Raw genomic sequence first — 43,221 nt, forward strand, 5'->3', positions numbered from 1 at the left:
GCGTCTGGGTCGACTCGGTCGTCGCCGTCGGGCTGGGGGTGGGCGTGGTCGCGATCTGCGGCGCCGAAAGCGTCGACGTCGCCACCACCCCGCCAGCGACCGCCGCAACCAGCGCCACCGCCACCGACCCCGCGATCCACGCATTCCGGTGAGCCCCCACCGGCCGAATGCCACGAGCACCACCCACGATCCGCGCACGCATCGCCGCCCGCTCATCGGGCGTCAGTTCGTCGTTCATGACCGTGCCCCTTCCAGAGTGATGTCGTTGCGCAGCTTCGCTTTGGCTCGCGCCAGACGCGACTTCACGGTGCCCGCAGGGATGCCGAGAACCTGAGCGACCTCGCGCTCGGCATAGCCCTCCAGAACCGCCAGCACCACAACGGCCTGCTCCCGTTCGGGCAGCCGCTTCAGCGCGGCGAGAACGCCGCTGTCATCGTGTCCCGACGGCGTCACCGCCATCTCCGCCACCGGCGCCCGATCCAGCAACGCCCGATACCGCCGCCCCGATCGCTCCAGATTCCGCGCACAATGCGCCACCGTGTTCACCAACCAGGGCAACGGCGACCCCTCCACCAACCGCACCGACGCCCGCTTGCGCCACAGCTCGAAGAACGCCACCGTCACGGCATCCTTCGCATCCTCTCGATGCGACAACAACCGCGACGCGTGACGGAACAACCGCCCCTCATACCGATCGAACAGCGCGGCGAGCGCGAGCTCATCCCCCTGGCGCACCCGAACCCACAGCTCGGCGTCGTCATCTTCCACACCCAGTAGTGTCCGCGTCCCGCGGATCGGTTCCCGCCGACATGGCTGATTCGGTAACGAAACCGCAACACCAGCACCGCCCCACCGCACCCCCTAGGGTGAGCACGTGCGCAGCCGCTGGATCGCCCTCCTCACCGTTTCCGCCGTCGTCCTGGTGGGCGTTCTCGTCTGGGTCGGTATCGGCGCCGTGGCCGGCACCAGCGGGTTGTTCGGAACCGGCACACGGCAGCCCTCGGTGGGGTCCACGGGCGACTTCACCCCGACCGAGACGTACGCGGTGCTGCCCGATGGCACGCTCGACCCCGAGCCCGAGGGGCGCGCACGCGAGGTGTGGGACGAGTTCGTGCGCGTCGCGACCCCGGACTTCGTGGCATCCGACATCACGGGATACCGCACGGGCGACGACCCCGACAGCGACACCCTGGCCTACGTCACGAGCGACGAGAACGACCCGACGAAGTGGGTGTTCGCCGCCAACCTCGCCTACGCCGACGACGCCGACCTCCTCCTGTCGACGCTCGTCCACGAGTACGCACACCTGCTGAGCCTGGGACTCGACGACGTGGACCCCGCGGCCGAGGTGTGCGACACCGAGTGGAGCGGAGCGGGATGCCTGCTCCCCGACTCCGACCTGCAGCGGTTCGCCGAGCGGTTCTGGGCGGCGTACGACGACGCTCCCGCCCGCGACAACGTCGACGCCGACATCGCGTGGGAGTTCTACCAGGCTCACGAGAGCGACTTCGTCAGCGACTACGCCGCGACCAACGCGTCCGAGGACTTCGCCGAGACGTTCGCGACCTACGTGCTCGAGCCCGACGGTTCCCGCGACTCGGTCATCGGCGAGAAGTACGCCTTCTTCGATGCCCTGCCCGAGTACGCCGACGCACGTCAGCGCATCCGCGCCGAGTTCGGTCTGGACTGACCCGGGGCTCAGGCCGCGGGGCGCCGCCCCAGGTGCAGGACGGTGCGCACGACGAGCCCTGCCGCCAGCGCCCAGAACGCCGCACTGACGCCGGCGATGGCGATCCCGGATGCCGCGACGAGGAACGTCACCACGGCGGGGAGGCGCTCACCCGGGTCGTCGATCGCCTGCTGCACCGCCGAACCGAACGCGGCGAACAGCGCCACGCCTGCCACCGCGGGGATGACACCGGGCGGGGCCAGCAGCACGATCGCCGCGAAGGCGGCGGACAGCCCACCCAGCACGAGGTACATGCCGCCGGCCGACACGCCGGCCACCCAGCGCCGGCGGGGATCGGGGTGCGCGTCCGGGCCCGCGGCGATCGCGGCGCTGATCGCGCCGAGGTTCACCGCGTGCCCGCCGGCGGTCGCGGCCAGTGCCGACCCCAGCCCCGTGACGAGCATCGCCGGACGCCACGGGATCGTGTACCCGAGGCTTCGCATGACCGCGACGCCCGGCACGTTCTGCGAGGCCATCGTCACCACGAACAACGGCAGGGCGATCCCGACGACCGACCCGACGGTGAGCGTCGGGGCCGTGAACTCCAGTCGCGGCAGCAGGGTTGCGGCATCCGCGTCGACCCCGGTGCGGGTGAGCTCGATCGCGACAACGACGATGGCGGCCAGGAACGCGAGCGGCACCGCCCACCGCGGAACGAGCCGGGATGCCACGAGCCACACGATCAGCACGGGCGCCACGCCCCACGGGTCGTCGACGAGCCCCACGAAGGGGGCGACGCACAGGGGCAGCAGGACTCCCGCGAGCATGGCCTGGGCGATCGACGGCGGGATGCGGGCGATGAGCGCCCCCAGCGGAGGGAACAGCGCCGTGCACAGGATGAGCCCCGCCGAGACGAGGAAGCCGCCCACGACCGCCGGCCACCCTCCCTCGACCGCGCCCGTGGCGGCCAGGAGCGCGACACCGGGGGTCGACCACGCGATCGTGATGGGAATGCGATAGCGCCACGCCAGGATGATGCATCCGACCCCCACCACGAGGGTGATCGCCAGCAGTCCGCTCGCAGCCTGCGCGGGGGTGGCCCCCACGCTGCGAAGACCCGTCAGCACGACGGCGAACGTGCTGGTGAAGCCGACGAGCGCCGTCACCATCCCCGCAACGAGAGGGCGAACGAGCGACACGGGGGCAGCGGCGGTCTCAGGCATGAGACTCCCGACGCTAGCGGATCGGGCTCAGCTCCCCGGGCGGCCACCGCCGCACGCGTGGACTGGTCGTCAGGCCGTGATGACCTGGGCCGTGCCGGGGGCGGCGTCGGGGCCCATCTCGTCGGCGATGCGGTTGGCCTCTTCGATGAGCGTCTGGACGATCTCCGCCTCGGGCACCGTCTTGATGACCTGGCCCTTGACGAAGATCTGCCCCTTGCCGTTGCCCGATGCGACACCGAGGTCGGCCTCGCGCGCTTCGCCCGGACCGTTCACGACGCACCCCATGACCGCGACGCGCAGCGGCACCGTCATGTCTTTGAGGCCCTCGGTGACGTTGTCGGCGAGCGTGTAGACGTCGACCTGGGCGCGACCGCACGACGGGCACGAGACGATCTCGAGCTTGCGCTCCCGAAGGTTGAGCGACTGCAGGATCTGGTGACCGACCTTCACCTCTTCGGCCGGCGGCGCCGACAGCGAGACGCGGATCGTGTCGCCGATGCCCTCGGACAGCAGGATGCCGAAGGCCGTCGCGCTCTTGATCGTGCCCTGGAACGCGGGGCCGGCCTCGGTGACGCCGAGGTGCAGCGGCCAGTCGCCCCGCTCGGCGAGCAGGCGGTAGGCCTTCACCATGACGATGGGGTCGTTGTGCTTGACCGAGATCTTGAAGTCGTGGAAGTCGTGCTCCTCGAACAGCGACGCCTCCCACACCGCGCTCTCCACGAGAGCTTCGGGCGTGGCCTTGCCGTACTTCTCGAGCAGGCGACGGTCGAGCGACCCGGCGTTGACGCCGATGCGGAGGGAGACGCCCGCGTCCTTGGCGGCCTTGGCGATCGCACCGACCTGATCGTCGAACTTGCGGATGTTGCCCGGGTTCACGCGCACCGCGCCGCACCCGGCGTCGATGGCCTGGAAGACGTACTTGGGCTGGAAGTGGATGTCGGCGATGACCGGGATCTGGCTCTTCTTGGCGATGATGTGCAGCACATCGGCGTCGTCCTGCGACGGCACCGCGACGCGCACGATCTCGCAGCCGGATGCCGTGAGCTCGGCGATCTGCTGGAGGGTCGCGTTGATGTTGGTGGTCGGCGTCGTCGTCATCGACTGCACGCTGACGGGGGCGTCTCCCCCCACGAGGACCTTGCCGACCTTGATCTGGCGGGTCTTGCGACGGGGAGCGAGGACCTCCGGCACGCGGGGCATCCCGATGTTCACTGCAGGCACGCCCACAGCCTACGCCGCCGGACCCGCACGGGGGCTGAAGGGCGCTCTGTGATAGGTTCGGCGCCATGCGCGCGTATTCCAGCTGGTGGCTCACCGTCTAGGCGGTGAGCACGCGTGCGACAGACCGCCCTCCCTCGGGATTCGGGCGGTCTTCGTGTTTCCGGCGGCCGCTTTGGACCCTCGATCACAGACGGAAGTACTTCGATGACCGGGCCCGACCCCTCCTCCTTGATCCACGAGCTGCTGACCGGCGACGCGCCGTTCGCCCTCATCGCGCGCGACGCGTCGAGCGTCGAGGTGCTCACCGGCACCGTCGTCGACGTCGACCTCCTCGCGGACATCCCTCTGATCGACGGTGACGGCCGGCCACGCGAGGTGCTCGCGCTGGTGCCGTTCCGGCAGGTGCGCGAGCGCGGGTTCGTCTGCCACGACGACGGCGCGCCGCTGCGCTGCCTCGTCGTGGAGCAGCGGATACCTCTCCCCCGCGCCGAGGTGGTGGCATCCCTTCCTCCGGCCCCCGTCGCCCTCGCGGACGCCGGGTTCGACATCGACGACGAGGCGTATGCCGACATCGTGCGTCGCGTCATCGCGGACGAGATCGGTCGAGGCGAGGGAGCGAACTTCGTCATCCGCCGCGACTTCGTCGCCGGCGTCGACGCCGAGCCGCGCGTCGCGGCGCTGACGTGGTTCCGCGCACTGCTGGAGCATGAGAAGGGGGCGTACTGGACGTTCGCCGTGGTCACGCCCGGTCACGTCGCGGTGGGCGCGAGCCCCGAGGCGCACGTCAGCGCGCACGACGGCGTCGTCACGATGAACCCCATCTCGGGCACCTTCCGCCACCCGCAGGGGGGCGCCACGGCCGACACCCTCGCGGAGTTCCTGCGCTCGACCAAAGAGACCGAGGAGCTCTTCATGGTCGTCGACGAGGAGCTGAAGATGATGAGCGCCGTCTGCAGCGACGGCGGCCGCATTACCGGCCCCCACCTGAAAGAGATGTCGCGGCTGACGCACACCGAGTACATGCTGCGCGGGCGCAGCACTCTGGACCCGCGCGACATCCTGCGCGAGACGATGTTCGCACCGACGGTCACGGGTTCGCCCATGCAGAACGCGTGCACCGTCATCGCGCGGCACGAGACGACGCCGCGCGGCTACTACTCCGGCGTCGCGGCCCTGTTCACCCCCAACGGCGCCACCGAGGGTCCGACGCACGACCTGGACGCGCCGATCCTCATCCGCACCGCCTACCTCGTGGACGGGCGGCTGCGGGTGCCGGTCGGAGCGACTCTCGTGCGCCACTCCGACCCCTACGGCGAGGTCGGCGAGACGCACGGCAAGGCTGCCGGAGTGCTCGGCGCGATCGGCGCCATCCCCCGCGACTCCGCGCCCGCCGCCGCACCCGAGGCCGACCCCGACGCCCCCGTCGCTCCGCGCCGGCCGCTCGCCGAGGATCCCGCGATCGCCGAGTTGCTGGCATCCCGCAACGAACGCCTCGCGCCGTTCTGGATGAACCCGCAGGATCCCGACGGCTCCGGCCCCTTCGCCGGGCGCACGGCGCTCGTCGTGGATGCCGAGGACCGCTTCACCACGATGCTCGCGCACCAGCTGCGTCACCTGGGTCTGGACACCCGGATCGTGCACTGGTCCGAGGCGACCGACGCCGAGGTGGATGCCGCGGATCTCGTCGTCGCGGGCCCGGGTCCGGGCGACCCGCGCGATGACGCGAGCGAGCGCATCGCCGCGATGCGCCACGTCGTCTCGCGCCGCCTGTTCCGCCGCGCTCCCCTGCTGGCGGTGTGCCTGAGCCATCAGATCCTGGCCGATCAGCTGGGCATCGACCTGGTGCCCCTCGCGCAACCGCACCAGGGTCTGCAGAAGAGCGTGGACGTGTTCGGCGAACCCGCCGCGATCGGGTTCTACAACACGTTCACGGCGTGCGTGGCCCCCGGCACGACGCAGCGCGGGATCACGATCGGGCCCGTCACGGCCCTCTCGGAGCCCGCCGACGCGGTGTCGCCCGTACCGACGGCTGGCCTGGACATCGCGGTGGAGGTCTCGGCGGACGCCGGGACCGGCGACGTGTACGCCCTGCGCGGACCCGCCGTGGCGAGTGTGCAGGGCCACCTCGAGTCCATCCTGTCGCGCGACGGCATGCGCACCCTCGAGCGTCTGATCGCCGCCGCCCTCTGACGCGCGCACATCTCCTGCAGATCCACGTCGGGCAGCGGTTCGCCGTCGCGTACCGTGCACGCCGCAGGAGTTGTGCGGCCTCTAGAGCAGCTGGATCGGGTTGAAGATGTCGGCGAGGAAGAGGATGCCGCCCATGCCGATGAGCAGCACGACGACGACGAAGGTCACCGGCACCAGCTTGGTGGCATCCACCGGGCGGGCGACCTTCCCACGCATGCGGGCGAACCAGCGCTTCAGCCCGTCCCACAGCGCAACCACCACGTGCCCGCCGTCGAGCGGGAGGAGGGGGATGAGGTTGAAGACGAACAGGGCGATGTTCAGGGCCGCGAGCAGCCCGATGATCGCCTGCACGCGGGAGAGAATCGGCGCATCCACCGCCGCGAACTCGCCCGCGAGGCGCCCGGCTCCGACGACGCTCAGGGGGCCGTTGGGGTCGCGCGGCTGACCGGTGAACAGATCGACCGCGGTGTCGTAGATGCGCACGGGCAGCTGAACCATGATCTGCGCGACCTGACCGACTTGCTGCACGGTGGCCTCGGGCCCTGCCCAGATCGGCTGGGGCACCAACGCCGATTGCGGGCTCAGGCCGGCGAATCCGACCGTCCGATACAGCGGTGCGCCCGCGGCATCCACCTCGGGCTGGCCATCCGCCCCCACCACGGGCCGCTCCGTGGAGACGGGGGTGATCGTGAGCGTCTGCTCGACGCCATCGCGTTCGACGACGACCGGGAGCGCCTGCCCCGGCGAGCGCTGGATGATCGCCGCCGCCTCGTCGAAGGTCGACACGGCGGTCCCGCCGATGGACAGGATCACATCGCCGGGACGGATGCCGGCTGCCGCCGCCGGTGCGACGGGGTCGCTCGCCTGGCAGTCGGCGCGTTCCGCATCCGCGGGGATCACGCACTGCGAGACGGAGGACACCGTGGTGGTCCCCTGCGCGACGCCGATGGCGCTCACCGCGACCGCCGACAGCACGAACGCCAGGATCAGGTTCATCACGGGGCCGCCGAGCATGATGACGATGCGCTTCCACACCGGCAGCCGGTAGAACACGCGCTCGTCGCCGGCGATCATCGTCTCGGCGTTGGCGTCGCGCGCGTCCTGGATCATCGTGGCGAATAGGCGCGACCGGCGGGTCGGCGGGGCGTCGGTCTCCGGCGCCGGCGGATACATGCCGGACATCGAGATGAACCCGCCCAGGGGCAGAGCCTTGACGCCGTACTCGGTCTCGCCGATACGGCGCGACCACAGCGTCGGTCCGAAGCCGATCATGTACTGCCCGACTCTCACGCCGAACAGCTTCGCGGGCAGCAGATGCCCGATCTCGTGCAGGGCGATCGAGACGGCCAAGCCGATCACGAGCACGAGCACGCCGATGAGGAAGGCGATCGCGGTCACCCGCCGACGATACCGCCGCTGCCCTTGGAACCTCCCGTGCGGTGCCGATGCGAGGGCTGAGCGGGGTCGGATGAGACAATGGGAGGGATGCCGATCGACACGCCTTCCCACCTCCCGCCCGTCCTCCGGCCGGAGCACCCGCCCCGCCGCGACCTGTCGGAGCTGGCCCGCCGTTTCGGCGAGCGCACCGTCGGCGATGTCGAGGGCACCGTGCTCACCGGCATCACCCTCGCGACCGCCGACCTGCGCGCCGGCGAGGCGTTCGTCGCCATTCGCGGCGTCCACCGGCACGGTGCGGAGTTCGCCGTGACGGCCGCCGAACGCGGTGCCGTCGCCGTGGTGACCGATGAGGACGGCGCCGCGATCGCCGCGTCGGCCGGTCTCCCCATCGTCGTCGTCGCCGACCCCCGGGCGCTCCTGGGGGATCTGTCCGCGTGGGTCTACGGCACGGGCCCGGGGGACGACCTCCCCCAGTTGCTCGCCACCACCGGAACCAATGGCAAGACGAGTGTGTCGCACCTGCTCGAGGGCATCCTGGAGCAGCTGGGCGTCGTCACGGGGCTCTCCTCGACCGCCGAACGCCACATCGCGGGCGAGGTCATCGTGTCGCGGCTCACCACCCCCGAGGCATCCGAGTTCCACGCCCTTCTCGCCCTCATGCGCGAGCGCGGCGTCGAGGCCGTGGCCGTGGAGGTGAGCGCCCAGGCACTCACACGTCACCGGGTCGACGGCCTGCTGTTCGACGTGGCGGGGTTCACCAATCTCACGCACGACCATCTCGACGACTACGCGGACATGCGCGAGTACTTCGAGGCCAAGCTGCCCCTGTTCCGTTCGGATCGCTCTCGCCGTGGCGTGGTGTGCCTGGACTCCCCCGCGGGTGCCGAGATCGCCGCGCGGGCCGACATCCCCGTCGTCACCATCGTGACCCCGGCGATCGCCGACGACCCCACGGCGGAGGCCGACTGGACGGTCGACATCGTCGACGAGCGTCAGGAGGGCACGGAGTTCACGCTCCGCGACCGCGGCGGCCGGTCCCTCACCACGGTGGTCCCCGTGATCGGGCGCCACATGGCCGCGAACGCGGGTCTCGCGATCGTCATGCTGCTCGAGGCGGGGCACGCGTGGGAGACGCTCGTCGCCGCGCTCGACGGCGGGCGCATCACGGCATCCCTGCCCGGCCGCACCCAGCTCGTGTCCGGCCCCGAGGGTCCCGCGGTGTACGTGGACTTCGGCCACTCCCCCGACGCGTTCGAGAAGACGCTCGCGGCGGTGCGTCGCGTGACGCCGGGCAAGGTCGTCATGCTCTTCGGCGCCGACGGCGACCGCGACGCGACCAAGCGCCACGACATGGGGCGCACGGCGGTCGAAGGCAGCGATGTGCTCATCGTCACCGACCATCACCCCCGCCACGAAGACCCGGATGCCATCCGCGCGGTGCTCGTCGAGGGCGCCCGCCGCGCCCGGCCCGACGCCGAGATCCTCGAGTTCACCCCGCCGGAGCGCGCGATCCTCGAGGCCGTGAAGCTGGTCGGCGAGGGCGATGCGATCCTGTGGGCGGGGCCCGGTCACCAGGACTACCGCGACATCCGCGGCATCCGCACGCCGTACTCCGCGCGTGAGTTGTCGCGTCGTGCGCTTCGGGCCGCCGGCTGGTCCGTCCCCGACGCGCAGTGGCCCGTGCCCTACCCCGACGACCGCACTCCGTCGTCCGATCCCGAGCGACCGGTCGACTTCCCGGCCTGACACGGCGGTGCGACGTCGCGACGGCGGTCGCGCATAACTCCTGCGCCGCCGACCGCATGCACGCGCGCTGGGCCGTGGCATCCCCCTCTGCCGGAGTCGTGCACAGCCCGTTGCGCGCGCGCAGCCCGGGGACGCGCGCAGAAGTCCTGCAGGAGAGGCGCTGCGCGCGTTCGGGGACCCCGGTCCGCGGGGTGCGCAGGACTTGTGCGCGCGGCCGGTGCAGCGGCGCGGACGAACGGACCCTCCGGACGTGCGCGCGCCGCCGGTGCGGCGGCTCCCGTCAGAGCGCGGCGATCACGTCGTCGGCGGTGCGGCGCGCCCAGGCCTCGGCTTCCGCGAGCGACTCGCGCGTGAGCGCCGCGGGTGCGTCATGACGTTCCACGACACGCTCGATGACATCCAGGATGCCGAGGAAGCTCAGGCGTCCCTCGTGGAACGCGTCGACGGCCTGCTCGTTCGCGGCGTTGAACACCGCGGGATACGTCCCGCCGGCGCGGCCGACGCGCTTGGCCAGAGCGACGGATCCGAACGCCTCCTCGTCGAGCGGCTCGAACGTCCACTGGGTCGCTGTCGTCCAGTCCAGCGGCACGCCCACACCCGCGACGCGGTGCGGCCAGTCGAGCCCGAGCGAGATCGGCAACCGCATGTCGGGAGGCGACGCCTGCGCGATCGTCGAGCCGTCGACGAACTCGACCATCGAGTGCACGATCGACTGCGGGTGCACGACGACATCAATGCGCTCATAGGGCACGTCGAACAGCAGGTGCGCCTCGATGACCTCGAGCCCCTTGTTCACCAGGGTGGCGGAGTTCGTGGTGACCACGCGTCCCATGTCCCACGTCGGGTGGGCGAGGGCCTGCGCGGGGGTCACGTTCAGAAGCTGCGCGCGCGAACGTCCGCGGAAAGGACCCCCGGATGCCGTGAGGACGAGCCGCTGCACCTCGTCGGGCTCGCCCGACCGCAACGCTTGAGCGATGGCCGAGTGCTCGGAATCGACCGGGACGATCTGCCCGGGGGCCGCCAGACGAGTGACGAGGTCGCCCCCGACGATGAGCGACTCCTTGTTGGCGAGGGCCAACGTTCGCCCTTCTTCGAGCGCCGCGAGCGTGGGCCCGAGACCCACCGATCCGGTGATGCCGTTGAGCACGACGTCGGCGGGCACGTCCCGGACGAGCTGCTCCGCTTCGACCGCGCCCAGCGCGACCGCGTCGACGCCGAACTCCTCCGCCTGCGCCGCGACGCCCGCGCGATCGCTTCCGGCAGCCAGGCCCACGACCTCGAACCGGTCAGGGTTGGCCCGGATGACGTCGAGGGCCTGGGTGCCGATCGAACCGGTGGAGCCGAGGATGACGACGCGACGCATCCGCTCAGCCTACTGAGCGGGCGCCGCCGCGTGCTGAACGCCGAGGATGTCGACGACGAAGACGAGCGGGGCATTTGCCGGGATGTCGCCCTGACCCGCCTCGCCGTATCCGTCGGAGGCCGGCATCACGACGACGACCTGCGAGCCGACGGTCTGACCCTCGAGGGCCTTGCGGAATCCGGGAACCACACCGGTGGTGGCGAACTCTGCCGGAGTGCCGCGTTCCCAGCTCGAGTCGAAGACCGTTCCGTCGTCGTAGAGCGCGCCGGTGTACTGCACGATCACCTGGTCGCCCGGGTTGACGACGTCGCCGTCGCCCTTGCGCAGGTTCTCGACCCGCGTCTCAGAGGGAGCGGGGGCGTCGGGCATGGTGATGGTGGGCGCGCCGTCGTCGCCGAAGGTGACGGTCGGCATCCCCTCCGCGGGCTCGACCTCGGCGCCGTCGGCACGGGTGGGGAGCTCCTCGAGCGCGTCCGCGACGAGGATGAACGCCGGCGACCCCTCGCCGAGCGCTCCGGCGGGGAAGGCCGACACGGTGCGCGACCCGATGGTGGCGCACTCGAGCGCGGCGCCGAAGATCTGCTGCGACGAGATCAGGGTGTCCATGCCGTCGGGGGCAGTGGTCTGCGTCTCGAGCTGCACCTCGCCCGTGGCGGCGTCGACGAGCGTGAAGTTGGCCCGCAGGACGTCACCTGAGCGGACCTGCTCGCCCGACCCCTCGACGAGAGTGGTGCGCTCGAGGCCGGCGGGTGCATACCCGTCGGGCAGGGTCACCTCGACCTTTCCGCGGAAGTCGCCCGACACCTGCACGTCGTCCGAGACCGCCCCCTGCGACAACGCACTCTGACACTGACCGGCGTCCGCCGAGCCACTGGCATCCGGGGTCGGGCTCTCGTCCGACGAGCCGCTGCACCCGGCCAGGAGCAGGACCGCGGCGGCGGCGACGGACAGGGAAGCGATCGGGCGGATGCGCACGGCAGACCTCTCGAAGACGACGGGGAACCGGTCCATCATCCCCCATCGGCCTTTGCCGCCGCTGAGAGCCCCATGCGCGGCGGCGCATGCGGTGCACAGTAGCCTCGACGGGTGAGTTCCGACGATCCGGGCGGCACCCCCGCCGTCCCCCCGAAGCAGATGGGCGCGGCCTACGGCCTCGGGCGCTTCTTCATCGCCCCGCTCGCGCGCGCCGTGTACCGCCCCCGTGTCGAGGGACGCGACAACGTCCCGCGCACGGGGCCGGTCATCTTCGCCAGCAACCACCTCTCCTTCATCGACTCCGTCGCCATCCCGGTCGCCTCCCCCCGCCCGGTGCACTTCCTGGCCAAGTCGGCCTACTTCGAGAAGTGGGCGTCGCGGCAGTTCTTCACCGCGATCGGAGCCATTCCCGTCGAGCGCGGCGCCGGTCAGGCCGCCCTCGACGCACTCGACCAGCAGCGCGCGCTGCTCGAGGACGGGCGGGCCGTGGCGCTGTACCCGGAGGGGACGCGTTCGCTCGACGGGCGTCTCTACAAGGGCCGCACGGGTGTCGCCTTCCTCGCCCTCCAGACCGGAGCGCCCGTCGTTCCGGTGGGGCTGATCGGTACCGACAAGGTAATGCCGGTGGGCGCGAAGATCCCCACGACGAAGGAGCGCATCACGGTGCGTTTCGGGGCCCCGCTCGACCTGTCCCCGCACGGCGCCGCCACCTCGGGACGCGCTCGGCGCGGAGCCACGGACGAGATCATGGCCGCCATTCACGCGCTCAGTGAGCAGGAGCTCGCTCACGCCTACAACGAGGTCCCCGCGCAGAATCCCCTCGAACGCATCAAGCAGGTCCTTCCGCACGAACGCATGTGACCAAGTGCCCTTGACGTGGAGCCTCGCGGCGAGCAGGGTCTGAAGAAGCGGGCCCGAACCCGCCGCAGCCACGACGAGGAGGCACCCGTGAAGAAATTCGTGAACGACCCGGCTGACGTGCTGGCAGAGGCTCTGCGCGGCATCCACGCGGCTCATCCCGATCTGCGCGTCGACATGGACAATCGCGTCATCGCGCGCGCCGAGCCGACGCCGGCGGGCAAGGTCGCGCTCGTCTCCGGCGGCGGCTCCGGCCACGAGCCGATGCACGGCGGATTCGTCGGGCGCGGAATGCTCGACGCGGCAGCTGCCGGCGAGGTGTTCACCTCCCCCACCCCCGACCAGGTGCTCGCGGCGACCCAGGCCGTGGACTCCGGCGCCGGCGTCCTGCACATCGTGAAGAACTACACCGGCGACGTGCTCAACTTCGAGATGGCCGCCGAGCTGGCCGCAGCCGAGGGCGTGCGGGTGGAGTCGGTGGTCGTCGCCGACGATGTCGCGGTGCAGGACTCCACCTGGACGGCCGGCCGCCGCGGCACGGGCACGACCGTGATCCTCGAGAAGATCGTCGGCGCCCTGGCCGAGGAGGGTGCCGACCTGGATGCCGTCGCCGCACTGGCCCGACGAGTGTCCGCCGCAGGACGGTCGATGGGCGTCGCCCTGACCAGCTGCACGGTTCCCGCCGTCGGCCACCCCACGTTCGAGCTTCCGGAAGACGAGATGGAGGTCGGGGTCGGCATCCACGGTGAGCCCGGCCGCACGCGCGTGAAGCTCGCCACCGCGCACGAGGTGGCCGGGCTCCTGGTCGACCCGATCGTGCACGATTTCGGCGAGCCGGTCGGCGACGCGATCGTGCTGCTCTCGGGCCTCGGCGGGACGCCTCTCATCGAGCAATACCTCTTGTACGGCGAGATCGCCCCTCGACTGGCAGAGGCGGGCGTCGACGTGAAGAGGGTTCTGATCGGCGACTACATCACGAGCCTCGACATGGCGGGGGCGTCGCTGACCGTCGTGAAGGCGGACGACGAGATGCTGCGTCTGTGGGACGCGCCCGTGGTCACGCCCGGCCTGCGGTGGGGCGCATGAGCGACACGGTCTCGACCGCCGACCTCATTGCCTGGATCCGGACGTTCCGGGATGCCGTGCAGGAACACCGTGACGAGCTGACCGCGCTCGACTCCGCGATCGGCGACGCCGACCACGGCTCGAACATGGCGCGGGGCCTCGACGCGGTCGTCGCCAAGCTCGACCCGCCGCCCTCGTCCGCCCCCGATCTGTTCAAGGTCGTGGGGATGACCCTGGTCTCGTCGGTGGGAGGTGCCAGCGGCCCGCTCTACGGGACGTTCTTCCTCCGCATGGGGCCGGTCCTCACCGGTGAGATGGATGCCGCCGCCCTCGGCGCGGCGCTGCGGGCCGGCGCCGAGGGGGTCGTCGCCCGCGGGCGCGCGGAACCCGGCGACAAGACGATGATCGACGCGCAGATGCCTGCCCTGAGCGCGTGGGACGACGCGGTGACCGCGGGGAAGGGCGTCGCTGAGGCGGCGGCAGCGGCCGCCACAGCCGCCGCCGCAGGGCGCGACGACACCGAGCCGCTCGTCGCGCGGAAAGGTCGGGCGAGCTACCTCGGCGAGCGGAGTGCGGGCCACATCGATCCGGGGGCGGCCTCCTCGGCGTTGCTCTTCCGTGCCCTCAGCGACGCTCTGGCGGCGCGCGGGTGATCGGCATCGTCGCGGTCTCGCACAGCCGTCCGCTCGCCGTGGCCGCAGTCGATCTGGCCCTGCAGATGGGTGGTGACGCTCCCCCGACCGTGCGCATCGCCGCGGGCGGCCCCGACGGCGACCTGGGGACGGATGCCACCGCCATCGCCGAGGCCCTCGCCGAGGCGGACTCGGGTGACGGCGTCCTCGTGCTGATGGACCTGGGGTCGGCCCTGCTCAGCGCCGAGATGGCGCGGGAGTTCACCGCCGATCCCGATCGCGTCGTCCTGAGTCCGGCACCCTTCGTGGAGGGTCTGGTGAGCGCGGTCGTGACCGCCGCGGGCGGCGCGACGCTGGCCGACACCGCCGCCGAGGTCGCTCGCGCCGCGGATGCCAAGCGGGCTCAGCTCGGGGCGACGGAACCGGACGCGCCCACGGCGGTGGCCGCAGAACCCGCGAGCGGGCAACTGTCGTTCGAGACCACCGTCATCAATCCGTCGGGCCTCCACGCGCGCCCGGCGGCGACGTTCGTGAAGGCCGCGTCGCGCTACGACGCCGACGTGCAGATCACGGATCTGGACGGTGGAGCGCAGCCGGTCTCGGCCCGGAGCCTCCTCGCCCTGATGTCCCTCGGCGTCCGCCAGGGTGCCCGCGTGCGCGTGACGGCCACCGGGCCGCAGGCGCGGGACGCTCTCGCCGAACTCCGGAGTCTGATCGACGACGGCTTCGGCGAGGTCTGAGGCTGCTCAGCGCGTGACGCTGAGCAGCCTTCGGGCGAGGGCCTCCTCGACGACGAGCTCGGTGATGAGCCTCGCGGCGAGTGCGCCGCGCAGGGCGTCGAGCTTGGAGAGGCTGGACACGACGCAGAACCGTCGCGGGATGCGTCGCACGGTGTCGAGGTCGGGCCCGCTGGAGCGGGCGTTGAGTTCGGGGATGTCGCACGACCCGTCCACGCGGTAGAACACCGTCGCGCAGTCGCCCACAATGCCCTCGCGCTCGATGATCGAGCGGTCGCGCTCGTCGAAGTAGTCGCCGCTGTAGACGTGCGAGGGGACCTCAGCATGGGGAGAGCCGAGACCGAAGACGAACAGCCCCACGCGCTGCTGGATCTCGAGCACCGAACGAACCGAGCGTTCGCGCCACATCGCCTGCTTCGTGCGCGGGTCGTCGAACAGCGCCGGAACCGGGAACTGGTGCACCGACGACGACCAGGCGGCCCCGAACCGCGAGAGGATCTCGCCGGCGTACGGGATGCCGGAGGTGCGGAGGTTGGCGGCCCCGTTCATCTGCACGATGTGGGTGTCGTGGACGTCCTTCGACGGCACGTGCCGGCCGATCGCCGACAGCGTCGATCCCCAGGCGATGCCGACCGTCATGGAGGACTCGATCCGTTCGGCGAGGATGCGCGCGGCGGTCAGCGCGGTGCGCTCCAGGCGCTCAGCCTCGGAGGTGCGCGCGGGCGTGGGCACGACGTGCGCCGTGATGCCGAATCGATCGGCGATGCGCTGGGCCATCTGGCCGCGCGCATCGTCGGGCGGACTGATCGAGATCGTCACGAGGCCCACGTCGCGCGCGTGCTGCAGTAGCCGGGACACCGACGACCGCGAGACGCGCATCTCGTGGGCGATGGCATCCATCGTCAGGTCCTGCATGTAGTACAACTGGGCGGCGCGCAGGGCGTCGCGCGAGCGCTCCTCGGTCTGCGTCGTCATGGTCGGCCCTTTCGTGCAGAGCCCATTCTGCACGTTTGTTCAAGGGGCTTGCAACAACGTGCAGATGGGCGCATCCTTTCTCGTACCCCAACGAAAGGTCGCAGTCGACATGTCGTCCCCCTCACCTTCGCTTCGCGCCGACGTCCAGGCGCTCCGTGACGCCGAGGACCTCGACGTCCTCATCATCGGAGGGGGCATCAACGGCATCGCCACCCTCCGCGATCTCGCCCTGCAAGGCGTGAAAGTCGCCCTCGTCGAACGCGGCGACTTCGTCTCCGGCGCCTCGTCCGCCTCCAGCCACATGGTCCACGGCGGCATCCGGTACCTCGAGAACGGCGAGTTCCGGCTCGTGAAGGAAGCCGTGACCGAGCGCAACGATCTGCTGAAGACCGCGCCGCACTACGTCAAGCCGCTCGAGACCACGATCCCGATCTACAAGACGTTCTCCGGCATCCTGTCGGCTCCGTTCCGCCTGCTCGTCACGCACGGACGCGGCAAGCCCAACGAGCGCGGCGCGCTGCTGATCAAGGTCGGCCTCATCATGTACGACACCTTCTCGCGCGACGGCGGGACCGTCCCCCGGCACAAGTTCCTGGGCAAGAAGAAGTCGCTCGCCGAGCTGCCCCGGCTGAACCCCGACCTCGCCTACACCGCCACGTACTTCGACGCCTCCATGCACGACCCCGAGCGCATCGCGCTCGACGTCCTGCACGACGGCATCGTCGCCGGTGGCGGGCGCACGCAGGCGGTCAACTACGTCTCCGCGGTCGGCGCCGACGAGAACGGCGTGCGGGTGCGCGACGAGGTCTCGGGCGAGGAGTTCTCCGTCAAGGCGAAGGTCATCCTGAACACCTCGGGGCCGTGGACCGACCTCACCAACGGCGCGATGGGGCTTCCGACGCAGTTCATGGGCGGGACCAAGGGTTCGCACATCGTGCTCGACAACCCCGAGCTGCTGGCCGCGACGGGCGGTCGCGAGATCTTCTTCGAGCACTCCGACGGTCGCATCGTCCTCATCTACCCGCTGAAGGACCGCGTCCTCGTCGGTACCACCGACATCGACGCCGACCCGTCGACGCCCGTGGTGTGCACCGACGATGAGATCGAGTACTTCTTCGACCTCATCGGCCACGTCTTCCCCACCGTCAGCGTGGATCGCACGCAGATCGTCTACACCTTCTCCGGCATCCGCCCCCTGCCGCGCCACGACGACACCGCGCCCGGATTCGTCTCGCGCGACTACCGCATCGTCGAGGACGAGATCGCCGGCACCCCGTCGATGAGCCTCGTGGGTGGCAAGTGGACCACCTTCCGCGCCCTCGCCGAGCACCTCAGCATGAAGACGCTGCAGAAGCTGCGTCGACCGCACCGGGTGAGCACGCAGGGCCTCCCGATCGGTGGCGGCAAGGGCTTCCCGGCGAGCCAGGAAGAGCGTCGGCGCTGGATCGCCGCTCGCACGAATGCGCACTCGGCAGCCCTCGTGGATGCCATGCTCGAGCGCTACGGCACGCGCGCGGATGCGATCCTCGACGTCCTGCCGGCGGAGCCGACGGCGCTGGCGAACGTCCCCGGCTACTACCGCGAAGAGCTGGTGTGGATCGCCGAGAACGAGCAGGTCGTCCACCTGATCGACGTCCTCCTGCGCCGCACCCACCTCGCGTTCGTGGGCGGCATGACCGAGCGCACGCTGCGGGAGGTCGCGGAGACGATCGCCGGTCCGCTCGGATGGGACGCCGCGCGTGTCGACGAGGAGATCGCGCGCGCGACCGAGGCGCTGCGCACCGCGCACCGGGTCGATCTCGAGGAAGCCGGCGTCGCCACAATTTGAGAGAACGTGCGGGCGCGCCTTCTGTTGCGCGCCCGCACGGCGGTCATAGGTTCGAGACACCGAGCCGCACACGTCCGCGCCGATGGGGGCCGGGCAAAACAGAAAGGTCGATGACGACATGCAAGAAGTGAATCTGGGGCTGTACTTCCTTTCGGAGGTCGTCGGCACCGCCATGCTGATCCTGCTGGGTTGTGGCGTGGTCGCCAATGTGGCGCTGGCCAAGACCAAGGGCAATGCCGGTGGATTCCTGATGGTGAACTGGGGTTGGGGCCTCGCGGTCTTCGCCGGTGTCATCGTCTCCGCCTACTCCGGCGCACAGCTGAACCCCGCCGTGTCGATCGGACTCCTGGTCCACGGCGACATCACCATCGCGCAGTTCTTCGTGGCCGTTGCCGCCCAGCTCGTGGGTGCCATCATCGGTGCGGTGCTGGCGTGGGCGTCCTACAAGCAGCACTTCGACGACGAGCCGGACCCGGCCGCCAAGCTTGGCGTGTTCTCGACCGGCCCCGCGATCCGCTCCTACGGCTTCAACTTCGTCACCGAGGTCATCGCGACGTTCGTCCTGGTGTTCGTGATCTTCGGATTCCGTGACTACGGCGTCGCCGACATCGGCGTGCCCGGCGGCCTCGGTGGCCTGTCGGCCGTCCCGGTGGCGCTGCTGGTGGTCGGTATCGGCGCCTCGCTGGGTGGCCCCACCGGCTACGCCATCAACCCTGCCCGTGACCTCGGACCCCGCATCGCGCACGCCCTGCTGCCCATCAAGGGCAAGGGTTCCAGCGACTGGGGCTACTCGTGGGTGCCCGTCGCCGGCCCCCTCGTCGGAGGCGCGCTCGCCGGCCTCCTGGCCCCCGTCCTCCTCGGCTTCGTCGCCGCATGATCCCCGCGGGGGTGTCGTCAACGACACCCCCGCGCCTCTTCCTCACCCATTCCCCTTCCTCTACTGACAAAGGAGTCCATTCATGGCCGACTACGTCCTTGCCATCGACCAGGGCACGACCTCGACCCGCGCGATGATCTTCAACAAGTCCGGCGGTGTCGTCTCCGTCGGACAGAAAGAGCACGAGCAGATCTTCCCCAAGGCCGGGTGGGTCGAGCACGACCCGCTGGAGATCTGGCACAACACCCAGGAAGTGATCGGCCTCGCCCTGAGCCGTGCCGACATCACCCGCCACGACATCGCCGCCGTCGGCATCACCAACCAGCGCGAGACGGCGGTGGTGTGGGACAAGAACACCGGAAAGCCCGTCTACAACGCCATCGTGTGGCAGGACACCCGCACGCAGTCGATCGTCGACCGTCTCGCCGACGGTGACGTCGAGCGCTACAAGAGCGTCGTGGGCCTGCCGCTGGCGACCTACTTCTCGGGCACGAAGATCGTGTGGATCCTCGAGAACGTCGACGGCGCGCGCGAGAAGGCGGAGGCGGGCGACCTCCTCTTCGGCACGACCGACAGCTGGGTGCTGTGGAACCTCACCGGCGGCATCGACGGCGGTGTCCACGCCACCGACGTCACCAACGCCAGCCGGACCCTCTTCATGGACCTCGAGACGCTCGAGTGGCGCGACGACATCCTCGCCGACTTCGGCGTGCCGCGGTCGATGATGCCCGAGATCCGCTCGTCCTCCGAGGTGTACGGAACGGTCGAGTCCTCGTCGTTGCTGCGCGAGACGCCCGTGGCCGGCATCCTCGGCGACCAGCAGGCCGCGACCTTCGGTCAGGCCGCCTTCGATCCGGGCGAGAGCAAGAACACCTACGGCACCGGTAACTTCCTCATCTTCCAGACGGGTGAGGAGATCGTCCACTCCAAGAACGGTCTGCTGACGACCCTCGGCTACAAGCTCGGCGACCAGCCCGCACGGTACGCGCTGGAAGGCTCGATCGCCGTCACCGGTTCGCTCATCCAGTGGCTGCGCGACCAGCTCGGCATCATCTCGTCGGCGCCCGAGGTCGAAGCTCTGGCCAGCTCGGTCGACGACAACGGCGGCGTGTACTTCGTGCCGGCGTTCTCGGGCCTGTTCGCCCCGTACTGGCGTCCCGACGCCCGCGGCGCGATCGTGGGCATGACCCGTTACGTCAACAAGGGCCACATCGCGCGCGCCGCTCTGGAGGCCACGGCCTTCCAGACGCGGGAGGTGCTCGACGCGGTCAACGCCGACTCCGGTGTCGACCTCACCGAGCTCAAGGTCGACGGCGGTATGACCGCCAACGACGCGCTCATGCAGTTCCAGGCCGACATCCTCGGCGTGCCCGTCGTGCGTCCGGTGGTCGCCGAGACCACCGCGCTCGGTGCCGCGTACGCGGCTGGCCTCGCCGTCGGGTTCTGGGACAACCTCGACGACCTCCGCGCCAACTGGCAGGAGGACAAGCGCTGGGAGCCCGACATGGACTCCGGCGAGCGCGACCGCGAGCTGCGCCTGTGGAAGAAGGCCGTCACGAAGTCGATGGACTGGGTCGACGAGGACGTGCGCTGAACCCTCCCCCGCAGGAGCGGAACCCCGTCGGCTTCGTGCCGGCGGGGTTCCGTCGTTTCGGGGTAGTGGCGTCGAATCGCTCAGGCGGCGGTCACGACGGGCTCGTGCCGGACCGGGAAGTTCACCGAGTTCGCGATGAAGCACCACTCGCGCGCCTGCCGGTGCGCGGCCACGGCGGCGTCGATCATCGACGAATCGGCCACCACGACCTGCGGGCGCAGCAGGACGTCGGAGAACGCTCCCCCGCCCTTGCCGTCCTCGACGAGCGTTCCGCTGGCGTCATCCCGATACGACACCACGACCACCCCCGTCTTCACGCACGCGTACAGATACGACAACAGGTGGCATTCGCTCAGCGCCCCCAGCAGGAGTTCCTCCGGGTTCCATTTCGACCCGTCGCCGCGGAAGGGCGTGTCGGCGGATGCCTCGACGAGCGGCTTGCCATCGACCTCGAGCGAGACCGAGCGGTCATAGTCGCGGTATCCGCTCGTCCCGGTCCCCCGGTCGCCGGTCCACGTCGCGCGCAGACGGTACTGGTGCTCTCCGTTCATGGTTCCATCCTGCTCCCTCCCGCGCGCACGTCGCGTGAGTCGCCAGGATTTGTCGCCTCGCGAGGCCGAGAAGCGACAAACCTTGGCGACTCGCGCCCGCACCTGACGGGACGGACCCGGCGGATACGATGGACGGATGCCTGCAACGTCCCCGGATGCCGTCGAACTCGCTGTCGTCGAACGCAGCGGATTCATCGAGTCGCGCCATCACGGCGTCGCCGTGGTGCTGTCCCCGGATGGCTCGGAGCACCTCTCGCTCGGCGACCCGGGGGCACCGTTCCTCCCCCGCTCGAGCATGAAGCCGCTTCAGGCGCTCGCGTGTCTGTCGGCGGGTGCAGACCTGAGCGGAGAACGCCTCGCGCTGGCGATGGCGAGCCACTGCGGCACCGACCGCCATGCGGAGGTCGCCCGTGGCATCCTGCAGTCGGCGGGTCTGACCGAAGACGATCTGGGCTGCCCCGCCGCCTGGCCGAGCGACACGCAGACGCGCGACGAGCTCGTCCGCGACCACGGCGTTCCTTCCCCGCTGCGGATGAACTGCTCGGGCAAGCATGCCGCGATGCTTCTCACCTGCGTGACGAACGGCTGGTCCACCGCGGACTACCTCGACCTGCAGCACCCGCTGCAGGTGCACATCCGCGAGGTCATCGAACGGCTCGTCGGCGAACGGGTCACCACGACGGCCATCGACGGGTGCGGGGCTCCCGTCTACGCCATGAGCCTCACCGGGCTCGCCCGTGCCATCCAACGGATCGCGACGTCGTCGGAGCGGTCGCCGTTCGCTCTGCACCGCAGTGCGGGTGCCCTCGTGCGTGCCGTCCGGGAGCACCCGTGGACCATCGACGGTCCGGGCCGTCCCGACACGATCGTCATCGAGCGCCTCGGGGTGTTCGCGAAGATGGGCGCCGAGGGTGTGCAGGTCATGACCGCGCCCGACGGCACCACCGTGGCGCTGAAGATGCTCGACGGCTCCAACCGCGCGGGCCACGCCGTCGCTCTGCGTCTGCTCGAGCGCGCGGGCTCCCTCGACGCGGCCGCCGTTGCGGACGTGCTTCCCGCGCTGGGGCTGACCGTGCTCGGCGGCGGTCAGCAGGTGGGTGTCATCCGCGCCGCGGTGTGAACGCACCCGACCGCTGACCGCCGCGGATCAGATGCCGCCGTCGACCGACCGGGGGTAGGTGATGGGCTCGTCGGGCACCAGCACCTCGGTGTCGCGGTTCAGGCTCTCGCCGCGGAAGAACGGCTTCGACGTCGGCACGAGGTACCAGACGATCATCAGGACGACACCGAGGGCCAGCGCCCCGATACCGACCACGAAGGTTCCGCCGATGCCGAAGAGCACCGTGTAGCCGTACTCCGGGTCGTACATGTCGATCGCCGACTGGACGAAGGCGTAGGTCAGCATGAGCGCGCCCAGGAGCGGCAGGATGCCGCGGTACACCAGGTTCCTGCCCGACGTGAAGAGGTCACGTCGGTAGTACCAGACGCACGCGTAGCCGGTGATGGCGTAGTAGAAGGCGATGGCCAGCCCGAGCGACAGGATCGAGTCCTGCAGGATGTTGTCGCTGATCAGCGTCATCCCCACGTAGTACACGCTCGCGACGATGCCCATGACGAGCGTGGAGAACGAGGGCGTCTGGAACCGCGGGTGCACCGTGCTGAAGCGTCGTGGCAGCGCCTTGTACGCCGCCATGGCGAGCGTTCCGCGGGCCGTCGGCAGGATCGTCGTCTGGGTGGACGAGACCGCCGAGATGAGGACGGCGACGATGAGGATCCAGCCGAACGGGCCGAAGAGCCCGTCCTTCAGCGCGAGGAAGACGTCGTCGGCGTTATCGACGTTGCCCAGCCCCACTCCGTCCTCGCCGACGCCCGCGTACATCATCGCGGCGACCGTGACCGAGACGTAGGTGCCCAGCAGAATGACCGTCGTCAGCAGCGCCGCGCGGCCCGGAATGCGCTTGGGGTCCTTCGTCTCTTCGTTGAGGGCGAGGCAGGTGTCCCAACCCCAGTAGATGAACAGAGCCAGCAGCACGGCTTCGGTGAATCCGCTCCAGTCGGTGAAGCCGAGCGGGTTGAACCAGGCGAGATCGAACGGGGTCGGGTTCGGCGCCGTGCCGTCGAAGAACTTCCAGAGCGCCACCACGACGAACAGCACCAGAACCAGGTACTGGACGGCGAGCAGGATGTTCTGGAGTCGCTCGCCGATCTCGACGCCGCGGTAGCTGACATAGGTCATCGCGGCGATGAACGCGACACCGGTCGCGGTGACGAGCGGGACGTTCTCGGCCAGCGAGCCGTCGCCGATGAGGGTCCACAGGTAGATGCCGGCGATCTGCGCGAGGTTGGCCAGGACGACCATTCCGGCCACGGCGACGCCCCACCCGCCCATCCAACCGACCCACGGGCCGAATGCCTTGGTCCCCCACGTGAACGTCGTCCCACAGTCGGGGACCTCGTTGTTCAGCTCGCGGTACGCGAAGGCGATAAAGAGCATCGGGATGAACGCGAGGATGAAGGCGATGGGCGCCGAGGCGCCGACGGCGAGGACGACGAAGCCCAGGGTGGCCACGAGCGAGTACACCGGGGCCGTCGAGGCGAGACCGATGACGGTCGAGCCCCAGAGTCCCAGAGTTCCCGCGGCCAGGCCCTTGCCGGCCGTCCGTTCGGGTGCGGAGGTCATCTGCTGAACGTAGAAGTCCGGGCACCCCCGGGTCAAGCACCGAGGATCAGGCGGCGTGGCGCGAGACGTCGAGCACGACGATCGTGATGTTGTCGCGGCCGCCGTTCTCGAGGGCCGCGGCCATCATGGCCTCGACCGCTCGCGCGGGATCCGGGTTCGCCTCGAGGAAGTGGCGGATGCCGAAATCGGTGAGCTCCTTCGTCAACCCGTCGGAGCAGATGACGAAACGATCGCCGTCCAGCACCTCGAGGCGCAGGTAGTCCGGCTTGACGCTGTCGCTGGGGCCGACGGCGCGCGTGATGACGTTGCCGTACGGGTGGTTCTCGGCCTCTTCCGGGCTCAATCGCCCCGCGGCGATGAGTTCCTGGACGACGGAGTGATCGGTGGTGATCTGGACGATGTCGTCGTCGCGCAGCAGATAGACCCGCGAATCCCCGATGTTGAGGGTCACCCAGTGGGGCTCGTCTCCGCTGGCCTCCAGGTACAGGCCGGTGAGAGTGGTGCCGGTTCCCTCGTCCGTGGTCTCGGGATGGGAGACGATGTCTTTCACGGCCCGAGCGAGCGCCTTCTCGATGTTCTTCGGCGACACCGCGCCGCTTTCGACCACGGCGCGGAGGCGATCGACGGTGCTCGCGCTGGCGATCTCGCCACCGAGATGACCGCCCATGCCATCGGCGACGACGAAGAGCGGGTACTCGGCCAACAGCGCATCCTGGTTGACCTCGCGCCGCTTGCCGGTGTCGGTCGTCGCCGCCCAGGAGAGGTCGAGAGCGCCCCCCGCGACGGGAACGGTACGCGTGTGCGTGGTCACCTCGGGCACTAACTGATCCTCCGGTTGGCCGACATCCTCGCCGGCGGGACCGCGCGGCCCTGCCATCCTAGTCGACCGGCGGCCCCGCGCTCGGGACGCCGAGCGCGCGGCGTCGTCGACCGAGAGCGCGACGAACTCCCCGGTGCGCGGGGAGCTCGTCGCGGATGGTCAGACCTGCGGACCCGCAGGCGGCGGAGTGGGTCCTGCCGGGGGTGCCGGCGGGGGCGGCGTGGCTCCCCCGGCCGGAGGCGCCTGCGGCGGGGCGTAGGGCTGCGCCGGCGGAGCATAACCGCCGGAAGCAGAGCCATACCCGCCGGTGGGCGGAGCCTGCACCTGCTGACCGGGCTGCACCGGGACACCGTTCCACACCGTCTTGTCCGCGAGGAAAGTGTTCGCCCAGGGAGCGGGAGGAATGTTCGGGTTCCACGGGGAAGAGCCGAACGCGAGGATGCCGAGCCAGATGAAGTAGCCGACGCCGGGAATCAGCCAGAGCAGGAGGTAGGGCCATTCCTTGCCGAACTTCAACCCGAGGCGGTACCCGAACATCACGGCGGCCGCGACTCCGACGAGCCCGATCAGCCATCCGATCACCGGGACGTTCACCAGCACGCTCGAGATCACCAGGGCACCGAGGTACACCCAGGGCGAAAGGTCGCCGAGCTTGGCCGCGATGAGCACGTTGTAGACGGGAACCCATGCCCGCCACTTCCCCTGCACGCCCGCCTTCTCGAACACCTTCATCAGCAGGAACGCCCCGATGACGTAACCGGCGGCGGCGATGAGAAGCAGGACGGGAAGGAGGACGAGGAAGAACGCGAACGCGGCAAACCCACTGCCATCGTCGTAGTAGTACGTGTCACCCATGGGAATTCCTTTCGCTGCCCGTGAGCCAGGGGTCAGCACCCTGCGCGCCTCACATGCTAGCGACCCTGAGTGTTCGCTGAAAGACCGCGGGGGCGATTAGACGACCATCGCGATCTCGCCGTCGCCGATGTCGTGGAGTCGGACCCCGCGGTCGCCCGCCCAGCGGTACAGGTCGTCGAGTGACCGCACATCGGCGGCCGTCTCGGCGAGAGCGCGGACGAACTCCCCCTTGGCCTTCTTGTTGAAATGGTTGAGCGCACGATGGGTGCCGTCCGGACCCTCGGTGACGACGCGCACATAGACGCCTCGCACCTCATCGGGGACGGGCCCGAGGGCCGCGTACGCCTCGGAACGAAGATCGACCACGAACGGCGTGCGGGTCAGGCGGATGGCGGACGTCACGGCATCCGCCCACACCTTTCGGAGCGACGGAATCCCCGGCAGCGACGTCGACGCCGCCAGCCGATACGTCGGGATGGGGTCGAGCGCACCGACGGGGCCGAAGGGCGCCGAGTGGATGAGGACGTGAGACCCTACCCACGCGCGCGAGGCCGCATCGAGCGTGCCCGCGTCGAGGGCGTCGAAGAGCACCCCGGTGTACCGGTCGACGGCGGGAAGCGTCGGCGCCGACCGCAGTGCGGCGTTGTCAGCGACCTCGTGACGACGCCGCTCGCTGAGCTTCAAGACACGGAGGGATGCCTCTTCGTCGGCGCTCAGCGCGACGAGCGCGTCGGCGACAACGGTCCGAGGTTCTCGCAGCGACGGCAGGGCGAGGGCGTCGAGATCCAGCGGCGGGCCGTCGCCGGCGGGGCGCTTGGTCTCGGAAGGGGGAAGGAGAACGAGCATCTGACCTCAGGGGAACGAACGAACGACGCGCGCCGTCCGGAGAACCGGACGACGCGCGTCGTGGAGAAGGGGTGTCAGGAGACCAGGGAAGCGTGGCCGGCGACGATCGTCAGCTCGTCATCCGCCATCGACAGGAAGCCGTCCTGCGCGTTGGCGAGGATCCTGTTCCCGTCGACACCCGTGATGCGCACCTCGCCCTGAGCGAGGATCGCGAGCACGGGTTCGTGTCCCTGCATGAAGCCGATCTCGCCTTCGACCGTCTTGGCGACGACGAGCGACGCCTCCCCGGTCCAGACCTCGGCGTCAGCCGAGACGAGGTTCACGCGCAGCGGCATGTCAGCCGTTCTCCTTCTGGATCTGCGCCCACTTGGCCTCGACGTCGGAGATACCACCGACGTTGAAGAAGGCCTGCTCGGCGACGTGGTCGAAGTCACCCTTCACGATCGCGTCGAACGACTCGATGGTCTCCTTGATCGGGACCGTCGAACCCTCGACACCGGTGAACTTCTTGGCCATGTAGGTGTTCTGCGAGAGGAACTGCTGGATGCGACGTGCGCGCGACACGACGATCTTGTCCTCTTCGGAGAGCTCGTCGACACCGAGGATCGCGATGATCTCCTGCAGTTCCTTGTTCTTCTGCAGGATCTGCTTCACGGCCGTCGCCACGCGGTAGTGGTCGGCACCGATGTAGCGCGGGTCGAGGATGCGGCTGGTCGAGCTCAGCGGGTCGACGGCGGGGTACAGACCCTTCGACGCGATCTCACGCGACAGCTCGGTGGTGGCATCCAGGTGGGCGAACGTCGTCGCCGGAGCCGGGTCGGTGTAGTCGTCGGCGGGGACGTAGATCGCCTGCAGCGAGGTGATCGAGTGACCGCGCGTCGAGGTGATGCGCTCCTGGAGCACACCCATCTCGTCGGCGAGGTTCGGCTGGTAGCCCACCGCGGACGGCATACGGCCGAGGAGCGTCGAGACCTCGGAACCCGCCTGCGTGAAGCGGAAGATGTTGTCGATGAACAGCAGCACGTCCTGCTTCTGCACGTCACGGAAGTACTCGGCCATCGTCAGAGCCGAGAGAGCGACGCGCAGACGCGTCCCCGGCGGCTCGTCCATCTGACCGAACACGAGCGCGGTCTTGTCGAAGACGCCCGCGTCCTCCATCTCGTGGATGAGGTCGTTGCCCTCACGGGTACGCTCGCCGACACCGGCGAACACCGACACACCACCGTGATCCTGCGCGACGCGCTGGATCATCTCCTGGATCAGGACCGTCTTGCCGACGCCGGCGCCACCGAACAGGCCGATCTTTCCACCCTGCACGTAGGGGGTCAGCAGGTCGATGACCTTGATGCCCGTCTCGAACATCTGGGTCTTGGACTCGAGCTGGTCGAAGCTCGGCGCCTTGCGGTGGATGCCCCAGCGCTCGGTCACCTCGATGGTCTCGCCGGGCGCGGCGTTGAGCACCTCGCCGGTCACATCGAAGACTTTGCCCTTGGTGACGTCGCCCACGGGCACGGTGATCGGGCCGTGGGTGTCGCGCACTTCCTGGCCGCGGACGATGCCGTCGGTGGGCTTGAGGGCGATGGCGCGAACCAGGTCGTCGCCGAGGTGCTGAGCGACCTCGAGCGTGATCTCGGTCGACTGGTCACCGATGGTGATGGTGGTCTTCAGCGCGTTGTAGATCTCGGGGATCGCGTCGTGCGGGAACTCGATGTCGACGACGGGCCCGGTGACGCGCGCGACGCGGCCGACGACGGCTGCGTCGGTCTTCTCGGCGGTGAGGCTCATGGCTTCTTCTCTCCTTGGGGACTTACTTGCCGGATGCCAGAGCATCGGCGCCGCCGACGATCTCGGCGATCTGCTGCGTGATCTCCGCCTGTCGCGCGTTGTTGCGCAGGCGGGTGTAGTCGGTGATGAGCTTGTCGGCGTTGTCGCTGGCCGACTTCATCGCCTTCTGCGTCGCCGCGTGCTTGGCCGCGGAGGACTGGAGAAGGGCGTTGAAGATCCGGCTCTGCACATACACCGGCAGGAGGGCGTCGAGGACGGCCTCGGCGTCGGGCTCGAACTCGTAGAGCGGGTACACCTCGGCCTGAGCCGGGGCCTCCTCGGCCTCGAGGACCTCGAGAGGAAGCAGCCGCACCGTCTCGGGAGACTGCGTCATCATGCTGACGAAGCGGTTGTAGACGAGGTGGATCTCGTCGACACCGTCGTTCTCGCCACCCGCGCGGTAGGCCTCGAGCACCGCGTCGGAGATCTCCTCCGCGGTCGAGAACTGCGGGGTGTCGGTGTCGCCGGTCCACTGCGAGACGCTCGGCATCCGGCGGAACTGGAAGTAGCCCACCGCCTTGCGCCCGACGAGGTAGAACACCACCTCTTTGCCCTGCGAGCGGAGCAGCTCGGCCAGCTCGAGACCCTCACGGAGGATCTGCGAGTTGAACGCGCCGGCCAGGCCGCGGTCGGAGGTGAAGATCACCACGGCCGAGCGCCGGAGGTTCTCGCGCTCGGTCGTCAGCGGGTGATCGATCGACGAGTGCGTGGCCACCGCGGAGACAGCGCTCGTCACGGCTCGCGCGAAGGGCGATGCCGCGCGCACACGCGCCATCGCCTTCTGGATGCGCGAAGCCGCGATGAGCTCCATCGCCTTCGTAATCTTCTTGGTCGTCTGAGCAGAACTGATCTTCTGCTTGTAGACCCGCAGTTGTGCGCCCATGATTCCGTTCTCGTGTCGTCGCTGTTAGCGACGGCCCTTGACGATTCGCTCCTGGTTGACGTCTTCGGCGTCGGCCGCGTCCACCTGCTCGGCTCCGACGACACCCTCGTCGGCACCGGGCTGGAACTCGAGGACGAACTCGTCGATCTTCTTCTCGAGCTCCGCGACCGTGTCGTCACCGAGCACGTTGGTCTCGCGCAGGGTGTCGAGGACGGTGGAGTTCCGGCGGAGGTAGTCCAGCAGCTCACGCTCGAAGCGCAGCACGTCGGAGACGTCGATGGTGTCGAGCTTGCCGTTGGTTCCGGCCCAGATCGAGACGACCTGCTCCTCGACGGGGTACGGCGAGTACTGGGGCTGCTTGAGCAGCTCCGTCAGGCGCGCACCACGGGCCAGCTGACGACGCGAAGCGGCGTCGAGGTCGCTGGCGAACATCGCGAACGCCTCGAGCGAGCGGTACTGCGCGAGCTCGAGCTTCAGCGTTCCCGACACCTTCTTGATCGACTTCACCTGAGCGTCGCCACCCACGCGGGAGACCGAGATACCCACGTCGACCGCCGGACGCTGGTTGGCGTTGAACAGGTCGGACTGGAGGAAGATCTGGCCGTCGGTGATCGAGATCACGTTGGTCGGGATGTAGGCCGAAACGTCGTTCGCCTTGGTCTCGATGATGGGAAGACCCGTCATCGAACCGGCACCGAGCTCGTCGGAGAGCTTCGCGCAACGCTCGAGCAGGCGCGAGTGCAGGTAGAAGACGTCACCGGGGTACGCTTCGCGGCCCGGGGGACGACGCAGCAGCAGCGACACGGCGCGGTAGGCCTCGGCCTGCTTCGACAGGTCGTCGAAGATGATCAGGACGTGCTTGCCGCCGTACATCCAGTGCTGGCCGATGGCCGAACCCGTGTAGGGGGCGAGGTACTTGAAACCGGCGGGGTCGGATGCCGGGGCGGCGACGATGGTGGTGTACTCCATCGCGCCCGCGTCCTCGAGCGCACCCTTGACCGAGGCGATCGTGGAGCCCTTCTGGCCGATCGCGACGTAGATGCAGCGCACCTGCTTGTTGACGTCGCCCGACTCCCAGTTGGCCTTCTGGTTGATGATCGTGTCGATCGCGATGGCCGTCTTGCCGGTCTGACGGTCGCCGATGATCAGCTGACGCTGACCACGACCGACGGGGATCATGGCGTCGATGGCCTTGATGCCGGTCTGCAGGGGCTCGTGCACGCTCTTGCGCTGCATGACGCCGGGCGCCTGCAGCTCGAGGGCGCGACGACCCTCGGTCGCGATCTCGCCGAGACCGTCGATCGGGTTGCCGAGCGGGTCGACGACGCGGCCGAGGTAGCCATCGCCGACGCCGACCGAGAGCACCTCGCCGGTACGCGTGACCTGCTGGCCCTCCTCGATGCCGGAGAACTCGCCGAGGACGACGACGCCGACCTCGTGCTCGTCGAGGTTCTGTGCCAGGCCCAGGGTGCCGTTCGCGAAGCGGATGAGTTCGTTCGCCATGACGCCGGGCAGTCCCTCGACGTGGGCGATGCCGTCGGCCGCGTCGACGACGGTGCCGACTTCCGTCGCACCTCCGGCGGTCGGCTCGTAGGCGTTGACGAAGTCCTTCAGCGCGTCACGGATGACGTCGGGGCTGATAGAGAGTTCTGCCATTGTCTTCCTTCGTTCGTGGGGCGCGAGCCCCCAGATCTCCACCCGCTCGGGCGGCAAAGTCTTAGCCGGCGATGCGATGGCGCAGTTCGGCGAGGCGCGTCGAGACGCTCGAGTCGATGACGTCGTCGGCGATCTGCACGCGCAGTCCGCCGAGCACCGTCGGGTCGATCACGGTGTTGAGGGTGACGGCGGACCCGTAACGCGCGCTCAGAGCGTTCTCGAGTCGCGTGCGCTGTTCGGCGCTCAGCGGCGTCGCCGTCGAGACGGTCGCGACGATACTCGAACGCTGGTCGGCGACGATCGCCGACGCGCGCCGGAGAAGCGCGCGCACGCGGCGGCCGTGTGCGTTCTGCACCAGCGACGAGACGATCAGCGCCGTCGCGGCACCCGCGCGCCCGTCGAGAAGCGTCGAGATGAGCGAGCTCTTCGCCGAGGCATTGCCGAGACGACCGCCGAGCGCGAGCTCCAGCTCGCCGTTCGAGGCCACCGTGCGCGAGAACTGGAACAGCTCGCCTTCGATGTCGGCCGACGAATCGGCCACCGCTGCGGCGCGCACGGCCAGCTCCTCGAGGCCGTCGACGAACTCCGCGGCGTTCGACCAGCGCTGCTCGGCGGCGCGCCGGAGCAGGGCCACGCTGGTCTCGCGGTACGTGGAGCCGAAGACCGCCGTCACCAGCGCGGCGCGAGCCGCGGCCGGTGCCGACGAGTCAGACAGCGCGCCGCTCAGCTGCGCCGATCCGCTCACGGCGCCGACGGCGGCGAACAGCTCGCGGGCGACGTCGAGATCGACACCGGACGCCGCCGTGAGCGCCTCGGCGGTCGCGGTCCGCGCCTGAGTGGTCGCGCTGCCCATTACTGAGCCGCCTTCTCGGATGCCTCGAGGTCGGCGAGGAAGCGATCGACGACGGCCTGAGCCTTGGCGTCGTCGGAGAGCGTCTCCCCGATGACGTTGCCGGCGAGGTCGACGGCGAGAGTACCCACCTCGGCACGCAGCGACACCATCGCGGTCTGCCGCTCGGCTTCGATCTGCGTGTGTGCGGCAGCGGTCAGGCGAGCAGCCTCTGCCGCCGCGGTCTCCTTGGCCTCGAGAACGATCTTGCGACCGTCTTCGCGTGCGGACTCACGGATCTCGCCGGCTTCCTTGCGGGCAGCGGCGAGCTGGGCGGTGTACTCCTCGAGCGCGGCCTCGGCCTTGCGCTGCGCCTCGTCGGCCTTGGCGATGTTGCCCTCGATGGCGGAGCTGCGCTTGTCGAGCACCGCTCCGATGCGCGGGAGCGCGTAGAACCACACGACCGCCGCGATGATGACGAAGCACACCAGCGACCAGGTGATGTCGTAGACGGCGGGCAGAAGCGGGTTACCGCTGCTGTGACCCTCTTCGGCAGCGACCGTGACAAGAGCGTGAAGCATCCTGTCTCCTTACTCGTGGATCGGGCGGATCAGAGCGCGCCGAAGATGAAGGGCGTGGCGATGCCGATCAGCGCGAGGATCTCGATGAAGGCGACACCGATGAACATCGTGGTCTGCAGGCGACCGGCGAGCTCGGGCTGACGGGCGGTCGACTCGATGGTCTTGCCGATCATGATGCCGAGACCGATGGCCGGGCCGATGGCAGCAAGACCGTAGCCCACGGTCGCGATGTTGCCCGTGACCTGAGCGAGAATCGTCGTTGCGTCCACTGAGGGTTTCCTTTCGTTGGGCGAACAGCCGGTCGGCTGCCCGTCAGTGCTCTTCCGCCACCGCGAGCTGGATGTAGACCGCGGTGAGGATCGTGAAGACGTAGGCCTGCAGGAGTGCCACGAACACCTCGAAGAGGGTGAACGCGAGCCCCAGCGTGAGGGTTCCCGCTGCCAGAGGGGTCAGCCAGTTGAAGCTGAAGAAGAAGAAGTTGGTCGCCGAGAAGAACAGCACCAGCATGAGGTGGCCGACGATCATGTTCAGCAGGAGCCGCAGGAACAGCGACACCGGCCGGGCGATGAAGACCGAGATGAGCTCGACGATCGCGATGATCGGGATCAGCGGCTTGGGGACTCCGCTGGGCACGAGCGAGTACTTCACGAAGCGGCCCACGCCGTGACGGCGAATGCCCGCGTACACGAAGGCGATGTAGGCGGTCAGCGCGAACACCAGCGGCGCTCCCGCGACGGAGGTGCCCGGGATGTTCAAGAACGGGATGACGCCGGTGAGGTTCAGCGCCGTGATCGTGAGGAACATCGCGGTCAGCAGCGGCAGGAAGCGCTTGCCGTCCTTCTCACCCAGGACCTGGTACGCGATCTGCTCGCGGATGAACCCGAAGCCGAGCTCGATCACGCTCTGGAAGCGTCCGGGGACGACGGTCAGCCGCCGCGTGCCCATGACGATGATGAGGACCATGATCGCCGTGGCGAGCAGCTGCACCAGAGTGATGCGCGTGACCGCGAACGGTGTTCCAGCGAACAGCAGCTCGGGCGGGAAGAAGTCCGAGATGGACGGCGGGGAGAAGTAGGGCGCGTCAGCAGCGTGCGCGATCGAATTCGCCTGAGTCAACGGGTGGCTCCAGCTTCTCGAACCGGTACGAAACGGTTCGGGGAGGGTGGGAAACGGCTCTCCCCGGGGCCTCGGCGTCACCGCCGCACACCGGCCGAGGTGCTTAGCCCTACCTTAGCAAAGATCGCGGGATTCGCGGCATCGGCGGGAGGTCAGACCTCGTCCGGGGAGCTGCGCTCGGGCAGAACGGTGTCCGACACCGCGGGGAGGCGCATCCGCGAGATCACCACGACGTCGACGACGAGCGACGCCACCGCCGTGGCCAGGAGCGCGAAGAAGAACACGGGAGCGACGACCCAATCCATGCGCAGCAGGATGAGGAACGCCACGATCACGAGGATGAACTTCAGCAGCCATCCCCCGAGGACCACGCCGAAGAAGATCTGCAGCCACGCGGGGTGACCGTAGAAGCGGTTGGCCAGAAGAATGCTCACGGCCGTGAGCGCCGGGAAGATGGCTCCGACCGCGGCCCCCACCGCCCCGCTCCATGCTCCGTTCGCACCGGCGATGAGCGCCCCCACCACCACCGCGCCCGCCAGGATGACGACGGTGACGACCGCCGACCACAGGAGGGCTGCGCGGAGGACCGGGGTGCTGGAGACGGGGGCGGTCATGACGACTCCTCGGGGGAAGGGCGACGCGCGAGGCGACGGGACGGAAGCAGGGTGAGCAGGATGCACGCGGCGACGCCGACGACGCCGAAGACGATGCCGATCGCGTAATCGCCGGGCCAGCTCTGCTGCGTGCCGATGTACATCAGCAGCACCGCGAGGCTGACCACAGCGGTCCAGCTGTAGAAGATGAGGACGGCATCCCGGTCGGAGTGACCCATGTCGAGCATGCGATGGTGCAGATGCTTGCGATCGGGCGAGAACGGCGACTTCCCGGCCCACTGACGGCGGACCACCGCAAGACCGAAATCGAGCAGCGGCAGCAGGACGATGACCACCGGCAAGAGGATCGGGATGAAGGCACCGAGCAGCTGCGAACGCCCCAGCTGTTCGGGATCGAGGACGGCGGGGTCCAGCTGACCGGTGATGGCGACGGCCGAGCTGGCCATGAGCAGGCCCAGCATGAGTGCGCCGGCATCGCCCATGAACAGCTTCGCCGGGGTCCAGTTCATCGGGAGGAAGCCCAAGCACGCTCCGATGAGCACGGCGGCGATGAACGAGGCGAGGTTGAAGTACGTGCTCGCACCGGTGTCGCGCACCAGGAGGTACGAGTAGGCGAAGAAGACCCCGTTCGCGATGAGGCACACCCCCGCGACCAGGCCGTTGAGTCCGTCGATGAAGTTCACGGCGTTCATGACCACCACCAGGGCGAACACCGTGAGCACGAAACTCACCCAGCTCGAGCCGACGGTCAGGGCACCGATCGGCAGCGACAGGATCTGCAGCTGACCGAACCAGGCGATGATCCCCGCGGCGACGAACTGCGCGCCGAGCTTGATCATCCAGTCGAGGTCCCACAGGTCGTCGACGACACCGACGACGACGATGAGGAGCACCGCGCCGAGGAGCGACAGCACCGGAGCCGGATCGGTCCAGAAGATCGCGAAGTAGGGGTTGCGACTGGAGAGGGCGAAAGCCGCGACGACGCCGAGGAACATCGCCACGCCGCCCAGGCGCGGCGTGGGCGTCGTGTGCACGTCACGATCCCGGATGCCGGGATACAGACGGAATCGCAGAGCGAGCTTCCACACCACCCACGACAGCGCCAGAGTCACCGCTGCCGTGAACAGGATGGTGAGGAGATACTGGGTCACGGCCCGGGGGCCTCGGCATCCGGATCGGTCGACGACGTCGCGGGAGCCGACGCGGTCTCGGGGTCGGGCTCGAGCAGGTCTCCGAGGACGTCGCGCAGACGGTCGCGCGACACCGTGCCCTCGCGCAAGACCTTCACCCGGGGCTCCGCGCCGCCGACGAGCGATGTCGCGTCGACGATGGTCGACGCGAAGCCCCACTCGCTCGGGCCGGCATCCAGATACGCGGAGACACTGTCGCCGAGCATGTCGCGGGCCTCGTCGATGCTCACCGCCGCGGGCATTCCGGTGCGGTTGGCGCTGGAGACCGCGAGCGGCCCCGTCTCCTCGAGCAGTTCGAGCGTCAGCTTCTGCGCCGGCATGCGGACGGCGACGGTGCCGTGGGTGTCTCCGAGATCCCACGACAGCGACGGCTGCGCCGGGAGCACGATCGTCAAGCCTCCCGGCCAGAAGGCGTGCACGAGCTCGTCGACGGCCGGGGGCACCTCGGCGACCAGCGCGCGGAGAGTCCCGACCCCGGGCACGAGCACGGGCGGAGGCTGCTGGCGTCCGCGTCCCTTCGCCTCGAGGAGGCCCGCGACGGCGCGCGCGTTGAAGGCGTCCGCGGCGATGCCGTAGACGGTGTCGGTGGGCAGTACGACGAGTTCGCCTCGGCTGATCGCCTGACGCGCGTGGCGCATCCCGGAGAGCAGCTGCGACTCGTCACGGCAGTCGTAGACGGGTGACATGTCGCGCGACAGTCTACCGACGCCCGACCGGTCGCGCGGTCAGGGGCGGATCGCCGTCGTGGCGCGATCCCGCGTGGTGAGATCGGGGTGCGTGGCCGCGGCACGCCATCCGTCCGCCGCGAGGATGTCGCGAATGGCCGCGCCCTGCCATTCGCCGTGCTCGATGACGATGGTCCCGCCGGGGTGGGCCAGCCGGAGGCCGACGCGGCTGAGCACGCGCACGGCATCCAGTCCGTCCGGTCCCCCGTACAGCGCCGCGGGCGGGTCGTACCGCTGCACCTCGGGGTCGCGCGGGATCGCGTCGTCGGGAACGTATGGCGGATTGGATGCCACCACCGACACCGTGCCGTCGAGTTCGGGGAATGCGTCGGCGAGGTCGACGAACGCGAGCGTCAGGTTCTCCGCGCCGATGCGCGCGGCGTTGTCCTTGGCCCAGATGAACGCCTCGACGGAGTTCTCGGCGGCGTAGACCCGCGCGCGGGGTACCTCCGTCGCCAGGGCGAGAGCGATCGCGCCGCTGCCGGTCCCGAGATCGACCGCGACCGGGGAGGGGGATGCCGCCGCGGCCAGCGCGTCGATCGCGAGCTGCGCCACCATCTCGGTCTCGGGGCGCGGAACGAAGACGCCCGGCCCCACGGCGAGCTCGAGCGAACGGAACGGCGCGACACCCGTGAGGTGCTGCAGAGGTTCCCGGGCGCACCGGCGATCCACGAGCCCGGGCAGCTCGACGACGGCATCCTCGTCGAGCCGGTCGCCGCGGATCGCGGCGGCCTGGACACCGCCGCGTGACGTCGACAGCACGTGGGCGAGGAGCAGCTCGGCATCCACGCGAGGATCGGGGATGCCGGCGGCGGCGAAGCGCGTCGCGATGTCGCGGAGGGTGTCGGCGACGGAAGGGCGCGCGGGGGTGCGGGAAGTCTCGGGCATGACGGGAACCGAGCCTAGTCGCGCGGCGTCACACACCGATCCCGGCCTCCCCCGCTCGCCTAGGATTGTCGCGATCCGACCGACGGCGAAAGGCGAGCCATGCCCGGCATCCACTCCGACATCACCTCCGCGTTCGGCGACACCCCGCTGGTGCGCCTCAACCGCGTCGCGGAGGGCGCCGGGGGCCAGATCCTGGCCAAGCTCGAGTTCTACAACCCCGCCTCGAGCGTGAAGGACCGGCTGGGGATCGCCATCGTCGACGCCGCCGAGGCCTCGGGAGAGTTGAAGCCCGGCGGGACCATCGTGGAATCCACCAGTGGCAACACCGGCATCGCTCTGGCGATGGTGGGCGCCGCACGCGGCTACCGCGTCATCCTCACGATGCCGGCCTCGATGTCGAAGGAGCGGCGCATCCTCCTCAAGGCGTTCGGCGCGGAGCTGGTGCTCACCGACCCCACGAAGGGCATGTCGCACGCGGTCGACGAGGCCAAGCGCATCGTGTCCGAGACGCCCGGCGCCGTGTGGGCGCGTCAGTTCGAGAACGACGCGAACCCGGCCATCCATCGCAAGACCACGGCCGAAGAGATCCTCCGCGACACCGACGGCAAGGTCGACTACTTCGTCGCCGGCATCGGCACCGGCGGCACCATCACCGGTGTCGGCCAGGTCCTCAAGGAGCGCGTTCCCGGGGTGAAGGTCGTGGCCGTCGAGCCGGCCGACTCCCCCATCCTGACGAAGGGGCACCCCGGCCCCCACAAGATCCAGGGCATCGGCCCGAACTTCGTTCCGGCGATCCTCGACCGCGACATCATCGACGAGGTCATCGACGTCGAGTTCGATGACGCGATCCGCCTCGCTCGCGAGACCGCAGCGAAGGACGGCATCCTCGTCGGCATGTCCTCCGGCGCGGCCATCTGGGCCGCTCTCGAGATCGCCCGCCGCCCCGAAGCCGCGGGCAAGAACATCGTCGTCATCATCCCCTCGTACGGCGAGCGCTACCTCTCCACCGCTCTCTACGAGCACCTGCGCGAAGACTGACGTGGGAGTCCTGTCCCGCATCCGCGAAGACGTCGCGGCGGCCAAGCTGCGCGACCCCGCGGCGCGTGGCGGGGTCGAGATCGCCCTGCTCTACCCTGGCCTGCACGCCGTGTGGGCGTATCGCGTCGCGCACCGTCTCTGGGTGCGCGGCGTGCGCTTCCCGGCGCGTGCCCTCTCTCAGGTCGCGCGCTGGCTCACCGGCATCGAGATCCACCCCGGCGCCACGATCGGTCGGCGCTTCTTCATCGACCACGGCATGGGCGTCGTGATCGGCGAGACCGCCGAGGTCGGCGACGACGTCATGCTGTACCACGGCGTGACGCTCGGCGGCCGGCAGCGCGAGGGCGGCAAGCGCCACCCCACGCTGCAGGACGGGGTCGCCGTGGGCGCCGGTGCGAAGATCCTGGGTCCGATCACGATCGGGGCCCACAGCCTGGTCGGCGCGAACGCCGTCGTCACCAGGGACGCCCCGCCCGAGAGCGTCCTCGTCGGCGTGCCCGCCCAGCCGCGCGCACGACGGACCGACGACGACGCCCGGGCCCTCCTCACCGCACCCGAGTACTGGATCTGACCGGGGTCAGCGCTTCCTCGCCGACAGTGCCCGGGCCGGTCGGTCGATCAGCACGACCGTAAGCGCCCACGTCGCGATGGCCGACACGATCCACACCACCAGCGGTGCCAGGAACCACGCGCCGACGGTGGTGATGCGGACGCCGGCCGACGGCAGCACCGCGACGACGAGCAGCGACACGAAGGTCGCGATGATGCCGATGCCCCCGAGCAGCAGCGGAGCATGTCGGCGCGCGACGCGGATCGCCACCGGGGTGGCGATGCTCTGCACGACGGCGAACACGACGATTGCGACGAGGAAACCCCACCAGTTCAGCCACGAGATTCGGAAGCCTCCCACGAAGAGGTCGGCGAGGATCAGCCCCGCCGCAGCGAAGGCGAGGTACACCAGCACACGCAGAAGCCGGGTCTTCATGCTGCGAGGCTAACGGAGCACCGCCCGTAGGCTCGAGGTATGACGCGCCTGCACGATCTGTCGCTCGTCGACCAGGCCCGGGCCCTGCGCGACGGGTCGCTCGACCCCGGCGCGCTAGCCGCGCACTACCTCAACCGGATCGAGCGCTTCGCCGACCTCGGCGCCTTCGCGGAGGTCACGGGCGCGGCGGCTCTCGAGCGGGCGTCGACGCTCGCCGCGGCCGCCCCCGCGGGGGCGTTGTGGGGTGTCCCGTCGGCCGAAAAGGATCTCGTCGCGCGCGCCGGCGTTCCCACCCGGTACGGTTCGCGCGCCCGCGCCGATGTCATCCCCCGGACATCCGACGCCCTCGCGGAGGCGATGGATGCCGCGGGCGCGGTGAGCCTCGGGAAGACGAGCACGTCCGAGTTCGGCCTCACCGGCTTCACCGAGCCGCTCATCCACGCTCCCGCGCGCGATCCGTGGCGCACCGAGGCGGGCGCGGGTGGTTCCAGCGGCGGCGCCGCGGTCGCGGTCGCGGCCGGTCTCCTGCCGGCGGCGGTCGGGTCCGACGGGGGTGGCTCCATCCGCATCCCGTCGGCCACGGTCGGCGTCGTGGGGCTGAAGCCGTCGCGAGGCCGGCTGCCCCTCGGTTCCGGTTTCGACTCCCCCGACGGCCTCTCCGTCACCGGTCCGATCGCCCGCACGGTCGAAGATGCCGGCTTTCTTCTCGACGCGCTCGTGGGTCTCGCCCCGTTCCGGTACGCCACTGCGGCGCCGGGAGGGGGCCCGTTCGTCGACGCCGCCCGGCGACCCGCCGAGGCCCTGCGCATCGGGGCCACCACCGTGTCACCCTGGGACGACGACGAGAACATCGTGCTGGATCCGGCTGCGCGGAGGGCCTTCGACACCGCCGCCGCCTGGCTGAGCGACGCCGGACACGGCGTGGCCGAGGCCGACTGGCATCCGGTCGGCTATCCGGAGCTGTTCCGGGTGCTCTGGCGCGCGAGCGCGGCGAGGATTCCGCTGACCGACGCCGACATGGAACTCGTCGAACCGCTGACGGCGTGGCTCGTCGCCGAGGGAAGGGCGTTGCCGGCACCCGACCTGCTCGGCGGGCTCACGGAGGCGCGGGCGTTCGAGCGCCGCACCATCTCCGACTTCTCCCACGTCGACGCCGTTCTGACCCCGGCCCTGGCGCAATCCCCGCGCCCCGTGGGCTGGTACGCCGGGCACGACCCCGAGCGCACGTTCGCGATGCAGGTCGAGTACGCGCCGTACTCCAGCTTCGTCAACGTCGCGGGCCTTCCCGCGCTCACGCTGCCGGTGGAGATGGATGCCACCGGCCACCCGGTCTCGGTCCAGCTGATCGGGCGACCCGGTGGCGAAGCGACACTGCTGTCGCTGGGCGCGGAGCTCGAGGCCCGCCGCGGCCCCCTCCCCCACCCACCGGTCTGGGACGTCTAGAGGGGCTCAGCCCTCGCCGAGCGCCCCCGCCGCGCACAACTCCTGCACGACTCGCCGACCACGGACGGCATGCACGGAAACCGACGGGTCTGCCGGAGTTGTGCCCGCCCAGCGCCGACGCGGATGCCGAGGGCCCTCGCCGAGCGCCCCCGCCGCGCACAACTCCTGCACGACGCGCCCCGCCCCCGACGGCGCACCGCAAACCGACGGGTCTGCCGGAGTTGTGCCCGCCGGGCGCCGACGCGGATGCCGAGGGCCCTCGCCGAGCGCTACCGCCGCGCACAACTCCTGCACAACGCGCCCCGCCCCCGACGGCGCACACGCAAACCGACGGGTCTGCCGGAGTTGTGCCCGCCCAGCGCCGACGCGGATGCCGAGGGCCCTCGCCGAGCGCTACCGCCGCGCACAACTCCTGCACGACGCGCCCGCCACCGACGGCATGCACGGAAACCGACGAATCTGCCGGAGTTATGCGCGCCCGCACCGCGCGGATGCCGAGGGCTCAGCCCTCGGACAGGGCCGCGAGCCGCGCTTCCTCGTCGGCGGCGATCGCCGACTCGATGATCGGGCCGAGAGCGCCGTCCATCACCTGGTCGAGGTTGTACGCCTTGTACCCGGTGCGGTGGTCGGCGATGCGGTTCTCGGGGAAGTTGTACGTGCGGATGCGCTCCGAGCGGTCCATGCCGCGGATCTGCGACCGGCGGGCGTCGGCCGCCTGCGCGTCGCGCTCCTCCTGCTGCTTGGCGAGAAGTCGGGCGCGCAGCACGCGCATGCCCGCTTCGCGGTTCTGCAACTGCGACTTCTCGTTCTGCATGGACACGACGATGCCCGTCGGCACGTGGGTGATCCGCACCGCCGAGTCGGTCGTGTTGACCGACTGACCGCCCGGCCCCGAGGAACGGAACACGTCGATCTTCAGGTCGTTCGGATCGATCGCGATCTCTTCCGGCTCGTCGACCTCGGGGAACACCAGCACACCGGTCGTCGACGTGTGGATGCGCCCCTGCGACTCCGTGGCGGGCACACGCTGCACGCGGTGCACCCCGCCCTCGTACTTCAGGTGCGCCCACACGCCCTGCGCGGGATCGCTCGAAGAGCCCTTGATCGCGACCTGGACGTCTTTGTAGCCGCCGAGATCGGACTCGTTGCGCTCGAGCATCTCGGTCTTCCAGCCCATGGATGCCGCGTACTGCAGGTACATCCGCAACAGGTCGGCCGCGAACAGCGCGCTCTCCGCGCCGCCCTCCCCCGCCTTGATCTCCATGATCACGTCGCGGGCGTCATCCGGGTCGCGCGGGATCAGCAGTCGGCGCAGGCGCTCCTGGCTCTCGTCGAGACGTTCCTCGAGCGCGGGCACCTCTTCCGCGAACGCGGCGTCCTCACGGGCCAGTTCGCGCGCGGCATCCAGGTCGTCCGACGCCGACTGCCACGCCTCGTACGCGTGCACGATGCGGTTCAGCTCCGCGTAGCGCCGATTGACGCGCTTCGCGCGCGCGGCATCGGCGTGCACCGCCGGGTCGTTGAGCTCGAGCTCGACCTGCCGGTGCTCGTCGAGCAGTCCGCGGACGGACTCGAAGATGCCGGAATCCGACACGGCTCAGCGGATGCCGTTGTCGTGCCCGTTGTCTCCGCGCGCGGGAGCCGGGATCGACTTCTGCATCTGGACGAGGAACTCGACGTTGGACTGCGTCTCCTTGAGCTTGCCGAGCACGACCTCGAGAGCCTGCTGCGGGTCGAGGCCCGCGAGCGCGCGACGCAGCTTCCAGGTGATCTTGACCTCGTCGGGTGAGAGGAGCATCTCTTCGCGACGGGTCGAGGACGCGTTGACGTCGACCGCGGGGAAGATGCGCTTGTCGGCGAGCTGGCGGTTCAAGCGCAGTTCGCTGTTGCCCGTTCCCTTGAACTCCTCGAAGATCACGTCGTCCATCTTGGAGCCGGTTTCGACGAGAGCCGTCGCGAGGATCGTGAGCGATCCGCCGTTCTCGATGTTGCGCGCGGCACCGAAGAACCGCTTCGGCGGGTAGAGCGCCGAGGCGTCGACCCCACCGGTCAGCACGCGGCCCGAGGTGGGCGCCGAGAGGTTGTAGGCGCGGCCGAGGCGAGTGATCGAGTCGAGCAGGACCACGACGTCGCGACCCAGCTCGACGAGACGCTTCGCACGCTCGATGGCCAGCTCGGCGACCGTCGTGTGGTCCTCGGCGGGACGGTCGAACGTCGAGGCGATGACCTCGCCCTTGACCGTGCGCTGCATGTCCGTGACCTCTTCGGGGCGCTCGTCCACGAGCACGACCATGAGGTGGACCTCGGGGTTGTTGTGCGCGATCGCGTTCGCGATCTGCTGCAGCACGATCGTCTTGCCGGCCTTGGGGGGCGCGACGATGAGACCGCGCTGGCCCTTGCCGACGGGGGCGACGAGGTCGATGATACGCTGCGTGAGCTTCTCGGGCGCGGTCTCCATGCGCAAACGCTCCTGCGGGTACAGCGGCGTCAGCTTGCCGAACTCCACGCGCCCGGCGGCGTCGTCCACCGACAGCCCGTTGATCGAGTCGACCTTGACCAACGCGTTGTACTTCTGACGGGTGGACTGCTCGCCCTCGCGGGGCTGCTTGATCGAGCCGACGACCGCGTCGCCCTTGCGCAGGTTGTACTTCTTGACCTGGCCGAGCGAGACGTAGACGTCGCTCGGGCCGGGGAGGTAGCCCGTGGTGCGGACGAAGGCGTAGTTGTCGAGGACGTCGAGGATTCCCGCGATGGGGATGAGGACATCGTCCTCGCCGATCTCGGTCTCGAACTCGTCGCCCGTCGTGGCCTGCCCGCGACGCTTGTTGCGCTGGCGGTTGCGGCCGTTGCCCTGGTTCTGCTGCTGGGCCTGCTGACCGTTCTGCGCCGGCGCCTCGGCCTCGTCGGCCGCGGGTGCCGCGGTCGGGGCGGCGGTCTCGGCCTTGTCGGCGTTGTCGGACTTGTTGCGGTTGCGGTTGCGCGAACGGCTACGGCTGCGGCCACGGGACGGCGTCTCGGTCGCGTCCTCGGCGTTATCGCCTTCGGCCGCGGATGCCGACGCCTCGGCGTTGTCGCCTTCGGCCGCGGCGTTCGCGTCGGCGTCGGCGTTCGCGTCGGCCGCGGCGGGCGCATCGGCGGTGGCGGGCGCGGCCGAGGTCTCGCTCGCGGACGACTCCGATGCCGCGTCGGCGGGCGCCTCAGTGTCGGCAGCGGCCGTAGCGTCGGCCGCGGCCGCGGCGGCGGCCGCGGCGGCGGCCGCGGCCCACCCGCGGTCTCTTATAAACAAAAACCAGCCCCCCAGACCAAAACGGGGTTGGCGGTTGGCGGCGTGGGGGTGTAAAATGGG

Annotated in this window: 41 protein-coding genes; 14 read left to right on the forward strand and 27 right to left on the reverse strand. The window is 69.8% G+C overall.

Going from position 1 to position 43,221, the window contains the following annotated elements; translation table 11 throughout:
• Positions 1–234: 234 nt before the first annotated feature.
• Positions 235–768: an RNA polymerase sigma factor gene (locus tag MHY30_RS11170; RefSeq protein WP_239276996.1), complete on the reverse strand. Its 534-nt coding sequence runs from the start codon at positions 766–768 to the stop codon at positions 235–237.
• A 106-nt stretch (positions 769–874) separates the two neighbouring features.
• On the opposite strand from MHY30_RS11170, the gene MHY30_RS11175 reads away from it, so the two are divergent.
• Positions 875–1,690, forward strand: coding sequence for an NADH:ubiquinone oxidoreductase subunit 4 (chain M) (locus MHY30_RS11175; protein ID WP_239276997.1), 816 nt, complete (start codon positions 875–877; stop codon positions 1,688–1,690).
• A gap of 8 nt (positions 1,691–1,698) precedes the next feature.
• On the opposite strand, the gene MHY30_RS11180 is transcribed toward MHY30_RS11175, so the two are convergent.
• A complete protein-coding gene (locus tag MHY30_RS11180) occupies positions 1,699–2,892 on the reverse strand; it encodes a benzoate/H(+) symporter BenE family transporter (protein ID WP_239276998.1) in 1,194 nt (397 codons plus the stop codon).
• Positions 2,893–2,961: 69 nt separating this feature from the next.
• On the reverse strand, positions 2,962–4,113 hold the full coding sequence (gene ispG, locus MHY30_RS11185; RefSeq protein ID WP_239276999.1) for a flavodoxin-dependent (E)-4-hydroxy-3-methylbut-2-enyl-diphosphate synthase: 1,152 nt from the start codon (positions 4,111–4,113) through the stop codon (positions 2,962–2,964).
• Positions 4,114–4,317: 204 nt separating this feature from the next.
• Between ispG and MHY30_RS11190 the strand changes: the two genes are divergently transcribed.
• Positions 4,318–6,303: an anthranilate synthase family protein gene (locus MHY30_RS11190; RefSeq protein ID WP_239277000.1), complete on the forward strand. Its 1,986-nt coding sequence runs from the start codon at positions 4,318–4,320 to the stop codon at positions 6,301–6,303.
• Between the two features lie 81 nt (positions 6,304–6,384).
• Here MHY30_RS11190 and MHY30_RS11195 read toward each other — a convergent pair whose 3' ends face one another.
• Positions 6,385–7,701 (reverse strand): site-2 protease family protein, encoded by a 1,317-nt coding sequence (locus MHY30_RS11195; RefSeq protein ID WP_239277001.1) that lies wholly within the window; start codon positions 7,699–7,701, stop codon positions 6,385–6,387.
• A gap of 87 nt (positions 7,702–7,788) precedes the next feature.
• Between MHY30_RS11195 and MHY30_RS11200 the strand changes: the two genes are divergently transcribed.
• Entirely contained in the window at positions 7,789–9,447 is a 1,659-nt protein-coding gene (locus MHY30_RS11200) for a Mur ligase family protein (protein ID WP_239277002.1), read from the forward strand.
• Between the two features lie 280 nt (positions 9,448–9,727).
• On the opposite strand, the gene dxr is transcribed toward MHY30_RS11200, so the two are convergent.
• Together dxr and MHY30_RS11210 are read right to left on the reverse strand one after the other, a co-directional pair.
• Positions 9,728–10,810, reverse strand: a complete 1,083-nt coding sequence (dxr, locus tag MHY30_RS11205; RefSeq protein ID WP_239277003.1) for a 1-deoxy-D-xylulose-5-phosphate reductoisomerase — start codon at positions 10,808–10,810, stop codon at positions 9,728–9,730.
• Positions 10,811–10,819: 9 nt separating this feature from the next.
• Complete coding sequence (locus MHY30_RS11210; protein ID WP_239277004.1) at positions 10,820–11,824, reverse strand: FKBP-type peptidyl-prolyl cis-trans isomerase; 1,005 nt, start codon at positions 11,822–11,824, stop codon at positions 10,820–10,822.
• A gap of 120 nt (positions 11,825–11,944) precedes the next feature.
• Between MHY30_RS11210 and MHY30_RS11215 the strand changes: the two genes are divergently transcribed.
• The 4 genes from MHY30_RS11215 (at position 11,945) to dhaM (ending at position 15,080) form a co-directional block, all read left to right on the forward strand.
• Positions 11,945–12,646, forward strand: a complete 702-nt coding sequence (locus tag MHY30_RS11215) for a 1-acyl-sn-glycerol-3-phosphate acyltransferase (RefSeq protein ID WP_239277034.1) — start codon at positions 11,945–11,947, stop codon at positions 12,644–12,646.
• Between the two features lie 87 nt (positions 12,647–12,733).
• Entirely contained in the window at positions 12,734–13,729 is a 996-nt protein-coding gene (dhaK, locus tag MHY30_RS11220; protein WP_239277005.1) for a dihydroxyacetone kinase subunit DhaK, read from the forward strand.
• Positions 13,726–14,361 carry a dihydroxyacetone kinase subunit DhaL gene (dhaL, locus tag MHY30_RS11225; protein ID WP_239277006.1) on the forward strand — a complete coding sequence of 212 codons (636 nt, stop codon included), beginning with the start codon at positions 13,726–13,728 and terminating at the stop codon, positions 14,359–14,361. The genes dhaK and dhaL overlap by 4 nt, the downstream gene beginning before the upstream one ends.
• The gene (dhaM, locus tag MHY30_RS11230) at positions 14,358–15,080 is read left to right on the forward strand and encodes a dihydroxyacetone kinase phosphoryl donor subunit DhaM (protein WP_239277007.1); all 723 of its coding nucleotides are present in this window, start codon (positions 14,358–14,360) and stop codon (positions 15,078–15,080) included. The genes dhaL and dhaM overlap by 4 nt, the downstream gene beginning before the upstream one ends.
• A gap of 6 nt (positions 15,081–15,086) precedes the next feature.
• Here dhaM and MHY30_RS11235 read toward each other — a convergent pair whose 3' ends face one another.
• The gene (locus MHY30_RS11235; protein WP_239277008.1) at positions 15,087–16,052 is read right to left on the reverse strand and encodes a sugar-binding transcriptional regulator; all 966 of its coding nucleotides are present in this window, start codon (positions 16,050–16,052) and stop codon (positions 15,087–15,089) included.
• A 109-nt stretch (positions 16,053–16,161) separates the two neighbouring features.
• On the opposite strand from MHY30_RS11235, the gene MHY30_RS11240 reads away from it, so the two are divergent.
• The 3 genes from MHY30_RS11240 (at position 16,162) to glpK (ending at position 20,351) form a co-directional block, all read left to right on the forward strand.
• Entirely contained in the window at positions 16,162–17,880 is a 1,719-nt protein-coding gene (locus MHY30_RS11240; protein ID WP_239277009.1) for a glycerol-3-phosphate dehydrogenase/oxidase, read from the forward strand.
• Positions 17,881–17,998: 118 nt separating this feature from the next.
• Entirely contained in the window at positions 17,999–18,757 is a 759-nt protein-coding gene (locus tag MHY30_RS11245; protein ID WP_239277010.1) for an MIP/aquaporin family protein, read from the forward strand.
• Between the two features lie 82 nt (positions 18,758–18,839).
• Positions 18,840–20,351, forward strand: a complete 1,512-nt coding sequence (gene glpK / locus MHY30_RS11250) for a glycerol kinase GlpK (RefSeq protein WP_239277011.1) — start codon at positions 18,840–18,842, stop codon at positions 20,349–20,351.
• 80 nt (positions 20,352–20,431) lie between these two features.
• Here glpK and MHY30_RS11255 read toward each other — a convergent pair whose 3' ends face one another.
• The gene (locus tag MHY30_RS11255; protein ID WP_239277012.1) at positions 20,432–20,902 is read right to left on the reverse strand and encodes an OsmC family protein; all 471 of its coding nucleotides are present in this window, start codon (positions 20,900–20,902) and stop codon (positions 20,432–20,434) included.
• Between the two features lie 136 nt (positions 20,903–21,038).
• Here MHY30_RS11255 and MHY30_RS11260 point away from each other — a divergent pair, with 136 nt between their 5' ends.
• Entirely contained in the window at positions 21,039–22,022 is a 984-nt protein-coding gene (locus MHY30_RS11260) for an asparaginase (protein ID WP_239277013.1), read from the forward strand.
• 27 nt (positions 22,023–22,049) lie between these two features.
• Here MHY30_RS11260 and MHY30_RS11265 read toward each other — a convergent pair whose 3' ends face one another.
• From MHY30_RS11265 to prmC, 16 genes are all read right to left on the reverse strand, one after another.
• Positions 22,050–23,582 carry an APC family permease gene (locus MHY30_RS11265; protein WP_239277014.1) on the reverse strand — a complete coding sequence of 511 codons (1,533 nt, stop codon included), beginning with the start codon at positions 23,580–23,582 and terminating at the stop codon, positions 22,050–22,052.
• A gap of 46 nt (positions 23,583–23,628) precedes the next feature.
• Entirely contained in the window at positions 23,629–24,402 is a 774-nt protein-coding gene (locus MHY30_RS11270; protein WP_239277015.1) for a PP2C family serine/threonine-protein phosphatase, read from the reverse strand.
• A 159-nt stretch (positions 24,403–24,561) separates the two neighbouring features.
• Positions 24,562–25,257, reverse strand: a complete 696-nt coding sequence (locus MHY30_RS11275; protein WP_239277016.1) for a large exoprotein — start codon at positions 25,255–25,257, stop codon at positions 24,562–24,564.
• 96 nt (positions 25,258–25,353) lie between these two features.
• Complete coding sequence (locus MHY30_RS11280) at positions 25,354–26,103, reverse strand: YaaA family protein (RefSeq protein WP_239277017.1); 750 nt, start codon at positions 26,101–26,103, stop codon at positions 25,354–25,356.
• Positions 26,104–26,177: 74 nt separating this feature from the next.
• On the reverse strand, positions 26,178–26,438 hold the full coding sequence (locus MHY30_RS11285; protein WP_239277018.1) for a F0F1 ATP synthase subunit epsilon: 261 nt from the start codon (positions 26,436–26,438) through the stop codon (positions 26,178–26,180).
• Position 26,439: 1 nt separating this feature from the next.
• On the reverse strand, positions 26,440–27,888 hold the full coding sequence (gene atpD, locus MHY30_RS11290) for a F0F1 ATP synthase subunit beta (protein ID WP_239277019.1): 1,449 nt from the start codon (positions 27,886–27,888) through the stop codon (positions 26,440–26,442).
• 22 nt (positions 27,889–27,910) lie between these two features.
• A complete protein-coding gene (locus MHY30_RS11295) occupies positions 27,911–28,810 on the reverse strand; it encodes a F0F1 ATP synthase subunit gamma (protein WP_239277020.1) in 900 nt (299 codons plus the stop codon).
• Between the two features lie 24 nt (positions 28,811–28,834).
• Complete coding sequence (gene atpA, locus MHY30_RS11300; RefSeq protein WP_239277021.1) at positions 28,835–30,466, reverse strand: F0F1 ATP synthase subunit alpha; 1,632 nt, start codon at positions 30,464–30,466, stop codon at positions 28,835–28,837.
• A gap of 61 nt (positions 30,467–30,527) precedes the next feature.
• Positions 30,528–31,319, reverse strand: coding sequence for a F0F1 ATP synthase subunit delta (locus MHY30_RS11305; protein ID WP_239277022.1), 792 nt, complete (start codon positions 31,317–31,319; stop codon positions 30,528–30,530).
• Positions 31,319–31,876 carry a F0F1 ATP synthase subunit B gene (locus MHY30_RS11310; RefSeq protein WP_239277023.1) on the reverse strand — a complete coding sequence of 186 codons (558 nt, stop codon included), beginning with the start codon at positions 31,874–31,876 and terminating at the stop codon, positions 31,319–31,321. Before MHY30_RS11310 ends, MHY30_RS11305 begins: the two co-directional genes overlap by 1 nt.
• 29 nt (positions 31,877–31,905) lie before the next feature.
• Complete coding sequence (gene atpE / locus MHY30_RS11315) at positions 31,906–32,145, reverse strand: F0F1 ATP synthase subunit C (RefSeq protein ID WP_055834851.1); 240 nt, start codon at positions 32,143–32,145, stop codon at positions 31,906–31,908.
• Between the two features lie 43 nt (positions 32,146–32,188).
• The gene (gene atpB / locus MHY30_RS11320; protein WP_239277024.1) at positions 32,189–32,992 is read right to left on the reverse strand and encodes a F0F1 ATP synthase subunit A; all 804 of its coding nucleotides are present in this window, start codon (positions 32,990–32,992) and stop codon (positions 32,189–32,191) included.
• A 152-nt stretch (positions 32,993–33,144) separates the two neighbouring features.
• Positions 33,145–33,606 (reverse strand): hypothetical protein, encoded by a 462-nt coding sequence (locus MHY30_RS11325; protein WP_239277025.1) that lies wholly within the window; start codon positions 33,604–33,606, stop codon positions 33,145–33,147.
• The gene (locus MHY30_RS11330) at positions 33,603–34,757 is read right to left on the reverse strand and encodes an MraY family glycosyltransferase (RefSeq protein WP_239277026.1); all 1,155 of its coding nucleotides are present in this window, start codon (positions 34,755–34,757) and stop codon (positions 33,603–33,605) included. Before MHY30_RS11330 ends, MHY30_RS11325 begins: the two co-directional genes overlap by 4 nt.
• Positions 34,754–35,482, reverse strand: coding sequence for an L-threonylcarbamoyladenylate synthase (locus tag MHY30_RS11335; RefSeq protein ID WP_239277027.1), 729 nt, complete (start codon positions 35,480–35,482; stop codon positions 34,754–34,756). The genes MHY30_RS11330 and MHY30_RS11335 overlap by 4 nt, the downstream gene beginning before the upstream one ends.
• A gap of 39 nt (positions 35,483–35,521) precedes the next feature.
• Positions 35,522–36,409: a peptide chain release factor N(5)-glutamine methyltransferase gene (gene prmC / locus MHY30_RS11340; protein ID WP_239277028.1), complete on the reverse strand. Its 888-nt coding sequence runs from the start codon at positions 36,407–36,409 to the stop codon at positions 35,522–35,524.
• Positions 36,410–36,508: 99 nt separating this feature from the next.
• On the opposite strand from prmC, the gene cysK reads away from it, so the two are divergent.
• Both cysK and epsC read left to right on the forward strand, forming a co-directional pair.
• A complete protein-coding gene (gene cysK / locus MHY30_RS11345; RefSeq protein ID WP_239277029.1) occupies positions 36,509–37,447 on the forward strand; it encodes a cysteine synthase A in 939 nt (312 codons plus the stop codon).
• 1 nt (position 37,448) lies between these two features.
• Positions 37,449–38,018, forward strand: a complete 570-nt coding sequence (gene epsC / locus MHY30_RS11350) for a serine O-acetyltransferase EpsC (protein ID WP_239277030.1) — start codon at positions 37,449–37,451, stop codon at positions 38,016–38,018.
• Positions 38,019–38,024: 6 nt separating this feature from the next.
• Here epsC and MHY30_RS11355 read toward each other — a convergent pair whose 3' ends face one another.
• Positions 38,025–38,432 (reverse strand): phage holin family protein, encoded by a 408-nt coding sequence (locus MHY30_RS11355; protein ID WP_239277031.1) that lies wholly within the window; start codon positions 38,430–38,432, stop codon positions 38,025–38,027.
• Positions 38,433–38,471: 39 nt separating this feature from the next.
• Between MHY30_RS11355 and MHY30_RS11360 the strand changes: the two genes are divergently transcribed.
• On the forward strand, positions 38,472–39,875 hold the full coding sequence (locus MHY30_RS11360) for an amidase (protein WP_239277032.1): 1,404 nt from the start codon (positions 38,472–38,474) through the stop codon (positions 39,873–39,875).
• Between the two features lie 502 nt (positions 39,876–40,377).
• Here MHY30_RS11360 and prfA read toward each other — a convergent pair.
• Complete coding sequence (gene prfA, locus MHY30_RS11365; protein ID WP_239277035.1) at positions 40,378–41,454, reverse strand: peptide chain release factor 1; 1,077 nt, start codon at positions 41,452–41,454, stop codon at positions 40,378–40,380.
• Positions 41,455–41,472: 18 nt separating this feature from the next.
• On the reverse strand, positions 41,473–43,221 hold a 1,749-nt coding region (gene rho / locus MHY30_RS11370; RefSeq protein ID WP_239277033.1), incomplete at its 5' end, for a transcription termination factor Rho.

The sequence above is a fragment of the Microbacterium sp. ACRRU genome (assembly GCF_022346945.1).
GTDB classification, from domain to species: Bacteria; Actinomycetota; Actinomycetes; order Actinomycetales; family Microbacteriaceae; genus Microbacterium; species Microbacterium mcarthurae.

Bases quoted from the DNA above. Each gene is read 5' to 3' on its own strand.
- MHY30_RS11180 (WP_239276998.1), bottom strand. From the start codon at position 2,892: ATGCCTGAGACCGCCGCTGCCCCCGTGTCGCTCGTTCGCCCTCTCGTT.
- MHY30_RS11190 (WP_239277000.1), top strand. From the start codon at position 4,318: ATGACCGGGCCCGACCCCTCCTCCTTGATCCACGAGCTGCTGACCGGC.
- MHY30_RS11200 (WP_239277002.1), top strand. From the start codon at position 7,789: ATGCCGATCGACACGCCTTCCCACCTCCCGCCCGTCCTCCGGCCGGAG.
- dxr (WP_239277003.1), bottom strand. From the start codon at position 10,810: ATGCGTCGCGTCGTCATCCTCGGCTCCACCGGTTCGATCGGCACCCAG.
- MHY30_RS11210 (WP_239277004.1), bottom strand. From the start codon at position 11,824: ATGATGGACCGGTTCCCCGTCGTCTTCGAGAGGTCTGCCGTGCGCATC.
- MHY30_RS11215 (WP_239277034.1), top strand. From the start codon at position 11,945: ATGGGCGCGGCCTACGGCCTCGGGCGCTTCTTCATCGCCCCGCTCGCG.
- dhaL (WP_239277006.1), top strand. From the start codon at position 13,726: ATGAGCGACACGGTCTCGACCGCCGACCTCATTGCCTGGATCCGGACG.
- MHY30_RS11235 (WP_239277008.1), bottom strand. From the start codon at position 16,052: ATGACGACGCAGACCGAGGAGCGCTCGCGCGACGCCCTGCGCGCCGCC.
- MHY30_RS11240 (WP_239277009.1), top strand. From the start codon at position 16,162: ATGTCGTCCCCCTCACCTTCGCTTCGCGCCGACGTCCAGGCGCTCCGT.
- MHY30_RS11245 (WP_239277010.1), top strand. From the start codon at position 17,999: ATGCAAGAAGTGAATCTGGGGCTGTACTTCCTTTCGGAGGTCGTCGGC.
- glpK (WP_239277011.1), top strand. From the start codon at position 18,840: ATGGCCGACTACGTCCTTGCCATCGACCAGGGCACGACCTCGACCCGC.
- MHY30_RS11255 (WP_239277012.1), bottom strand. From the start codon at position 20,902: ATGAACGGAGAGCACCAGTACCGTCTGCGCGCGACGTGGACCGGCGAC.
- MHY30_RS11260 (WP_239277013.1), top strand. From the start codon at position 21,039: ATGCCTGCAACGTCCCCGGATGCCGTCGAACTCGCTGTCGTCGAACGC.
- MHY30_RS11265 (WP_239277014.1), bottom strand. From the start codon at position 23,582: ATGACCTCCGCACCCGAACGGACGGCCGGCAAGGGCCTGGCCGCGGGA.
- MHY30_RS11275 (WP_239277016.1), bottom strand. From the start codon at position 25,257: ATGGGTGACACGTACTACTACGACGATGGCAGTGGGTTTGCCGCGTTC.
- MHY30_RS11280 (WP_239277017.1), bottom strand. From the start codon at position 26,103: ATGCTCGTTCTCCTTCCCCCTTCCGAGACCAAGCGCCCCGCCGGCGAC.
- MHY30_RS11285 (WP_239277018.1), bottom strand. From the start codon at position 26,438: ATGCCGCTGCGCGTGAACCTCGTCTCGGCTGACGCCGAGGTCTGGACC.
- atpD (WP_239277019.1), bottom strand. From the start codon at position 27,888: ATGAGCCTCACCGCCGAGAAGACCGACGCAGCCGTCGTCGGCCGCGTC.
- MHY30_RS11295 (WP_239277020.1), bottom strand. From the start codon at position 28,810: ATGGGCGCACAACTGCGGGTCTACAAGCAGAAGATCAGTTCTGCTCAG.
- atpA (WP_239277021.1), bottom strand. From the start codon at position 30,466: ATGGCAGAACTCTCTATCAGCCCCGACGTCATCCGTGACGCGCTGAAG.
- MHY30_RS11305 (WP_239277022.1), bottom strand. From the start codon at position 31,319: ATGGGCAGCGCGACCACTCAGGCGCGGACCGCGACCGCCGAGGCGCTC.
- MHY30_RS11310 (WP_239277023.1), bottom strand. From the start codon at position 31,876: ATGCTTCACGCTCTTGTCACGGTCGCTGCCGAAGAGGGTCACAGCAGC.
- MHY30_RS11325 (WP_239277025.1), bottom strand. From the start codon at position 33,606: ATGACCGCCCCCGTCTCCAGCACCCCGGTCCTCCGCGCAGCCCTCCTG.
- MHY30_RS11335 (WP_239277027.1), bottom strand. From the start codon at position 35,482: ATGTCACCCGTCTACGACTGCCGTGACGAGTCGCAGCTGCTCTCCGGG.
- prmC (WP_239277028.1), bottom strand. From the start codon at position 36,409: ATGCCCGAGACTTCCCGCACCCCCGCGCGCCCTTCCGTCGCCGACACC.
- cysK (WP_239277029.1), top strand. From the start codon at position 36,509: ATGCCCGGCATCCACTCCGACATCACCTCCGCGTTCGGCGACACCCCG.
- MHY30_RS11355 (WP_239277031.1), bottom strand. From the start codon at position 38,432: ATGAAGACCCGGCTTCTGCGTGTGCTGGTGTACCTCGCCTTCGCTGCG.
- MHY30_RS11360 (WP_239277032.1), top strand. From the start codon at position 38,472: ATGACGCGCCTGCACGATCTGTCGCTCGTCGACCAGGCCCGGGCCCTG.